At 29.3% G+C, this 45,092-nt stretch carries 36 protein-coding genes, 4 tRNA genes and 1 other annotated feature; all 40 genes read left to right on the top strand.

Translation table 11 applies throughout. From position 1 onward, the window contains the following. Positions 1-45 precede the first annotated feature (45 nt). Positions 46-121: transfer RNA gene (locus tag IC214_RS00880), tRNA-Lys, on the top strand. 7 nt (positions 122-128) lie between these two features. Continuing rightward, positions 129-202 (top strand) — tRNA-Cys (locus IC214_RS00875). A 7-nt stretch (positions 203-209) separates the two neighbouring features. Next, positions 210-286 (top strand) — tRNA-Arg (locus tag IC214_RS00870). Between the two features lie 12 nt (positions 287-298). Next, positions 299-374: transfer RNA gene (locus tag IC214_RS00865), tRNA-Val, on the top strand. A 74-nt stretch (positions 375-448) separates the two neighbouring features. Further along, on the top strand, positions 449-862 hold the full coding sequence (locus tag IC214_RS00860) for a hypothetical protein (protein ID WP_227437120.1): 414 nt from the start codon (positions 449-451) through the stop codon (positions 860-862). A gap of 303 nt (positions 863-1,165) precedes the next feature. Then, positions 1,166-4,597 carry a pyruvate carboxylase gene (locus IC214_RS00855; protein WP_227483617.1) on the top strand — a complete coding sequence of 1,144 codons (3,432 nt, stop codon included), beginning with the start codon at positions 1,166-1,168 and terminating at the stop codon, positions 4,595-4,597. Positions 4,598-4,836: 239 nt separating this feature from the next. Continuing rightward, positions 4,837-6,765, top strand: a complete 1,929-nt coding sequence (locus IC214_RS00850) for an elongation factor G (protein WP_227866140.1) — start codon at positions 4,837-4,839, stop codon at positions 6,763-6,765. Between the two features lie 491 nt (positions 6,766-7,256). Next, positions 7,257-7,721: a CtsR family transcriptional regulator gene (locus IC214_RS00845; protein WP_227437114.1), complete on the top strand. Its 465-nt coding sequence runs from the start codon at positions 7,257-7,259 to the stop codon at positions 7,719-7,721. Positions 7,722-7,727: 6 nt separating this feature from the next. Further along, positions 7,728-8,222: a UvrB/UvrC motif-containing protein gene (locus tag IC214_RS00840; RefSeq protein WP_227437113.1), complete on the top strand. Its 495-nt coding sequence runs from the start codon at positions 7,728-7,730 to the stop codon at positions 8,220-8,222. A 15-nt stretch (positions 8,223-8,237) separates the two neighbouring features. Beyond that, complete coding sequence (locus IC214_RS00835; RefSeq protein ID WP_227866139.1) at positions 8,238-9,263, top strand: protein arginine kinase; 1,026 nt, start codon at positions 8,238-8,240, stop codon at positions 9,261-9,263. Then, complete coding sequence (locus IC214_RS00830) at positions 9,250-11,697, top strand: ATP-dependent Clp protease ATP-binding subunit (RefSeq protein WP_227437109.1); 2,448 nt, start codon at positions 9,250-9,252, stop codon at positions 11,695-11,697. Before IC214_RS00835 ends, IC214_RS00830 begins: the two co-directional genes overlap by 14 nt. A gap of 179 nt (positions 11,698-11,876) precedes the next feature. After that, positions 11,877-13,250: a DNA repair protein RadA gene (gene radA, locus IC214_RS00825; RefSeq protein WP_227437108.1), complete on the top strand. Its 1,374-nt coding sequence runs from the start codon at positions 11,877-11,879 to the stop codon at positions 13,248-13,250. Positions 13,251-13,252: 2 nt separating this feature from the next. Next, entirely contained in the window at positions 13,253-14,323 is a 1,071-nt protein-coding gene (disA, locus tag IC214_RS00820; RefSeq protein WP_227437106.1) for a DNA integrity scanning diadenylate cyclase DisA, read from the top strand. Between the two features lie 88 nt (positions 14,324-14,411). Beyond that, the gene (locus IC214_RS00815) at positions 14,412-15,506 is read left to right on the top strand and encodes a PIN/TRAM domain-containing protein (protein ID WP_227437104.1); all 1,095 of its coding nucleotides are present in this window, start codon (positions 14,412-14,414) and stop codon (positions 15,504-15,506) included. A 128-nt stretch (positions 15,507-15,634) separates the two neighbouring features. Next, complete coding sequence (locus IC214_RS00810; RefSeq protein ID WP_227866138.1) at positions 15,635-17,812, top strand: hypothetical protein; 2,178 nt, start codon at positions 15,635-15,637, stop codon at positions 17,810-17,812. A gap of 932 nt (positions 17,813-18,744) precedes the next feature. Continuing rightward, entirely contained in the window at positions 18,745-19,698 is a 954-nt protein-coding gene (locus tag IC214_RS00805; protein ID WP_227483620.1) for a sugar-binding transcriptional regulator, read from the top strand. 37 nt (positions 19,699-19,735) lie between these two features. Further along, a complete protein-coding gene (locus tag IC214_RS00800) occupies positions 19,736-20,698 on the top strand; it encodes a thiamine pyrophosphate-dependent dehydrogenase E1 component subunit alpha (RefSeq protein WP_227437098.1) in 963 nt (320 codons plus the stop codon). A gap of 24 nt (positions 20,699-20,722) precedes the next feature. Next, complete coding sequence (locus IC214_RS00795; RefSeq protein ID WP_227483621.1) at positions 20,723-21,709, top strand: alpha-ketoacid dehydrogenase subunit beta; 987 nt, start codon at positions 20,723-20,725, stop codon at positions 21,707-21,709. 12 nt (positions 21,710-21,721) lie between these two features. Beyond that, positions 21,722-22,768, top strand: a complete 1,047-nt coding sequence (locus IC214_RS00790) for a 2-oxo acid dehydrogenase subunit E2 (protein ID WP_227866137.1) — start codon at positions 21,722-21,724, stop codon at positions 22,766-22,768. A 157-nt stretch (positions 22,769-22,925) separates the two neighbouring features. Continuing rightward, a complete protein-coding gene (gene lpdA / locus IC214_RS00785; RefSeq protein WP_227866136.1) occupies positions 22,926-24,656 on the top strand; it encodes a dihydrolipoyl dehydrogenase in 1,731 nt (576 codons plus the stop codon). A gap of 389 nt (positions 24,657-25,045) precedes the next feature. Continuing rightward, entirely contained in the window at positions 25,046-27,997 is a 2,952-nt protein-coding gene (locus IC214_RS00780; protein WP_227866135.1) for a sigma 54-interacting transcriptional regulator, read from the top strand. Then, complete coding sequence (locus IC214_RS00775) at positions 27,972-28,436, top strand: PTS sugar transporter subunit IIA (RefSeq protein WP_227483625.1); 465 nt, start codon at positions 27,972-27,974, stop codon at positions 28,434-28,436. The genes IC214_RS00780 and IC214_RS00775 overlap by 26 nt, the downstream gene beginning before the upstream one ends. Positions 28,437-28,517: 81 nt before the next feature. Next, positions 28,518-28,820: a PTS sugar transporter subunit IIB gene (locus IC214_RS00770; RefSeq protein WP_227437087.1), complete on the top strand. Its 303-nt coding sequence runs from the start codon at positions 28,518-28,520 to the stop codon at positions 28,818-28,820. A gap of 77 nt (positions 28,821-28,897) precedes the next feature. Further along, positions 28,898-30,253 (top strand): PTS galactitol transporter subunit IIC, encoded by a 1,356-nt coding sequence (locus IC214_RS00765; protein WP_227437085.1) that lies wholly within the window; start codon positions 28,898-28,900, stop codon positions 30,251-30,253. A 29-nt stretch (positions 30,254-30,282) separates the two neighbouring features. Further along, a complete protein-coding gene (locus IC214_RS00760) occupies positions 30,283-30,756 on the top strand; it encodes a hypothetical protein (protein ID WP_227437083.1) in 474 nt (157 codons plus the stop codon). A gap of 175 nt (positions 30,757-30,931) precedes the next feature. Continuing rightward, positions 30,932-31,582, top strand: coding sequence for a class II aldolase/adducin family protein (locus IC214_RS00755; protein ID WP_227834975.1), 651 nt, complete (start codon positions 30,932-30,934; stop codon positions 31,580-31,582). A gap of 177 nt (positions 31,583-31,759) precedes the next feature. Then, on the top strand, positions 31,760-32,692 hold the full coding sequence (locus IC214_RS00750; protein WP_227866134.1) for a lipoate--protein ligase: 933 nt from the start codon (positions 31,760-31,762) through the stop codon (positions 32,690-32,692). Positions 32,693-32,969: 277 nt separating this feature from the next. Next, positions 32,970-33,683, top strand: a complete 714-nt coding sequence (ispD, locus tag IC214_RS00745; protein WP_227866133.1) for a 2-C-methyl-D-erythritol 4-phosphate cytidylyltransferase — start codon at positions 32,970-32,972, stop codon at positions 33,681-33,683. Then, positions 33,680-34,165, top strand: a complete 486-nt coding sequence (gene ispF, locus IC214_RS00740) for a 2-C-methyl-D-erythritol 2,4-cyclodiphosphate synthase (protein ID WP_227437075.1) — start codon at positions 33,680-33,682, stop codon at positions 34,163-34,165. Before ispD ends, ispF begins: the two co-directional genes overlap by 4 nt. A gap of 94 nt (positions 34,166-34,259) precedes the next feature. Beyond that, positions 34,260-34,468, top strand: a binding site (T-box leader). Between the two features lie 63 nt (positions 34,469-34,531). Then, positions 34,532-36,247, top strand: a complete 1,716-nt coding sequence (locus IC214_RS00735) for a proline--tRNA ligase (protein ID WP_227863356.1) — start codon at positions 34,532-34,534, stop codon at positions 36,245-36,247. Between the two features lie 122 nt (positions 36,248-36,369). Further along, positions 36,370-37,815: a proline--tRNA ligase gene (gene proS, locus IC214_RS00730; protein ID WP_227437072.1), complete on the top strand. Its 1,446-nt coding sequence runs from the start codon at positions 36,370-36,372 to the stop codon at positions 37,813-37,815. Between the two features lie 441 nt (positions 37,816-38,256). Continuing rightward, positions 38,257-39,738 carry a glutamate--tRNA ligase gene (gltX, locus tag IC214_RS00725; RefSeq protein WP_227437069.1) on the top strand — a complete coding sequence of 494 codons (1,482 nt, stop codon included), beginning with the start codon at positions 38,257-38,259 and terminating at the stop codon, positions 39,736-39,738. A 221-nt stretch (positions 39,739-39,959) separates the two neighbouring features. Further along, positions 39,960-40,115 carry a hypothetical protein gene (locus IC214_RS00720; RefSeq protein WP_003421202.1) on the top strand — a complete coding sequence of 52 codons (156 nt, stop codon included), beginning with the start codon at positions 39,960-39,962 and terminating at the stop codon, positions 40,113-40,115. A 141-nt stretch (positions 40,116-40,256) separates the two neighbouring features. Beyond that, the gene (gene cysS, locus IC214_RS00715; RefSeq protein ID WP_227483629.1) at positions 40,257-41,654 is read left to right on the top strand and encodes a cysteine--tRNA ligase; all 1,398 of its coding nucleotides are present in this window, start codon (positions 40,257-40,259) and stop codon (positions 41,652-41,654) included. A gap of 2 nt (positions 41,655-41,656) precedes the next feature. Beyond that, positions 41,657-42,052 (top strand): Mini-ribonuclease 3, encoded by a 396-nt coding sequence (locus IC214_RS00710; RefSeq protein ID WP_227437065.1) that lies wholly within the window; start codon positions 41,657-41,659, stop codon positions 42,050-42,052. A 105-nt stretch (positions 42,053-42,157) separates the two neighbouring features. Further along, complete coding sequence (thyX, locus tag IC214_RS00705; RefSeq protein ID WP_227437063.1) at positions 42,158-42,916, top strand: FAD-dependent thymidylate synthase; 759 nt, start codon at positions 42,158-42,160, stop codon at positions 42,914-42,916. A 12-nt stretch (positions 42,917-42,928) separates the two neighbouring features. Then, a complete protein-coding gene (gene rlmB / locus IC214_RS00700) occupies positions 42,929-43,663 on the top strand; it encodes a 23S rRNA (guanosine(2251)-2'-O)-methyltransferase RlmB (RefSeq protein WP_227437061.1) in 735 nt (244 codons plus the stop codon). A gap of 6 nt (positions 43,664-43,669) precedes the next feature. Beyond that, the gene (locus IC214_RS00695) at positions 43,670-44,197 is read left to right on the top strand and encodes an NYN domain-containing protein (protein ID WP_227437059.1); all 528 of its coding nucleotides are present in this window, start codon (positions 43,670-43,672) and stop codon (positions 44,195-44,197) included. A gap of 64 nt (positions 44,198-44,261) precedes the next feature. After that, positions 44,262-44,909: an RNA polymerase sporulation sigma factor SigH gene (gene sigH / locus IC214_RS00690; RefSeq protein WP_227437057.1), complete on the top strand. Its 648-nt coding sequence runs from the start codon at positions 44,262-44,264 to the stop codon at positions 44,907-44,909. Positions 44,910-44,982: 73 nt separating this feature from the next. Beyond that, positions 44,983-45,092: GTP-binding protein (locus IC214_RS00685; protein WP_131072429.1), on the top strand; the 110-nt coding region annotated here is incomplete at its 3' end.

Below are 45,092 nucleotides of genomic sequence, written 5' to 3'. Positions count from 1 at the left end.
CTGGAGGTCGTGAGTTCGACTCTCATTATCCACCCCAACTAATATGGTCTATTAGCTCAGTCGGTAGAGCACCTGACTTTTAATCAGGGTGTCCCGCGTTCGAGTCGCGGATAGATCACCAAAAAGGTGGCGACATAGCCAAGTGGTAAGGCAGTGGACTGCAACTCCTTGATCCCCAGTTCGAATCTGGGTGTCGCCTCCAATAAAATGCGCTCATAGCTCAACTGGATAGAGTGTCTGACTACGAATCAGAAGGTTAGGGGTTCGAGTCCCTTTGGGCGCACCATATAAACATCGAGGGATTATAGCTCAGCTGGGAGAGCACCTGCCTTACAAGCAGGGGGTCACAGGTTCGAGCCCTGTTAATCCCACCAGTGCAAACCTCTAGTAATTTTACTAGAGGTTTTATTTTTGATTAAAAAAGATTTATATTTAGGAGGTAAAAAGTTTGTATATAATTATAGGAAATGAAATAGTTGATAGTGAAGAACTTAAAATAATAATAGATAAGAATAGTAAGTTCAAAGTTGAAAAGGATTTGAGTAAAAGCACAAAAAGAGAGGACATAATAGCTTATCAATTAAGTATAAATATGGATTATTTAGATACTATTATAAGTGAGCAAGATGAATATATCACCTTATCTGATGAGGAAAAATTTGATGAATATATGACTTTATCTGATGAACTTGCACTAGGTTTAGAAGAACTTATGCCAAAGTACACAATAATAAATGCTAGAGCATATAAATTAGATGAGGTAGAAGGAGTAGTAAAAATAATACTAGTTATAGCATATGCAGATTTAGGTCATCTAAAACTTTCTGATGTAATAAAACGTTTGTTAAGACAGATAGATTAAGATATGAACTATATTGAGAAAAGTATGTGAAATATTACGTAAAGATGAAAATAATTATGTAAACAGAGAAAAAAATAGTATAAAATAAGGTCAATTGTAGAAATTTTCACACAAGTTTGTCTGAAATCCCATAAAAAACCCCTTAATTTTAGTGAGGTAAATTGAGTTTATACAGTCTAAAAATTATATATATTTATAAATTTATCTTATTAATTAAGGAACTTGCTTAAACATCTTCAAAAATAAAGTATTTTAGTCTATAATCTTTAATATTACACAAACAATAAAGGAGAAGAATAGAGTATGCTTAAAAAGTTTAATAAAATACTAGTAGCTAATAGAGGCGAAATAGCTATAAGAATATTTAGAGCCTGTTCAGAATTGGGGATAAAAAGTGTTGGTATATATAGTAAAGAAGATAAATACGGATTATTTAGAACAAAAGCAGATGAATCATATTTAATAGGGGAAGGCAAAGGTCCAATAGATGCATACTTAGATATGGATGGAATAATAGACTTAGCAAAGAGAAAAAAAGTTGACGCTATACATCCAGGATATGGTTTTCTAGCAGAAAATGCAGAATTTGCTCGTAAATGTGAAGAAAATGGAATTACTTTTATAGGTCCATCATCTAAAGTAATGAATATGATGGGCGATAAGATAAATTCTAAAAAAATTGCAAAAGAAGTTAATGTTCAAACTATACCAGGGGTGGAAAAAGCAATAAGAAGTACTGAAGAAGCAAAAGAAGTTGCAAATAAAATAGGTTATCCTGTTATGATAAAAGCATCTAATGGTGGTGGCGGTAGAGGTATGAGAATCGTACATCATGAAAAAGATTTAGAGCTTGAATATGAAACTGCTTGTAGTGAATCAAGAAAAGCTTTTGGTGAAGATATTATATTCATAGAAAAATATATAGCTGACCCAAAACATATAGAAGTTCAAATATTAGGGGATAACTATGGAAATATAGTTCATTTATACGAAAGAGATTGTTCTGTTCAAAGAAGACATCAAAAGATAATAGAATATGCACCAGCATTTTCATTAGATGAAAAAGTAAGAAAAGAAATATGTGATGATGCAGTCAAGTTATCAAAATATGTAGGCTATTCTAATGCAGGGACACTAGAATTCTTAGTAGATGCAAATGGTGGTCATTATTTTATAGAAATGAATACAAGAGTACAAGTTGAGCATACTGTAACAGAAATGGTTACAGGAATAGATATAGTTCAAAGTCAAATATTAATAGCTCAAGGATACAGCCTAGATAGTGAAGAAATAAATATAAAATCACAAGATGATGTTGAAATAAGAGGGTATTCTATCCAATGTAGAATAACTACAGAAGACCCTAAAAATAGATTTATGCCAGACACAGGTAAAATTCAAGTTTATAGAACTGGTTCAGGATTTGGTATAAGACTAGATGGTGGAAATGGATTTACAGGAGCAAACATAAGTCCTCACTATGATAGTTTACTGGTTAAGACAATATCTTGGGATAGAACATTCCAAGGAGCAATAAACAAAACTATAAGATCTATAAAAGAACTTAGAGTTAGAGGTGTTAAGACTAATGTAGGATTCTTAGTTAATGTCTTAAATAATCCTATATTCTCAAATGGTAAATGTAGTACTAAATTTATAGATGAAAATCCAGATTTATTTGAAATAACAGAAAGTAAAGATAGAGGAACAAAATTACTTCAATTTATAGGTGATGTAATTGTAAATGATAACGCTTGTCAAGAAAAACCATTATTTGATGCGTTACATGAACCAAGAATGAATAAAGATGGTTCAAAGGCAGAAGGAAGTAAGATACTTTTTGATAAGTTAGGTAAATCTGCATATATAGAAAAAATAAAAAATGATAAAAGACTATTATTAACAGATACAACAATGAGAGATGCACATCAATCATTATTGGCAACAAGATTAAGAACATATGATTTATTAAAAGCTGCTAAACCAACAGAAAAATATCAAAAAGATTTATTCTCACTTGAAATGTGGGGTGGAGCTACTTATGATGTTGCATATAGATTCTTAAAAGAGTCACCTTGGCGTAGATTACAAAAACTAAGAGAAGAAATACCAAGTATAATGTTCCAAATGTTGCTTAGAGCATCAAATGGAGTTGGATATAAAAACTATCCAGATAATGTAATAGAAGAATTTACAAAAGAGTCTGCTAAACAAGGAATAGATGTATTTAGAATATTTGACTCATTAAACTGGGTTGAAAATATGAAACCATCTATTAATACAGCTCTAGAAACTGGAAAAATAGTTGAAGCAACTATGTGCTATACAGGTGATATATTAGATAAGACTAAAACTAAATATGACTTAGAATATTATATTAAGATGGCAAAAGAGTTAGAAAGTTTAGGAGCAGACATAATAGCAATAAAAGATATGTCAGGACTTCTTAAACCATATTCTGCTTATACATTAGTTAAAGAACTAAAGAAAAATGTAAAAGCACCAATACATTTACACACTCATGATACAAGTGGAAATGGTGTGGCAACTTGTTTGATGGCATCAGAAGCTGGTGTAGATATAATTGATGCTGCATTAGAATCTATGGCAGGACTTACAAGTCAACCATCACTTAATGCAATAGTAGAAGCTCTTAAAAATACAGAAAGAGATACAGGTATAGATTTATTTGGATATGATGAGTTAGGAAAATACTATAAAGATTTAAGAAAAGTCTATAATAAATTTGAAAGTGACTTAACTAACTCTTGTGCAGAAATATACAATTTTGAAATACCAGGAGGTCAATATACAAACTTAAAACCTCAAGCTGATAGTTTAGGATTAGTTAATAGATTTGATGAAGTTAAAGAAAAATATAAAGAAGCTAATGAAGTTGTAGGAGATATAATAAAAGTAACACCATCTTCAAAAGTTGTAGGAGATTTAGCTATCTTTATGACTAAAAATAAATTAGATAAAAATAATATAATAGAAGAAGGTAAGAACTTATCATTCCCAGATTCTGTTGTAGACTACTGTAAAGGTATGATTGGTCAACCAGAAGGTGGAGTACCAAAAGATTTACAAGAAGTAGTTTTAAAAGGTGAAGAAGCTATTACAGTAAGACCTGGTTCACTATTACCAGCAGAAGATTTTGATGACATAGCAAAATATCTAAATGAAAAATATGATATAAATGCAAATATAAGAAATGTTATAAGTTATGCTTTATATCCAAAAGTTTATGAAGACTATATTAAACATTTACAACATTATAATGATATATCTAAACTTGAAAGTGATGTATTCTTCTATGGATTAAATAAAAATGAAGAATGTGAAGTAGAAATAGAAGAAGGTAAAGTATTAACAATAAGATTAGTTGAAATTGGTGAAGTTAAAGAAGATGGATTTAGAACTATAGGCTTTGAATTAAATGGAATGGTTAGAGAAGTGGAAATAAAAGATAGAAACTTCTCTGGAAAAGTTACTAATGTTGAGAAAGCTGATATGAATGATCCACTTCAAATCGGAGCAAGTATACCAGGAAAAGTTATAAAAATAATGGTTAAAGAAGAAGATGAAGTAAAAGCAAATCAACCATTAATAGTTATAGAAGCAATGAAAATGGAAACTATAATAGTTGCTAAAACTGATGGAGTAATTAAATCAATTAAAGTAAAAGAAGATGATATGGTTGAAGATAAACAACTATTAATGATAATGAAATAATTGAATTGAAACAACTTATAAAACACTCTAAAATATTTTTATTAAATATTTAGAGTGTTTTTATTTGTTTAAATTAAATATTTGTTAAAAAAAAGAGGAAAATTATATCCCTATGTAGAAATAAAGCTAGTAAGGAAAATGTTATCTAAAAATTCTAAAAATAATAAACATTTTCTAGACTATTTCTTAGGAAATAACAGCTAAGAGAAAATACATAAATTTAAAAGGTGGGTGCTTATATGAAGGTTTATGATAGTAATATGTTGAGAAATGTAGCAGTATTAGGACATAGCGGATGTGGTAAAACAAATCTAATCGAAACTATAGCTTACACAGCAAACACTAATAAGATACCTAAATTAACTGACAAGGTAAATATGACTTATAGTATGGGATTAATACCTATAGAATATAATGACTATAAGTTTAACTTATTGGATACACCAGGATATTTTGACTTTAGCGGAGACGTTGTATCATCTCTTAGAGCAAGTGATGCAGCAATAATAGTAATAGATGCAACAGCACCTATTCAAGTTGGTACAGAGAAATCATTAGAACTAACTGAGAGTATTCCTAAGATAATGTTTATAAATAAAATAGATAATGAAAAAGCAAGATATAAAGATGCAATAGCAATGTTAAGAGAAAAATACAATAATAAGATAGTTCCAATGATAAGTCCTATATACAAAGATAAAAACTTTGTCAAGTTACATAATGTATTTGAAAATATAGATGATTTAGAAGGTGAATTTAAAGAACAAGCTATGAGTGTAAAAGAAGCTTTAATGGAACTTATAGCAGAAACAGATGATCAAATATTAGATAAGTATTTTAATGGAGAAGAGTTAACTACAGAAGAAATCCAAAAAGGTATTGTTATAGGTATACAAAGAGGAGATATTATACCTGTAATATGTGGTTCAACTATAAATAATATAGGAACAAAAGAAATTTTAGATACAATATCAAATTATCTAGAACCTATATTTACAGAAGAGAGTAAGCCATTTAAAGGATTAGTATTTAAAACTATGGTTGACCCATTTGTAGGAAAAATGTCATATATAAAAATTACTCAAGGTGCAATTTCTAAAGATAAAGAAGTTTTTAATATAAACAAAAACATAAAAGAAAAAATAGCTAACATATATACATTGAGAAATAGTGAGTTAGTTGAAATAGACAAAGCTAAGGCTGGTGATGTAGTAGTTGTAACTAAAGTTAATTCTCTAAAGACAGGAGATACTATATCTGTAGATAAAGATGCAGAAGCTTTAGATAAGATAGACTTCCCTAAACCACAAATATATTATGCTGTTAATCCTAAGAATAAGGGTGATGAAGAAAAGGTAGCTGCTGTATTAAACAAACTTGTAGAGGAAGACCCTACATTACATTGGTATAGAAATACAGAGACAAAACAAGCTCTTTTAGGAGGACAAGGGGAGCTTCATATAAAAACAATTAAAAATAAAATGAAAGATAAGTTCGGGGTAGATGTTGAATTAAATGACCTTAAAGTTCCTTATAGAGAAACTATAAAGGAAACAGCTGATGTACAAGGTAAGCATAAGAAACAATCAGGTGGCCATGGTCAATATGGAGATGTAAAGATAAGATTTGAAAGATGTGAATCTGATTTTGAATTTACAGAAGAAATATTTGGTGGGTCTGTACCAAAACAATATATACCAGCAGTAGAAAAAGGGTTAAAAGATTCTATGAAAAAAGGAGTATTGGCTGGTTTCCCTGTTACAAATATAAAGGCTACACTTTATGATGGTTCATACCATGATGTAGACTCTTCTGAAATGGCTTTTAAGATGGCAGCAAGTGCAGCATTTAAAAAAGGTATGGAGGAAGCTCATCCAATATTATTAGAGCCTATTATGAAACTTAAGATAACTGTTCCAGAAGAATATATGGGAGATGTTATGGGAGATATAAACAAGAGAAGAGGAAAAATATTTGGTATGGAGCCAGATAACAAAGGAAAACAAATAATATTTGCAGAGGCTCCACAAGCAGAAACATTTAAATATGCAATAGATTTAAGAGCAATGACACAAGGTAGAGGGTATTTTGAAATGGAATTAGAAAGATATGGAGAGGTTCCATCACAATTTGCAGAAAAAATAATTGGACTAGCTACTGCAAAGTAATAAAGAAGATAGAACATTAAATAATTAATATCCATCTATTATGTAAAATAATTTTGTAATTAAAACTAGGTATATACTTATTTTAAAGAAGTGTATATCTAGTTTTTATGTGTTTTTATAAAAAACAAGAAAAAAACAAATTAAAGCAATAAAAAATGTGAAGAATAAAAGATACTTTCTTAAACTGTTTTAATAAAAGAAAGTATCTTTTTATATTATTATTTTTAGAAATGTTTAATAATAATGATATGAAGGTATATTTACAAATACAAGGTATAGATACATTAAAAATCAATTAATAATCAATAATTTTAAGACTTAATTGTTATAAATGTAAGAAGTAGAAGATTATATTTAACAAAAGATGGACACCTTATTTAAATTATTATGAAAAAAATAAATTTACACAATTTAGGGCTTTAAAAATTTAAATAATAGGTGTAAAATAGTAGTCAAAGAAAGTCAAAATAAAAAGGTGTGTGGTGATATAAATGGCAACTATGACAGATATAATTGAAAAATTTATTAAAGATTTGATGGAAGAGGATAATAGTATACAGATTCAAAGAAATGAACTAGCAAACTTGTTTAGTTGTGCACCATCACAAATAAATTATGTTTTAACAACAAGGTTTACCATAGATAAAGGTTATTATATAGAAAGCAAAAAAGGTGGCGGAGGATATGTTCAGATAGAAAAAATACGAAGAAGCAAAGATGGACATATTAGAGAAATACTAAACGAAAGGATAGGAAGCCAAATATCCTATAAGAAAGCAAAAGAGTTGGTGGAAAGTTTGAGAGAATCAGACTTAATTAGTGAAAGAGAATTAAAACTAATATTATATGCAATAGATGATAAATCATTATGTATGCCAGTATATGAATTAAAAGAGAAGGTAAGGTCTAATGTTTTAAAGAATATAATAATAGGAGTATTTAGTATAGAGGAGTGATAATTTATGCTATGTCAAAAATGCAATAAAAATAAAGCATCTGTATATTATAATAAAATAGTCAATGGAGAAAAGACAGAAATGTATCTGTGTAGTGAATGTGCTAAAGAAAATACAGAGATGAATTTTAATTTAGATATGCCTTTTTCAATGATGGATATATTTTCCAACTTAGGATTTCAACCTAAAAAAGAGCTTGAAGAAAAGTTAGTTTGCCAAAAATGTAATATGACATATAGTGAATTTAAGAATAATGGAAGATTTGGATGCAGTGAATGTTATAATGCATTTAGTAGTCAAGTAAATCCAATGCTTCAAAATATACATGGTCATATAGAACATATAGGTAAGGCACCTAAAAAATCTTTTTATAAAATAAGTGTAGAAAATGAGATTAGAGAATTAAAAGAAGATTTGGATAGAGCTATAAAAAATGAAGAGTATGAATTAGCTGCTCAATTTAGAGATAAGATTAAGTATTTAAAAGGCTCTATTGACTAAGATTGGAGTGATATTATGAAAGAGAATATAGTCATGAAATCAAGAGTTAGGCTGGCTAGGAACTTGAGCAATTATCCTTTTCCAAATAGGTTAGATAAAGAGTGTGCTATGGAAATAATAGAAAAGGTAAAAAATGCATTTATGAATTCTAGTTTAGAACATAAAGAAGAGTTTGATTTCTATAAGATTGAAGATTTAGACCAATCTAAAAAGATGCTCATGGTTGAAGAGCATATGATAAGTCCAGACTTAGCAGAAAATGATAAAAGTGCTGTTATAGTAAAAAAAGATAAAACTGTAAGTATAATGATAAATGAAGAAGACCATATAAGAATACAAACTATGTATGATGATTTAAATTTAGAAAATGCTTATAACATAGCAAATGAGATAGATGATTTATTAGAATCAAATTTAGAGTATGCATTTAGCACAAAGTTGGGTTATCTAACATCTTGCCCAACTAACACGGGAACTGGAATGAGAGCTTCTGTAATGATGCACTTGCCTGCATTGAGTCAATTAGGCTATATGGATGAACTTTATAAGATTTCATCACAAATAGGTATAGCAATAAGAGGTATATATGGAGAGCGAACAGAAGCATTGGGAAATATATACCAAATATCTAATCAGCTTACGCTTGGAAGAACAGAGTCTAATATTATAGAGAATGTAAGTGGTCTTACAAAGGATGCAATTTCAAAAGAAGTGAAAGCCAGAGAAATCTTACAAAAAAAATTGGGTATAAAATTAGAAGATAAAATATTTAGGTCAATAGGAACACTTGAAAATTCAAGGGTAATGAGTAGTTCAGAGGCAATGAGCCATCTATCAAATATAAAAATGGGAATAGAAATGAACTATATAAAAAAACTAGATTTAAAAGCTATAGAACAACTTATGATAGGTATACAACCAGCACATCAGTCAATAATGTATAAGAGTGATGATGTTGAAAATAGAGATATAAATAGAGCAACATACATTAGAGAAACTTTGGAAAAATTAAGAGGAGGGATAAATTATGAACTTCAATAGATTTACACAAAGAGCTAAAAAAGCAATTGATTTAGCGTTTGAGTCTGCTAAAAACTTAGGGCATAATATTGTTGGAAGCGAGCATATACTTTTAGGGCTTTTAAAAGAAGAAGAAGGAATAGCCGCCAAAGTTCTAAGTAAAGTTGGATTTACAGAGGCTTATTTAGAAGGCAAAATAATTGATATGGAAGGTAAGGGCGAAGGAATTCCAGAAGACATAGTATTAAGCCCAAGAAGTAAACAAATATTGGAACTATCAGGAATGTTTGCAAATAAATTAAAAACAAATTATATAGGAACTGAGCATATATTATTAGCTATTATTCAAGAAGGAGAAGGAATAGCTAATAAAGTTTTGAACTATGCAGGTGTAAATGACAGAACTCTAGCCCAATTAACAATTGATATGATGGGTATGAGTGATAATAATCAATATAAATCAGAAAATAGTTACACGGGCAACCAAAATCAAACAGAGTCCAAGATTCTCGATAAATATGGAAGAAATCTTACACTATATGCAAAACAAAATAAAATAGACCCTGTTATAGGAAGAGAAAAAGAAATACAAAGAGTTATACAAATATTAAGTAGAAGAACTAAAAACAACCCTGTGCTAATAGGAGACCCAGGAGTAGGTAAAACAGCTATAGCTGAAGGTTTAGCAACAAATATAGCATTAGGAAATGTTCCAGAAACACTAAAAAGTAAAACTTTGTATTCTTTAGAGATGGGTTCATTATTAGCTGGTGCTAAATATAGAGGAGAATTTGAAGAAAGAATTAAAGAAGTTGTAGATGAAGTTGTTAAAAATGGAAATATAATTTTATTTATAGATGAGATGCATACAATAATAGGAGCTGGGTCTACAGGAGAAGGATCTATAGATGCGTCAAATATATTAAAACCTGCATTAGCTAGAGGAGAAATACAAGTTATAGGTGCAACAACAATAGATGAGTATAGAAAGCATGTTGAAAAAGACTCTGCACTAGAAAGAAGATTCCAACCAGTTATGGTGGATGAACCAAGTAAAGAAGATTCAATAAAAATATTAGAAGGATTGAGAGATAAATATGAAGCTCATCACAAAGTTAAAATAACTGATGATGCTATAAAAACAGCTGTAGAATTATCAACTAGATATATATCAGATAGATATCTACCAGATAAAGCTATAGATTTGATTGATGAAGCGGCATCAAAAGTGAGGCTAAAGGAAAATACTCCTCCAGCCGAAATAAAAAAATTAGAATTAGAAATAGAAAATATAGATAAAGAAAAAGAAGAGGCAGTAAGATGCCAAGATTTTGAGAAAGCAGCAAAAATAAGAGATGAACAAGGTATACTTAAAAAACAATTAGAAGATGTTAGAGAAAAATGGAATAAGTCATCTAAACATTCTGATTTAGTTGATGGAGAAGTCATTGCTGAAGTAGTAGGTTTATGGACAGGAATACCTGTTAATAAAATTCTTGAGGAAGAAGCTGATAGACTCTTAAAACTTGAAGAAATCTTACACAATAGAGTTATAGGTCAAGAGCAAGCAGTAAAATCTATTTCCAAGGCAATAAGAAGGTCAAGAGCAGGTCTTAAGGACCCTAATAGACCAATCGGCTCATTCTTATTTTTAGGACCTACAGGAGTAGGGAAAACAGAGTTATCTAAGGCATTAGCAGAAGTGCAATTTGGAGATGAAAATCAAATAATAAGAATTGATATGTCTGAATATATGGAAAAACATGCTGTATCAAGAATGATAGGTTCACCTCCTGGTTATATAGGTCATGATGAAGGAGGTCAATTAACTGAAAAAGTAAGAAGAAACCCATATTCAGTTATTTTATTTGATGAGATAGAGAAAGCTCATCCAGATGTGTTTAATATTCTATTACAAATTCTAGATGATGGTAGATTAACAGATTCAAAAGGAAGAACTGTTGATTTTAAGAATACTATTGTGATAATGACATCAAATGTTGGTGCATCTACAATTGGTAGACAAAAAACTTTAGGGTTTAGTATAGCTAAAGGAGATGAAGAAGAAAAGTCTCAATATGAAAAAATGAAAGAAAACATAATGGGTGAATTAAAGCAAAGATTCAGACCAGAGTTTTTAAATAGAATAGATGATATAATAGTTTTCCATTCATTAAATACAGAGCATATATCTAAAATAGTAATTTTAATGGTAGATAAATTACAAGAAAGACTAAAAGATATGGATATAAAACTAGAAATGAGTGATGAAGCTATAAAATTAATTTCTAAATCTGGATTTGATTTGGAATATGGAGCAAGACCTCTTAAAAGAGCCTTACAAAAAGAACTAGAAGATGAGTTATCTGAAGCGATTTTAAGAGGCGATGTAAAAAAAGGAAGTAATATAATAGCAAAAGTTAAAGATGAAAAAATAGTTTTTGAAACTAAATAATTCAATAGAGTTGCATTTTAAAATCTTATAGATATAAGCTTTAGGGTTTAAAGAAAATTTTAAGGGCAATGAATCTAAAATAATTCATTGCCCTTAATTATTTTTTTTAATCTTTACCTATTATCTTTCACATATGCTAAAATTATAGTATATAATAATAAATTAAGGATGATTAAAATATGGCAAAAATAAAAACTAAATATGTATGTCAATCTTGTGGATATGAAACAGCTAAGTGGCTTGGAAAATGTCCAGAGTGTACAAAATGGAATACATTTGTAGAAGAAGTAGATCAAAAAAGCACAAAAAAAGAGGTCTTTATAATAGATAAATCTTCATCTAAACCAGTTAGTATAACTTCAATAGAGAGTAAAGAAGAAGAAAGGTTTACAACAGATATAAAAGAATTAGATAGAGTGCTTGGTGGAGGGATAGTTAAAGGTTCTCTAGTACTTGTTGGTGGAGACCCTGGTATAGGTAAATCCACACTTTTAATTCAAGTCTCTAGTAATGTAGCTAATTTAGGAAAGACTGTTTTATATATAACTGGAGAAGAATCAGAATCACAGATAAAAATGAGAGCAAAAAGATTAGGTATTAATTCAGAAAATTTATATATATTTGCTGAAAATAATTTGAGTATAATTGAATCTTATTTAGAAAGTGTAAATCCACAATTAATAATTCTAGACTCAATTCAAACTGTCTTTAGTCCAGAAATATCTTCAGCACCAGGCACTGTCAGCCAAATTAAAGAAGGTACTTCAAAATTCATGAAGATTTCTAAAAAAATGGGAATTTCAACATTCATAGTTGGTCATGTAACCAAAGAAGGTTCACTAGCAGGTCCAAAATTATTAGAGCATATGGTTGATACTGTTTTATATTTTGAAGGTGAAAGATATAATACATATAGATTAGTAAGGGCTGTTAAAAATAGATTTGGTTCAACAAATGAGCTTGGAGTATTTGAAATGAGGGATTTGGGATTAGTAGAGCTTGATAACCCGTCTAAGATTTTGATATCTGAAAAACCAAAAGATGTAGCAGGTTCAGTCATAATATCAACTGTAGAAGGTACAAGACCAATGCTACTTGAATTACAAGCATTAGTTTCACCAACAAGTTTTGGTATAGCAAGAAGAACATCTACAGGAGTAGATTATAATAGAGTTGGTATGTTATTAGCAGTCTTAGAAAAACGTGTTGGTCTGCAAATACAAAACCAAGATGTATATATAAATATAGTTGGAGGTATAAAGATAAATGAACCTTCGATTGACTTAGGAATAGCTATTTCTGTAGCATCTAGCTTTAGAAATATACCTATAGATGAAGATATAGCTGTTACAGGAGAGGTAGGACTTACAGGAGAAGTTAGATCAGTAAGTTTTATAGAAAAAAGAATTGCTGAGTGCAAAAAACTTGGCTTTAAAAAGATAGTAGTTCCTAGAAGTAATTATGATGTTGTAAAAGATACTAAAGGTATAGAAATATGGCCAGTAGACAACTTAAGACAAGCTATAAATATAGTACTTGGGAGGAATCAATAAATATGGAGAATTTTTTGGATAACAAAAATATGCTATATGCATTAAAAATGATATCTCCTGGAACCCCTCTTAGATTAGGCCTAAACAATGTGCTAAGAGCTAAGACTGGCGGTTTAATTGTAATTGCAACAAATGAAGATGTAATGAAAATAGTAGATGGAGGATTTGCTATAAATGCAGAGTATTCACCATCATATCTATATGAATTAGCCAAAATGGATGGAGCGATAGTTTTAAGTGGTGATGTAAAGAAAATATTATTTGCTAATGCACAACTTATACCAGATTACTTTATAGAAACATCAGAAACTGGAACTAGACATAGAACGGCAGAAAGAGTAGCAAAACAAACTGGTGCTATAGTCATAGGAATTTCACAAAGAAGAAATGTTATAACAGTTTATAGAGGAAATGAGAAGTATGTGGTCGAAGATATATCTAAGATATTTACTAAGGCAAATCAAGCAATACAAACTTTAGAAAAATATAAAACAGTATTAGACCAAGCTATAACTAATTTAAATGCTTTAGAGTTTAATGATTTGGTAACTATTTATGATGTAGCGTTAGTCATGCAGAAAATGGAAATGGTAATGAGAGTTACAAGTATAATTGAAAAATATGTGATAGAATTGGGGGATGAAGGAACTTTAGTAAGCATGCAATTAGAGGAATTAATGGGTACAACTAGAATAGATCAGAAATTAATATTCAAAGATTATAACAAAGAAAATACTGAAATAAAAGAACTTATGAAAAAAGTTAAAAATTTAAATTCAGAAGAACTAATAGAATTATTTAATATGGCAAAACTATTAGGGTATAGTGGATTTTCAGAAAGTATGGATATGCCTATAAAAACAAGAGGCTATAGAATTCTTAGCAAAATACATAGACTACCAACAGCAATAATAGAAAACTTAGTAAATTATTTTGAAAACTTTCAAGAAATATTGGATGCGTCTATTGAAGAGTTAGATGAAGTTGAAGGAATAGGTGAAATAAGAGCAACATATATAAAAAATGGACTTATAAAAATGAAACAATTAGTATTATTAGATAGACACATATAATGAATTTTAAGTGAATTTTACTACTTTTTTCTTGAATATAATATACACTTTGGTCTATAATAGATAAGTATAACTAGGGGGTGAAGCATTGATAAGGAAAGTAACAAGGATATTGTTTATTTTACTTGGATTTACGATAGGTATAACGACCTATTTAACATTGATGAGAGATTTTGAAATATTAACATTTGGAAAAGAAACTTATGGTTATATAGCAGCTGTAGTAGCAGGTATAGTAATAGCTATTTTAGGATATCTTATAGAGCCATGGGTTGTGAATAGAACAAAAGAAATTGCTAAAGTTGTGGATAAAGAACTATCAAAATATCCTCAAACAGATATATTATTAGGATCTATGGGTCTTATAGTAGGATTTGTAATTGCATATTTATTAAGTGGGCTAGTAAATAGAATACCAATAGTAGGTGGAATATTATCATTACTATTATATTTATTCCTAGGATATCTTGGAATGAAAGTTGCGCTTAAAAGTAAAAATGATTTGTTTAATATTGGAAAATTAGGAAGATTGGCAAATCCTATTAAAGATAAGGATAAGGATAAAGATAATAAAAAAGAAGTAAAGGCGATACCTCCAAAAGTATTAGATACAAGTGTAATAATTGATGGAAGGATAGCTGATATTTGTAAAACAGGATTTATAGAAGGAAAACTTATTATTCCTGCTTTTGTTTTGGAAGAATTAAGACATATTGCAGATTCTTCAGATGATTTGAAAAGAGTAAGAGGTAGAAGAGGTCTGGATATATTAAATATAATTCAGAAAGAATTAAATATAGAGGTTGAAATAAGTGAAAGGGACTTTGATGATATAGCAGAAGTTGATAGTAAATTATTAAAGCTTGCCCAAGTATTAAATGGAAAAGTTGTTACTAATGATTATAACTTAAATAAGGTTGCTCAATTTCAAGGTGTTGAAGTATTAAATATAAATGAGTTGGCTAATGCTATAAAACCAGTTGCAATACCAGGTGAAGATATGGTTGTCCAAGTGGTTAAAGAAGGAAAAGAAGCTCAACAGGGTGTTGCATATCTAGATGATGGAACTATGATAGTTGTTGATGGAGGAAGAAAACATATGAATGAGACTATAAAAGTTTTAGTAACTTCTGTTCTTCAAACTCCTGCTGGTAGAATGATATTTGCAAAACCTAAAAATTGATATATTCAAATAAACCTAAAATTTGGGCTGTTTATTATAAATAGATGGTCCAAATTTATTTGTTTATAACGACAATGTTTAATGTATTCTTAAGTGTGAGGATTTAAATCAGAAAGCAGGGAGAATTTATGAGAAAAAAGATTATATCTTTCTTAGCAACATTTATCATAATATTAACATCGATGAGCCAGTATAGCTTTGCAGATGATATACCAACGCATGGAAAAGTAATATTTATAGATATGAATAGAACTAGTATGAACAATATGTTAAGAATAAAATCATTGAGAGAAGAGCTAGAAGATAGAGGATATATTGGCTTGATGAACATAAGAGGCGATAAAGGTAGTGATGATAGAAGGTCATATGCCAGTATGGGTGCTGGAGGAAGAGCCAATGTAGCTAATGAAGAAGATATTAATTTTGAAAGCTCAAGCAAAGATAGAAATATAGTTTTTGAATCAGCTACAGGTAAGAAAGCAAAAGGTATAAATGATTTGACTATAAATATGTCAATAAATGAGAATCTAAACTTTGGAGAATATGGTTCTACATTAGGTTCATTAGGTCAAAGTTTATCTGAAAATAAATTAAAAACATCTGTATTAGGAAATGCAGATATAGTTGAAAATGGTAAACTTGTAAAAAATAGAAACTTATGCTTAACAGCTATGGATGAGTATGGTAGAATTTCTTACGGAAATGTAGATAATATCAATAAAAAAGATTTATCTATGCCTTATGGAATATCAACTGATTACACTAAGCTTGTTGCTGAAACTAAAGAAGCTTATAAAAATAGTGATGTAGTTTTTGTAGAACTTGGAGATACATATAGGTTAGATTTATATAAATCTAACTTGAATGAAAAAACATATAAAAACATGAAAGACAAGATAGAAAAAAACATAGATGAATATTTAAAAAATATATTTTCTATGGTTGGAGAAAATGATACTGTTTACATAGCTAGTGCATTTCCAAGTGATTTAGATTATAAAAATAAAAGAAGGCTTTCTCCAATAATAAAATTAAATGGCAATGGAAAAGGGATGTTATCATCTTCAACTACTAGAAGAGAAGGTATTGTTACTAATCTAGATATTGGAGCTGAGATATTAAATAACTTTGATATAAAAAATCAAAATATGGTTGGAAAGAAGTATGAACTTATTAACAGAGATGATAATAAAGAGTATCTGATGGATGAATACCAAAAGATAGTATCTGTTTCAAGCATAAGGTCTACAATACTTAATGGATTTGTAAGTATAGTATTTTTGTCATGGATAGTTGCTATGATTCTAATTCTATTTAGAAAGCATATATCGAAAAATCACAAAGAAACAATATTTTTTATATTAAAAGAATTTCTAAAAATAGGAATAGTAATGCCATTATCATTTATGATAACTCCAATAATGAATTTTAAAACACCAGTAGCAATATCTTTAGGAATAATTATAATAACACTTACTATATACTTAATAAGCAAAGTTCTGATAAAGAATGATTTAAAAAATATGTTATTCTTTACAGGTTTAACTATATTGATTATGGTTATTGATTCTGCATTTGGTTCATATTTAATGAAAAGTAATGTAATGAGTTATGATTGTATAATTGGGGCTAGATACTACGGAGTAGGAAATGAATATCAAGGAGTGGCAATAGGTAGTGCAATATTTACATTTGCGATTTTGCTTACATATAAAAAGATACCAAAGTGGTCTGTAATAGTATTTTCTTTAGTTATCTTAATTACGAGTGCATCTCCAGCTATGGGTGCAAATGTTGGAACTGCTATTTCTGAATGTGTTGCATTTTTACTATTTATACTATTGATATATAATGTAAAAATAGACTTTAAAAAAGTTGTATTATTAGGTGTAGCAGTATTGCTTGTTTTAGGCGCCTTTGTAGCTATAGATATGATTTCAGGAAGTAACTCACATTTAGGTATGTTTGTAAAAGAAGTTTACTTTAATGGACCAGGAGAAATAATACAAACATTTGGCAGAAAGATAGAGATGAACTTGAAGCTAGCTCAAACCAGTGCATGGGTAAATATACTATTAACTGGGATAGGAGTTATCTTAATTCTTATGATTAATCAGATTAGATATTTTAAACAATTAATTGATGAATATCCAATTGTATTTAAAGGTTTTATAGCATCAATAGCAGGATGTTTTGTAACTCTTTTAGTAAATGACTCTGGAATTGTGTCATCAGCCACAGCTTTTATTTATGTAATTGTAGCTATGATTATATTAAGTATAAATCTGATAGTATTAAAAGAATAAGTTACATATAGTCTCTATATAAATATTGATGATATGTTAATTTGAATTTATTTTGACAAAATAACTTTAAAGAAAAAATTTTACAAAAATTAATTATTACACAAAAATCCCAAGTTTATTTTAACTTGGGATTTTTATATAATAATTTAAACTTTATCTTGTTTTAATGTAATTTGAAATGATGTACCTTTTCTCCGTGTTTATTCCAACACCATTGTCAGTAGTATTAATGTAAATGTTCTAAATCTGTATGAAATCCAAATATCTGCTTTTCAGATTTTGGATTATTGGCAACATTGGCAATAAGGTTTTGAAGAAAGGCAATCATTTCAAATTGTGTATGTTTAAGCTGTATTTTTCCAGAAAAATCTATAAAAAATGTCAGACTTAAATTGTCTATTAACTTTTCATTATATACTCACTTTTTATATATATTATCTAAAAATATCATACTTTCTTCTTCACTAAAGCGGTGGTTTTTATTAAGCATTAGATATGAATATCCTGTGATATATGATAATAGTGTTTTCAAATCATGTGATATATCAGCAAGTCAATGAGTTTTTGAAACTTCAAGTTATTCTCGTTCAATCTCAGTTTCTTAAAGTTTATTGCTTAATGCCTTTATATTTATAATAATTTCTTTATACATAAAATAGTACAATTTTAGTTTACCATCTTTAGTAAAATCTTTTTTGGCGATTGTATAATTTCCTTTAGACAAAATACTTATTGAGCAAATTATCAGGTAAAGTGGTCAAACAAGAAATAAAAAAAGTATTCCTTAATTTAATGTAATAACTTATTTTTAATTATACAAAAAAAACAGTTGACTTTTTATACGAACCCCTTCTATAATGTTATTGAAATTAAGTAAAATCATTGAACAAATGTAAAAATAATTGAAAAATCTTGATTTTGGAGGAAGGAAAATGAAAAAAATTGGAGACTTAAGGTTAATGATGAAGTGTTGTTCACTTTATTATGAAGATAATTTGAATCAACAAGAAATAGCGAATCAATTGGGAATATCAAGACCAACAATATCAAGAATATTAAAAGAAGCTTTTGAGCAAGGAATAGTAAAAATACAAATAGTTGATGTTTTAAAAAATGACTATCAAAAAATAGAAAGAAGTTTAGAAAGAAAATATAAATTGAAAGAAGTAATAGTGGTAGATGATAAACAAGACTCATTAACACAAAAACAAGAATTAGCAAGAGCTGTGTCTGAATATCTTACCAGAGTAGTAAAAGAAAATGATATAATTGGGGTTTCCATAGGAACAACTCTAAAAGAAATTCCTAGATATGTAGAAAAAAGCAACTGTAAAAATGTTACGTTCATACCTTTACTAGGAGGAATTGGAGATAATGAAATAGATATACACGCAAATCAAATAGCTGTAAGTTTAGCAAGAGCTTTTGGAGGAGATTTTAAGTTATTACATGCTCCTGCTGTGATGTCTGATTTATCTACAAAAGAAAAGCTTTGTAAGGATGAAAAAATTAAAGAAGTACTAGACTTAATAGATAAAACAACTATTGCAATTGTAGGTATAGGAAATCCTATGAGTTTAAACTCAACAATAATGGCTTCTGGATATATGCATGAAGAAGATATAGAGGATTTAAAAAAGTATAACTCAATAGGCGCAATTTGTTTGCAAGCTTTTGATAAGGAAGGAAAAACTTCTATACTTGAATTTAATCAAAGGGTACTAGGGGTAAAACTAAATGATTTAAAAAAGATAAAAAGAACAATAGGTGTTGCTTCAGGAGATGAAAAGATAGAAGCAATAAAAGCATCATTAAAAGCCAAATTTATAAATAGCTTAGCAATTAATCACAGTTTAGCACTTGAATTATTAGAAGATTGTGACTAATAGAAATATAGATAAAAATTAATAGGAGGGAATTGATATGACATTATCAAAAGAAACATTACTTGAAATGTATAAGAGAATGAATCAAGCTAGAAAGTTTGAAGAGAAAGTTAGTTGGTTTTTTGCAAGAGGTATGGTACATGGAACAACTCATTTATCAGTAGGTCAAGAAGCTTCAAGTGTAGCCGCAGTAATGGCATTAGAAAAAGGAGATTTGGTTTCATTAACTCATAGAGGTCATAGCCAATTTATAGGAATGGGAATAGATTTAAATAAAATGATGGCTGAGCTTATGGGAAAAGAAACTGGATTTTGTAAAGGAAAAGGAGGCTCAATGCATATAGCAGATATTGAGTCAGGTAACTTAGGAGCAAATGGAGTCGTAGGTGGAGGTCTTACTATAGCTCCTGGCGCTGCACTTACACAACAATATAAAAAGACAGGAAAAATAGTTTTATGTAGTTTTGGTGATGGTGCATCAAATGAAGGTACATTTCATGAAGGAATAAACTTGTCATCAATATGGAAATTACCAATAATATTTTATTGTGAAAACAACCTATATGGCATGTCAACAAGTATAAAACGTCACATGAATATAGATAGTGTTGCAACAAGAGCAGCATCTTATGGTATAGAAGGAATATCAATAGATGGATATAATCCAATAGAAGTATATGAAACAGTACAAAAAGCTGCTGAAAAATGTAGAAGAGGGGAAGGGCCTGTATTAATTGAAAGTAGGACTTATAGATGGCTAGGTCATTCAAAATCAGATGCAAATGTATATAGAACGAAAGAAGAGATAGAATCGTGGAAGGCAAAAGACCCTATAAAATTTTTAAGAAATTATCTTATAGAAAATAATATGGCAAATGAAAATGAATTAGATATAATTGAAGATTTTGCTAAAAAATCAATAGAAGATGCAGTAGAATTTGCTCAAAATAGCCCAAATCCAAAAATAGAATCTTTATTAGATGATGTATATGCAGACTAAAAATAGTAAAGGAGGAAAATAAAAATGAGTACAAGAGAATTAACATATGCACAAGCAATAAAAGAAGCAATGTCAGAAGAAATGAGAAGAGATGAAAATGTAATATTTATGGGAGAAGATATAGGGATATATGGAGGAGCATTTGGCGTATCAGTGGGAATGATAGATGAATTTGGCCCAGAAAGAGTAAGAGATACTCCTATATCAGAGGCAGCTATAGCAGGTGCAGCAGCAGGTGCAGCGGCAACTGGGTTAAGACCAATTATGGAAGTAATGTTTATGGATTTTGTTACAATATCTATGGACGCGATTGTAAATCAAGCAGCAAAAATGAGATATATGTTTGGTGGGAAGGCTCAGGTTCCAATGGTTGTTAGATGTCCTGGAGGTTCTGGAACTGGTTCAGCAGAACAACATTCACAAAGTTTGGAAGCATGGTTTTGTCATGTACCAGGAGTAAAAGTGGTTGCACCTTCAACACCAGCAGATGCTAAGGGATTATTAAAAGCAGCTATAAGAGACAATAATCCAGTAATATTTGTTGAAAACAAATTGTTATATAGAAAAAAAGGAATTGTCCCAGAGGGAGATTATGTAATTGATATTGGAAAGGCAGATATTAAAAAAGAAGGTTCTGATGTTACAGTAATCACTTATGGAAGGATGTTACAAAGTGTTGAAGAAGCTGCAGAAAACCTATCAAAAGAAAATATAGATGTAGAAATTATAGATTTAAGAACTTTATATCCATTAGATAAAGAGACAATCATAAAGAGTGTATGTAAAACTGGTAGAGTTTTAATTTGCCATGAAGCAGCTAAGACTGGTGGTCTAGGTGGAGAAATATCAGCATTAATAACAGAAAGTGAATCATTTGATTATTTAGATGCACCAGTAAAAAGAATATGTGGAAAAGATGTGCCAATACCATATAATCCAGAGCTAGAAAAAGCAGTAGTCCCAAGAATTGATGAAATAGAAGATGCAATAAAATCTTTAATTGTTAGATAAGGGGGGATAGAAATGGTGGCAAATAAAGTAAAAGCCACACCAGCAGCCAAAAACCAAGCAAGAAAAGACAATATAGAGTTAGATTGGCTGGTTGGAAGTGGAGAAAATGGAAGAATACATCTAGTGGATGTGTTAAACTATCTAAAAAATAATAAAGTAAAAGCAACTCCTTTAGCAAAAAGGATAGCAGAGGATTTAAATATAGATTTAGAAAATGTTGTAGGTACTGGATACAATAGAAAAATAAAAAAATCAGATATAGAAAAGGCACATACACAAGAGACTATCGTATCAACTGATGTATCTAAATCTAACGAAACAAAAGAAATAAAATCAAAACATGAGAATTTAAGTACGTTTAATACAGTAGAAGGAGAGTTCGAAAAGCCAAATCCAATGAGAGCAACTGTAGCAAAACGAATGTCAGAAAGCTACTTCAGTGCTCCTGTATTTACATTCAATATAGAGGTAGATGCTACAGAACTTAAAGAGCTTAGAGCAAAATTAATAGATACAGTAAAAGAATCAACTGGAGTAAAATTAACAATGACAGATTTAATAGTAATGGCTGTATCTAGAGTACTTCCAAAGCATCAAGCATTAAATTCAGCATGGACAGATAATGGAATATTTAGATATAAAGATATAAATATAGCTATTGCTGTTGGACTAGATGAAGGTTTATATGTCCCAGTAGTAAAAAATGTAAATGAAAAACCGCTAAAAGAAATAGCCAAAGAAAGCAAAGAACTTGCTGAAAAAGTAAAAACAGGAAAGCTTCTACCAGCAGACCAAGAAGGTAATACATTTACTATAAGCAATGTTGGAATGTATGGTATAACGACATTTACACCTATAATAAATATGCCTTCAAGTGCGATACTTGGGGTAGGAGCAACTCAAGATAAGTTTGTGCCAGTAAATGGAGAGGCTAAAATAAAACCTATAATGAATTTATCATTAACATCAGACCATAGAATAATAGATGGTACAGTAGCAGCAAAATTCTTAAAAGATTTAAAAGAATTATTAGAAAATCCATTAGCAATGCTTATATAGGTTTTGATATTTTACTCTTTATGTAAATAGATTGAATAGACCACATAAAAAGATGTATTTAATTTTACTAGATTTAAAATTATTGTATGTAAAAGATATCTGTATGAATATAAGATGATTAACTAAAATATATAAAAAATAAATAGGAGGATAGCCTATGTCAGTAGAAGTCATAATGCCAAAAGCTGGAGTAGCTATGGAAGAAGGTACTATAGTATCTTGGCTAAAACAAGAAGGCGAAGAAGTAAAAATTGGAGAACCTATACTAGAGATAACAACAGATAAAGTCAACATGGAAATAGAATCAGAAGGAGAAGGTATACTTGCTGCAATTATACATAAAGAAGAAGGAGAAGTATTACCAGTATTTACAGTAATAGGTGTAATAGCAGAAAAGGGAGAAAAGCAAGAAGAAATAAAGGCTAAATACTTATCTGGAAACGTATCAAAAGAAGATTTAATTGTTGAAACAGAAAAAATAGAAATAAAAGAAGAAAAGACAATTAAAAAAGAGAGTAATCATGATTATGATGTGGTAGTAGTAGGTGGAGGACCTGGAGGGTATTTATCAGCACTAAAATCAGCTATATTAGGAGGCAAAGTTGCATTAGTAGAAGAGGACACATTAGGAGGAACTTGCCTAAATAGAGGTTGCATTCCTACAAAAACTTATGTAAAAACAGTAGAAATATTAGAAGAAATTGAACAATTATCAAAAAGAGGTGTAAAAGTATCTGTTGATAAGGAACAAGATATAAAAAAGGCTATAAAGTATAAAAATAGAGTAGTAAAAAAACTTACAGCTGGTGTTGGTGGATTGTTAAAAAGCAGAGGTGTAGATGTCTTTAATCTTAAAGCTACTGTTAAAGAAGCCCATAAAGTAATATTATCAGATGGAAAAGTTTTAGATACAGAAAATACAATAATTGCCACTGGTTCTAAGGTGAGAATCTTACCAATAAAAGGAATAGAATCAAAATTAATAATAACTAGTACAGGAGCTTTAGATTTAGACATAGTACCAGAAGAGTTAGTAATAATTGGTGGTGGAGTAATAGGTTGTGAATTTGCAGAGATATTCAACTCAAGAGGTTCTAAAGTAACTATAATAGAAATGGAAGACAGAATAATTCCAAGAATGGACAAAGAATTGAGCCAGTCTTTAAGAGATTCACTTAAGAAAAAGGGAATAACTATATTAACTGAAAAGAAAGTTTCTGAATTTAAAGAAGAAGGAAATAAAATAATAGTATGTATTGAAGGAGAAGAACCAATAAAGGCAGATTTAGGTCTATATGCTATAGGAAGACAAGCTAATCTATCTGGTGTAGAAGACTTAGATATTAAAATAGATAGAGGTTCAATAGTTGTAAATAGCAAAATGGAAACAAGTGTACCAAGTATATATGCAGTAGGTGATGTTACTGGAGGTATAATGCTAGCTCATGCAGCTTTTAAAATGGGAGAAGTAGCAGCTTCAAATGCTTTAGGTATGGATGAAGAAGCAGATTTAAGTGCATTACCTAGTTGTGTTTATACAGTTCCAGAGGTTGCATCAGTTGGACTTACAGAAGAAGATGCTAAACAAAAATATAATATAAAAATTGGTAAATTTAACTTTGCTGGAAATGGAAGAGCTTTAGCTTCTGGACAAGAGCAAGGATATGTAAAAGTAATATCAGATGCTAAGTATGGGGAAATTTTAGGTGTGCATATGTTTGGATATGGTGTAGCAGAACTTATAAATCATGCAGCATCATTTAAAGCATTAGAAATACCTGCTGATGAAGCTAGTGACTTGATTTTTGGTCACCCATGTACTTCAGAAGCTCTGATGGAAGCTTTAGCAGATGTAAGTGGTGAATGCTTACATTTACCAAAAAAATAAGCTATTAACCTAAGTTTATATAATATATAAAATCTTTAAAAACTCACTTAGCCATACCCCTTTTGTATAAATGTATTTATTTATACAAAAGGGGTTTCTTTTTGGAAAAATATATCATAAGGTTATTTGTAGTTTTTGTTGTACAAAAAAGATAGTAATATAGAATAAGGGTGTCATTTTAGATTTATTACAGAAAAATTTAAGAGAAAAGATTTTTTTGTTTTTTACGAAAGTATTATTTGTGAAAAATAAAAAAAATTTTCTTAATATTTAAATAAAAGAATAGCTTAATTTAAACGTTATAAGTTTATGAAGTAAAAAATGGCACAAAAAAAACACTATGTGGCATGTAAGTTGCTTATATAAATAGTAAGGAGGGACAATTAGAAATGAGGCAAAGAATAAAAAGCTTAATTGAAAATGAAGATAAGAAAAATCCTTTAACAGATGAAGCAATTTCAAGTATGTTAAATATTCGAAGAGAAGATGTTACCTTTTTAAGAAATGAATTAAAAATAGAAGATTCTAGACAAAGAAGAAAAGTTGTTTTGATTAAAGCTATAAAAGATATTGTAAAAGAAGAAAAAAATATAAATAAAAATGATATAACAAGAAGATTAAATAGTATTGGATTTACTGTATCAAGATTTACAGTTATACAGTATTTAAAAGAAATCCAAGATTCTGGTGATTTAAAACATGATAAAGAAAATGATGATAAAAAAGAGGAACTAAATGCTAAAGAAGAAAAAATAGATGTGGCCTTTGATAAATTAATAGGAAGTACTGGAAGTTTAAGTACAATCGTCAAATTAGCTAAGGCAGCTATACTTTATCCTCCCCATGGGTTGCATACTATTATTATGGGTCCAACTGGTGTTGGAAAAAGCGAGTTAGCAGAGTGCATGTATAACTTTGCAGTAGAATCATCTAGATTTCCTAAAAATGCACCATTTATAGTTTTCAATGCAGCAGACTACTCAGAAAATCCACAACTTTTGTTATCTCAATTATTTGGTCATGTTAAGGGTGCTTTTACAGGAGCTGATGAAACTAAAGAAGGATTAGTATCAAAAGCAGATGGGGGTATATTGTTTATAGATGAAATACATAGATTGCCTTATGAAGGTCAAGAAATACTCTTTCAATTGATTGATAAAGGAATGGTTAGAAAATTAGGAGAAACAAAGCTTACAAATAAAATAAATGTAATGATTATTTCTGCAACTTCTGAGCCAATAGATTCTCATTTACTTAATACCTTTAAAAGACGTATACCTGTGACAATTGAAATCCCAGAATTAGTTGCAAGACCATTAAACGAAAGATTTGACATTATAAACAATTTTTTCTTGATAGAAGCCCAACGAATGGGAGCAAACATACACATAAAATCAGATGTCTTAAAAGCTCTTATGCTTTACGATTGTATAGGAAATGTAGGTCAGCTTAGAAGTGATATTCAAGTAGCTTGTGCTAGAGGACTATTAAATCAACTTACAAATAAACAAAAAGAAGTAACTATAAATATATCAGATGTACCTGGGTATGTGAAACAAGGTCTAATAAGGATAAGAAATTGTAGAGGAAAGATAGAAAATTATGTAGATGGAGATTTAATTATAGATTCAGACCTTCAAGTTGAGATAGAAAAGAAAAATGAAGATATATATACTTTCCCAGATGAAATATACAAGCTTACTGAAAGGAGACACATTGATTTATTAGAACAAGGTTTAGACTTTGATGTTATTAACAGGATTGTTGGAGGAGAATTAGAAAGCTGTATTCAGAAGTACATAAAACAAGTTAAGAAAGTTTCTATCACTGAGAATTTACCTGATATAAGTCCGATTGTTGGAAAATACATTGTAGAGTTAACTTGTGAAGTAATCAAAATAGCATCACAGTATCTTAATTCATTAGAACCAAATCTACACTTATGTCTAGCAATTCATTTAAAAGCAGCTTTTGAAAGATTAAAAGAAGGAAAAGTAATATCAAATGCTCATTTAAAAGAGATAATAGGAAACTATCCATTAGAGTATTCTGTAGCAGAAAAGGTAGCACAACATTTAAAGGAAAGATACAATATAAATTTGCCAAAAGAAGAAATAGGTATAATAGCAATATATTTTAAAATGAGTAGTAGAGGAGAAATTTCTGAACAAAAAAAGATAGGTGTACTTCTAATGGCTCATGGAAGAGTCGCGTCATCTGTATGTGAGGTTACCAATAAGTTATTAGGTATTAATCATGCAAGGTATTTGGATATGCCATTTGAGAAAAAGCCAGAAGAAATGATTGAAGAAGCTACTACTGTAATAAAAGATATTGATGAAGGAAGAGGAGTAATTATATTAGTTGATATGGGTTCCCTTTCGTACTTTGGAGATATTATCTCTGGAAAAACAGGGATTGATATAAGAACAATATCTAGATTTGATACATTACTCTGTATAGAAGTCATACGAAGAGCAGTTCTACCAGATTTAACAATAGATGAGATAGTTGATGAAGTTAAAAATATAGAACCATTAGTAAAAGATAAAGTTAGCAAAGAGAACAACTCAAAAGTATACAATAGAAAGCCTATAATTGTAACATTATGTATTACTGGATTAGGAGGAGCTTGCAAGATAAAGCAAAGTTTAGAGGAAAGCATTAAAGGGATAAATGAAAAGGTTGATATAGAGACTATTGGTATGATTGAATATCCAAGTCTTGATTTAGAGATAAAACAAATAAGTAATGAAAAAAATGTAATCGCAATAGTTGGAACAATTGACCCTCAGATACCAAACATCCCATTTTTTAGCCTAGTAGACATTAATGATAAAACAAAATTAAATCAAATAAATAACTTAATTGATACAAATCAAATTGCTAAAACAAATAAAAAATATGAATTATCTGATTTAATCCAAAAAGAAGACATATTTGTAGATTTAGAAATTAAATCAAAAGAAGAAGTACTTAAATACATGAGCAAAAAACTTAGAGAAAAAGGCTATGTAACAAAAAATTTCTATAAAAAAGTAGTGGAAAGAGATAATTTATTTCCAACTGAGTTGTCAGACGGAATAGCAATACCTCATACAGATGGGATTGATGTAATCAGACCAGCAATAAGCATAGCTATCTTAAAAAATCCTATTGTATGGAGTAAAAACAAAGTAAAAATAATACTTCTACTAGCTGTAGACCAGAAATGTTTTAATCCATTGAATACTCTACTTACATTTATAGAAACAGATGAATTTAAAAAAATTAAAAACATTAAAGATAGAGATTTTATTAGGGAGATGATATTAGATGGAGTCAATGCAAATAATCAGTAGTAATTTAATTTTTAAAGATATTGAAGTATCAAGTAATGAAGATGCTTTGAAGTTTTTAGGACAACGTTTGTTTGACGAACAATATGTAAAAGAAAGTTATATAGAAGCAGTTATAGCAAGAGAGAAAAAATATGCTACAGGACTGCCAACAGGAATCTATGGAGTAGCAATACCGCATACAGATATAGTCCATGTAAATGAACCAGGGATAGCTATTGGCATATTAAATAAACCTGTAAAATTCATAATGATGGGTACAGATGACACTGAAATTGATGTAAAGGTTATATTTATGCTGGCAGTTAAAGAGCCACAAGAGCAATTACAACTATTAGAAAGACTTATGACCATATTCCAAGATGAAAATATGTTAAATAATATTATTGATTTAAGAGAAGAAAGTTTAAGTAATTTATTAAATTATAAGTTGAATAATTAAACATACAAAAATAGTATTAAAAATATAAAAAGTTATCAAAGATTTCTAATTACAGATATCTTTAAAAATAAAATAATTTTAATGGGGGTGAATAATGTGGCTAAAAAAATATTAGTTGCATGTGGAACAGGAGTATGTACTTCAACAATTGCTATAAACAAGTTAAAGAAGGCATTAGAAGAAGCTGGTAAATTAGATAGGGTTAGTATTACACAATGTAAAGTAGTAGAGGTAGCTTCAAAAGCACCAGATTATGATTTAATAATCTGTACTACACAAATATCTAGTAGTATAAAAACACCTGTAATAAATGGACTGCCTTTTTTAACTGGAGTAGGAATGGATAAATTAATCAAAGAAGTTCTTGAAAAATTAGAATTATAATTTGAATTTTTAAATGAAATAGTCTCTAAAATCTTGCGGTTTTAGAGACTGAAAATTAAATGAAGGAGGAAATTTAGATGGCGATATTAAATTTCATTGTTGGTTTGGGTGCACAAGTAATGATGCCAATAATAATATGTATTTTTGGCTTGATATTAGGTACAAAGCTTGGAAAATCTTTAAGAGCTGGTTTAACAGTAGGAGTTGGATTTATAGGTCTTAATACTATTATAGCTTTGTTAACAGATAACTTAGGTCCAGCTACACAACAAATGGTTAAGAACTTAGGATTAAGCCTATCCATAATAGATGTTGGATGGCCAGCAGCATCAGCTATAGCTTTTGCATCAACAGTGGGTGCTTTAATTATTCCAATAGGACTTGTAGTAAATATAGTTATGTTAATTACTAATACAACTCAAACTGTCGATGTAGATATATGGGATTACTGGCATTTTGCATTTACAGGAGCTTTGGTGGCAGGGGCTACGCAAAGTGTTATGTGGGGAGTATTTGCAGCAGTAGCAAATATGGTAATTGTTTTAGTAATGGCAGACTTAACAGCCCCAGGGATAGAAGAATACTTAGGGATGCCAGGTATATCTCTTCCTCATGGATTTACACAAGCATTTGTTCCAATTGCTATAGTTGTAAATAAAGTATTAGATTTGATTCCAGGGATAAATAAAATTGAAATAAATGCTGATACATTACAAAAAAAATTTGGCCTATTTGGAGAACCTTTAATAATGGGGTCTTTAATAGGGATAATAATTGGTATTGCAGCCAAGTATGACATAAAAGGTATATTGCAGTTAGGGATAACTATGGGAGCTGTTTTAATACTAATTCCCAAAATGGCGGCTTTATTAATGGAAGGTTTGTTGCCAGTATCAGAGGCAGCACAAGAATTTATTGAAAAGAGATTTAAAAATAGAGGTAAAATATACATCGGTTTAGATTCTGCAGTAGGAATAGGACACCCTGTTACATTGTCAGTTGCATTAGTACTAGTGCCTCTAACTATAGTTATAGCAGCTATATTACCAGGTAATAAAGTTTTACCATTTGCAGATTTAGCTGTAATACCATTTGCACTTGTTTTAATCGTTCCAATTACAAAAGGAAATGTATTTAGAACTTTAATAATAGGAATAGTTATTATTACTTCTGGGCTATTAATAGCAACTAATTTAGCACCACTATTTACTCAAATGGCTTTAAATGCAAGCTTTAAAATGCCTGAAGGAGCAACTATGATTTCAAGTATTTGTGATGGAGCAAATCCATTAAGCTGGGTATTTGTAAAAATTATGAATTACAAAGTAATTGGAGGAATAATTTTGGCAGTTATAGCTTTAGGGATGGCTATCTATAATAGAAGTAGAATAATAAAGGAAAATAAAGTATTATCTACACAAGATGAAGCTTAAATGTAATTTTATTAAGGAGTGTATAAATTATGAAAAAATATATATATGATTCTAAAAGATATATAGTTAGTGTAACAATACCAGGGATTTTTATGATTTTAATATTGATTTATGCACTATTTAATAATTATATAAATCCTAGTATTAATATATATAGCTTGATGATAGTTATTTGTACTTATGGAATATTTAATACTTTTGTATCCTCAAGTAATCCTAACATGATTACTATGGACAATAAATATATATATTTTAGTTCATTTAATTCTATACATGAGTATGAAATTAAAGATATAAAAAAAATAAGAATAAGAGAATTTCATGACAAAAAAATGTATCTAAAAATTAATGATGGTAGTTTTATTAAGGGGAGATATTGGATAAAAACAAACATGTTTAATGACAATACAGAACTATATAATTATTTTATTGAATTAGAAGAATGTTTGCATCCAGAATCATTAAAATTTAGAAATAAAAGATTAAAGAGTAATGAACTATAAAAAATGAAAATTTCAAATTAAAATTGGCTTATGTTTAGTATAAAGAGATAAGTTTAAATCTTATAAAGGTTTTTTAGAATTTTCAATCAAAATAGCGGAAATAAAATCTTATTGTGTAAGATATATAACAGGAACATATAGAACTATGTTTCTAATAAATGGGAGGATTTAGCTAATGTTATTAGAAAATTTGAGAAAAGAGGTATTACAAGCGTCTTTAGACCTTCTAAACTATAATTTAGTTACATTGACAGGAGGAAATGTAAGTGGAAGAGATGAAGAAACTGGATATATAGCAATCACACCAAGTGGAATGGATTATAGAAATCTTACACCAAGTGATATTGTTTTAATAGACATAGATGGAAATACTGTAGATGGTAAATGGAAGGCATCAGTAGATTCACCAGACCACTTATATATATATAAACATAGAGATGATATAAATAGTATAATACATACACACTCTACATATTCAAGTTGCTTTGCAATTTTAAATGAGTCTATAGAGTGTGCAAGTACAACTCTTGCAAATGAGGTAGGAGGTTCAGTTCCAGTTGCAAAATTTTCACCACCAACATCTAATCAGATGGGAAAATGTGTTATTGATGTAATAGGTAATAGGAGAGCATGTCTTTTGGCAAATCATGGAGTGATTGCAGTTGGTCCATCTGTAAAGCATGCACTTACCGCAGCTGTAATGTTAGAAGATGCAGCAAAAGTATATTATTTAGCAAAATCAATTGGGACACCAGTATTATTACCAGATGAAGAAGTTCAAAGAGCTAGAAATGTATTTCTTAATGTGTATGGTCAGGATAAGTAAATTTAATAAAACTCTCAGAATAATAAAAAACACAGATGTTCAGTAATAGTAAGGAGTTGTATTATGTTATAATAGGTTTAATGATTTAGAAAGAATAATTTAAAGTTAAATACTATATAAACTTATTTTAATTTAAAATAAATAGTAAGATAAAATATAAAAGGAGTCTGAATTTTTATGTATTACTTATTAAACAAAAACACCAATCCTTACTTTAATTTAGCTCTAGAAGAGTATCTATTTTTAAATGAGAAATATAATGATGATATCATAATCATATGGAGAAATGAAGAATCCATTTTTATAGGAAAAAATCAAAATCCATATCAGGAGATACATTATGATGTTATTGAAAATGGTGAAATTCCCATTTTAAGAAGAATATCTGGTGGAGGTACTGTGTATCATGACTTAGGAAATATCAATATGTCATTTATACAAAAAAATAGGAATCTTCATGAAATCGATTTTTTAGAACATACTAAATTTATGCAAAGTATGCTTTTATCATTGGGATTAAATGTATCTATAACAGAAAGAAAAGATTTATTTTTAAATGGTAAAAAAATTTCTGGTTCTGCACAATCTATAAAAAGGCAAAATTCTCTTTATCATGGAACTCTTCTTTATGATTCAGATTTAAATAAATTAACTAAGTATTTAAATTCAGATAAATCAACAGAATCAAAGGCAACTAAGTCTGTTTCAAGTAAAGTTACAAATATTAATTTTCTACTCAAAAAAGATATAAACTATTTTTTAGATTATTGTGTTGATTATATAAAAAATAATATAAAAAATATAAAAGAAATTGAATTAGACGATGATGATATCAAAAGTATATACAATCTGGTAGAAGATAAATATAAAAAAACAGAATGGATATATAATAAAACGCCTAAGTTTCAAATAGTTTTACCAATTGACAATAGAAGGAAAATCAATTTACATGTTAATAAATGGAAAATATCAAAATGTTTTATTTCTTGTATAGATGGTATAGTCAATATGGATAAATTGATAGAAGTAGATTTTGATAAACAAGAAATAAAAAACAATATTTTAGAAAATTATCCGAATTACATAGATTTAATTAATTTAATATTCTAATACAAAACCTCTAGATTGATAAACTTGTTTTATATCAATCTAGAGGTTTAAACATTTTTTATAGATATACAAACTGTTACAAAGTTGTAAAATAAAAAGATGAAGTTATTGAAAAATCAATATAATTTGCAACAGATGCACATATTTTAGGTTAGAAAATGGATATTACCTATTTATACAACTGAAAATTTAATATATAATTAATCAGATGGTTAAAATATAAAAACATTAAAAGTTTTAATAAATGATAGGTAAAAATAAAATACGAGGTGATACCATGTATAGTGTTATAATTGTTGCGGCAGGAAGTGGAAGGAGAATGAACTTAGACGTAAATAAGCAGTTCATAAAATTAAGAGAAAAAGAAATCATAGCGCATACAATTCAAGTTTTTTACGAAAATATAAATATAGATGAAATTGTGGTATGTATAAAAAAAGAAGAGGAAGATTTTTTTAAGGAAAATATAATAAATAAATATAACTTTAAAAATATAAAAATAGCATATGGCGGAAAAGAAAGACAAGACTCAATATATAATGGATTAAAAAAACTAGATAAAAATTGTGATATAGTACTTATTCATGATGGAGCGAGACCTTTTGTAGACCACAGAATAATAAATGAATCTATAAAAATGGCTAAAGAAAAAAAGGCCGTAGTTGTAGGTGTACCAGTAAGTGATACTATAAAAATAGTATCTGATGGTACAGTACAAGAAACTCCAGAAAGAAGACTATTGTGGGCGGCACAAACCCCTCAAACTTTTGAATATAATCTTATAATAAATGCTTACGAACAAGCGTATAAGACTAATTATTATGGAACAGATGACTCAATGCTAGTAGAAAATATAGGGCAAAGTGTTACGATGGTAATGGGTTCTTATGAAAATATAAAAATAACGAGTCCAGAAGATTTAAATATAGCAGAACAAATATTAAACATGGAAAAAATAGATGAAGTGAATAGTAGAAGGAGAATTATATGAGAATAGGATTGGGATATGATGTACACAAATTGGCAGAAGAAAGAAAACTTATAATTGGTGGAGTAGAGATACCACATGATAAGGGCTTACTAGGTCATTCTGATGCTGATGTATTGATACATGCAATAATGGATTCTATTTTGGGGGCACTAGCTTTAGGCGATATAGGTAAGCATTTCCCAGATACAGATAAAAAATATAAGGGAATAGATAGTATGAAATTACTAGAACATGTATATAATCTAATAACAAGCAAAGGGTATAAAATTGGAAATATAGATAGTACTATAATTGCTCAAAGTCCTAAGATGGCTCCCCACATTGAGAATATGAGAAAAAATATAGCAAAAGTTTTAAATACAGATATTGAAAACATAAATATAAAAGCAACTACAGAAGAAGGTCTTGGTTTTACAGGTGCAAAACAAGGAATAGCTTCACAAAGTATTTGTTTATTATTATTGACAAGTCAGAATAATTAATATATTATTAGTAATAAGTTTAATGGATATCAAATAATAGGCCTATATAGAATATCTATAATATGTGAATTTAAGTAAAATTAATATAAATATAAAATTAGCTATGATAAAGAAATAGTAAAATGATGAAATCTTCACAGAGAGAAAACAGAGGTGAGAGTTTTCAAGAGGAAGTCTTTGAACCTGTCTTTTAGCTTAAAGGTATAAAAATCTTTACGGTAGGAACCGTTACATTCCCTAAAGAGAGCTATTTATATAGCTAACTAGAGTGGTACCGCGGAAATCAAACCTTTCGTCTCTATACTTGTATAGAGATGAGAGGTTTTTTATATTTTCAGGAAAACAATATTCAGGAGGAATTTATTAATGAAAATGTCTAAAATGTTTATGCCAACATTGAAGGAGATTCCAGCAGATGCTGAAATTACAAGCCATCAATTAATGGTAAGGTCAGGAATGATAAAAAAAATGACTTCAGGGGTTTATAATCAATTACCAATGGGGTTAAGGGTATTTAAAAAAATTGAGCAAATAATTAGAGAAGAATTAAATAAAAAAGATTGTCAAGAAATACTATGTGCGGCTTTACTTCCATCAGAATTGTGGAAAGAATCTGGAAGATGGACTGCTATGGGTGCAGAAATGTTTAGGTTAAAAGATAGAACAGAAAGAGAGTACTGCCTTGGGCCAACACATGAAGAAGCTTTTACTGACATAATAAGACAAGAGATTACTTCATATAAACAATTACCACTTAATTTGTATCAAATACAAGTTAAGTATAGAGATGAGAGAAGACCAAGATTTGGTGTTATGAGAACTAAGACTTTTACAATGAAGGATGCATACAGTTTTGATGTAGATGAAGCAGGATTAGATAAATCATATCAAGATATGTTTGATGCATATGTAAGTATATTTGATAGATGTGGATTAGATAACAGTCCAGTTCAAGCAGATTCAGGAGCTATAGGAGGTTCTACATCAGCTGAATTTATGGTTAAATCAGAAGTTGGAGAAGATGAAGTTGTATTCTGTAGTGGATGTGATTATGCAGCCAATGTAGAAAGAGCAGAGTCTTGTAATGCAGTATCAGAAAAAGAAGAAATGAAGGAATTAGAAGAAGTTCATACACCAGGAGCAGCTACAATAAAAGAATTAGAAGAATTCCTAAATGCTTCTCCAGATAAATTTGCTAAGACTTTAGTATATGAAGCAGATGGGAAAACAGTTGTAGTTGTTGTAAGAGGAGATAGAGAGGTTAATGAAGTTAAAGTATCTAATGCAATAGGTTCTGTTATAGAATTTGCACTTGCTACAGACGACATTGTAAGAAAAGTAACTAATGCAGAGGTTGGGTTTGCTGGACCAATAGGAGTAAATGCTGATTATGTCTTTATAGATAAAGAAATTGTTGAGCAAAGAAATATAGTTGTTGGAGCTAATAAGACTGAGTATCATATAAGAAATGCTAACTATGGAAGAGATTTTGAGGGTATAGTTGGAGACTTTAGAAATGTTCAAGAAGGTGACAAATGTATAGTATGTGGTAAACCTCTTGAAATAGCTAGAGGTGTTGAAGTAGGACATATATTTAAGTTAGGAACTAAATACTCAGAAGCTATGAATGCAAACTTTATTGATAGAGATGGTAAATCAAAACCTATAATAATGGGATGCTATGGTATAGGTGTAGAAAGAACAGCAGCAGCTATAATTGAGCAACATAATGATGAAAAAGGTATAATTTGGCCTTTATCAGTAGCTCCATATCATGTTGTGATAGTTCCAGCAAATATGAAAAATGAGGAACAAATGTCATTAGCTGAAAAGATATATAATGATTTACAAGATATGGGTGTAGAAGTCTTGTTAGACGATAGAGATGAAAGAATTGGTGTTAAATTCAATGATTCAGAATTAATAGGAATACCTATGAGAATTACAGTAGGTAAAAATATTGATGAAGGTAAAGTAGAATTTAAACTTAGATATGAAGAAGATAAAGAATTAATTAAAATAGAAGAAATAAGTGAAAAAGTAAAAGCAGAATTTATCAAAAACAATGTTAAGTTAGGATAATAATTTAAAGAAAGCTACTGTATAGATAATCAGAGTTGTACTTTATAAATGCCCTTTTATCTATATAAAAAGATAAAAGGGTGTTTTTGTATAAAAACATAATAAATGAGGAGGTAATTAAGATGGCAAAAAATGAAAAACAATTTGTTGAAGAAATAACAAAGATGGAAGATGATTTTCCACAATGGTATACAGATGTTATAACTAAGACTGATTTAGTTGATTATGCACCAGTAAAAGGATTTATGGTTGTAAAACCATATGGATATGCTTTATGGGAAAAAATGCAAGAATTTATGGATAAAAAATTCAAAGAAACTGGACATAAAAACTGTTATTTTCCATTATTGATACCAGAAAGTTTATTAAACAAAGAAGCAGAGCATGTTGAGGGGTTTGCTCCAGAAGTTGCATGGGTAACACATGGAGGAAATAAAAAACTAGAAGAAAGACTATGTGTAAGACCTACTTCAGAAACTATAATATGTACAATGTATGCTAAATGGCTAAAATCATATAGAGAGTTGCCATATCTTTATAATCAATGGTGTTCAGTTGTTAGATGGGAAAAATCAACTAGACCTTTCTTAAGAACATCTGAATTCTTATGGCAAGAAGGTCATACATTACATGAAACAGCAGAAGAAGCACAACAAGAAACAATACAACAATTAGAAATATATAAAGCTTTATGTGAGGAATTGCTTGCAATGCCAGTTGTATCTGGTCAAAAAAGTGAAAGTGAAAAATTTGCAGGTGGTGAGAGAACATATACTATAGAAGCTATGATGCATGATGGGAAAGCATTACAATCAGGTACAAGTCACTTCTTAGGACAACACTTTACAAAAGCGTTTGATATTACTTTTGCAGATAGAGAAGGTAACTTAGCTAATCCATATCATACATCTTGGGGAGCATCTACAAGACTTATAGGTGGGCTTATAATGACTCATAGTGATAATAGAGGATTAGTCTTACCACCAAGAGTAGCTCCAATACAAGTTGTTATAGTTCCTATAGCTGCTAAAAAAGGCAATGTAATGGAAACTGTTGATAAAATATATGCAGATTTAAAAGCTAAAGGAGTAACAGTAGAGGTTGATGATAGAGATAACTATACAACTGGATGGAAATTTAATGAGTGGGAAATGAAAGGTGTACCAATAAGAATTGAAATTGGACCAAAAGATATAGAAAATAATCAAGCTATGATATTTAGAAGAGATACTCTAGAAAAGAGTGCTATGCCTTTAGAAGGATTAGCTGATGCTGTATATGATTTATTTGATATTATACACAATGATATGTTTGAAAGAGCAAGAAAACATAGAGAAGATAACACATCTGTAGTTGAAAATATGGATGAATTTAGAACAGCTTTGGAAGAAAAACCAGGATTCATAAAAACTATGTGGTGTGGAGATGCTGAATGTGAGGCGAAGATTAAGGAAGAAACAGGGGCAACTATAAGATGCTTACCTTTTGAACAAGAAAACTTAGGTCACAAGTGTGTATATTGTGGAAAAGAAGCAGAGCATATGGTAGTAATGGCAAAAGCATACTAGAATCATATATTTAAATAAATGTAAAAATAATTTAGTTGGGATGTAAAGTATTTAATACTTTACATCCCAGTTTTTTATTTTTTACTATTCTGTTAAGATTAATAATAATTTTAATAGGTGATAATAATATGAATGAGAAGATTAAAAATTTTAAAAGTAAAACTTTATCTTTAAATGATGTTAAAGACGATTCTAATCGCAAGAAACATATACAAGAAGCATTTATGAATAGTTATAAATAATACCTTTAATTTTTGGAAAAATAAATGGATTAAAAGAAAGATTTATGAAATTAAATCTAGTATTTTCTGATATAATAAACATGTGTATTTTTGAATAAAAAGGATATTATTATTAAGTTTGATTAAAAATAAACTTGCAAAACAATGTACTAGTTTAATATTATAGTTATATTGAATAAAATATCAGGAGGAAGTAAAAATGAATATAAGAGTAAGGTTTGCACCAAGTCCAACAGGATTTGTACATATAGGTAGTTTAAGGACTGCTTTATATAACTATTTATTTGCAAAGAAAATGGGCGGAGAATATATATTAAGAGTAGAAGATACAGACCAAAGTAGATTGGTAGAAGGTGCTATAGAAAATATGCTTAATGCTATGAAATGGGCTGGCGTCAATCATGATGAGGGAGTTATATTAGATGATAATGAAAAAGTAATACAAAAAGGAGAATATGGACCATATATTCAATCTCAAAGATTAGATATATATCAAGAATATATAAAACAACTTTTAGATAGTGGAAAAGCTTATTATTGTTTCTGTACAAAGGAAAGATTGGATGAAGTAAGAGATGCTCAAAAGGCAGCAGGAGAAACTGCTAAATATGATGGTCACTGCAAAAACCTATCTAAAGAAGAGGTAGAAGCTAATATAAAAGCAGGAGTACCATATGTTATAAGATTAAAATTACCAGAAAATCATATAATTAAATTTACTGATTTAGTTAGAGGAGACATGGAATTCAATACTAATGATTTAGATGACCAAGTTTTGATGAAAACAGATGGATTCCCAACTTATCATTTTGCAGTAGTGGTAGATGATTATCTAATGAAAATTACACATGTTATAAGAGGAGAAGAGTGGGTATCATCTACTCCAAAACATGTTTATTTGTATGAAGCATTTGGATGGGAAGCGCCAGTATTTGTACATTTACCAAATATACTTAATAAAGAAAAGAAAAAATTAAGTAAGAGACAAGGTGATGTAGCAGTTGAAGATTTTAAGAAAAAAGGATATTTACCAGAAGGATTAGTAAACTATGTAGCATTAGTTGGTTGGTCTCCAGAAGATAATCAAGAGTTATTTACAATGGAAGAGTTAGAAAAAGCCTTCTCTGTTGAAAGAGTATCTAAAAGTGGAGGGGTATTCGATACTGAAAAGTTAAACTGGGTTAATCAACATTATATAAAAGACGGTGATGATGCTTACCTAACAGATTTAGCTATACCATTTTTAATAGAAGATGGGTTTATAACAGAAGCAGAAGCTACTAGTAAGTATGAATTTTTAAAGAGTATGATATCAGTGCTTAAAGAAAAATTACAATATGTAAAAGAAGTTACTGAGCATGCGAGTATATTCTTTGGAGATAATGTAGAGATAGAAACTGAAGAAGGAAGTGACTTCCTAAAATTAGAACATATACCTACTTTAATAGATGCCTTACAAGAAAAAATAGAAAAAGCAGAAATATTAAATGCTGAGTTTGGTCAAACAATGCTTAAAGAGATACAAAAAGAGTATAAAATAAAAGGGAAAAATTTATTTATGGGGTCAAGAATAATTTTGACAGGACAAATGCATGGCCCAGATTTACCAAAAGTAATGGAAGTTTTAGGAAAAGAAACTTGCTTAAATAGAATAGCTTATGTAAAAAATCATATATTATAGTCATAAAAGTCCGCTAATTTAGATGCGGACTTTTTTTGTGTTAGTATTTGGTGAAAAGATATGGCTAACAAAATGAAGGTATTTAGGTCAATAAATTTAATATATAAAAAGCAAAGCAAAAATATAAATAAAATATGAATAATAAACTAATAAAAATATTAAGCATAGAAGAAGGTAATCTATTATTTTAGTTTGATTTAATTATTAAGGGGGTAATTACTATGTATAGTAATATTGATGATGTTAAAAAGGAATTAAAGGAGCTATGCTTAGAATATGTTACAATTTTAGAAAAGTTAAAAGACGAAAAAATGATTACAGAAGAGACTTTTGAAAAATGTTCTTCTCAAAAAAAGATATTTTTAGAGGAACAATAGAAAATAGTGATAGTATTATTATGTAATTTGAAGGATAGTATGAAAAATGATAGTAGTACTATTATTTATTGCAATTTTCAACTATAATATAATATATGATGTTAAGAAAATAATTTATAAAAATACAGTGAGGTGATGAGTGTGAAAGTTTATAATACATTAACTAGAGCAAAAGAAGAATTTGTTCCATTAGAAGAAGGAAAGGTAAAAATGTATGTGTGTGGTCCAACAGTTTATAACTATATCCACATAGGTAATGCAAGACCATTTATAATATTTGATACTCTAAGAAGGTATTTAGAGTATAGAGGATATGACGTAACTTATGTACAAAACTTTACAGATGTTGATGACAAGATTATAAATAGAAGCCACGAAGAAGGAATATCTCCAGAAGAAGTTGCTACTAAATACATAAAAGAGTATTTTGTAGATTGTGATGGATTAGGAATTAAGAGAGCTACTGTTCATCCTCAAGTTACAGATAATATACAACAAATTATAGATTTTATAAAAGAATTAGAAGATAAAGGATATGCATATGCAGTAAATGGCGATGTATATTTTGATACAAATAAATTTGAAGGATATGGAAAACTTTCAGGCCAAAAACAAGAAGACTTAGAGGCTGGAGCTAGAATTGAAGTTAATGACCAAAAAAGACATCCTATGGATTTTGTTCTTTGGAAAGCAAAAAAAGAAGGAGAACCAGGATGGGAGAGTCCTTGGGGAGAAGGTAGACCAGGGTGGCATATAGAATGTTCTGTTATGTCTAAGAGATACTTAGGTGAGACAATTGATATACATGCAGGTGGTCAAGATTTAACATTCCCACACCATGAAAACGAAATAGCACAAAGTGAAGCTAGAAGTGGAAAAACATTCTCAAAATATTGGATGCATAATGGATATATAAATATAAATGATGAAAAAATGAGTAAATCAAAAGGGAATTTCTTTACAGTAAGAGATATATCAAAGCTATATGATTTAGAAATAGTGAGATTTTTCATGTTATCAGCACATTATAGAAATCCAGTAAACTTTAGTGATGAAATGTTAAATCAAGCTAAAGCTGGTCTTGAAAGATTGTATAATACCAAAGAAAAATTAGAGTTTACATTAAGTAATTTAAAAGAATCATCTCTAACAGAAAAAGAAGTAGAGCTTGTTAAAGAATTAGATAACTTTAGACAAAGATTTATAGATGCTATGGATGATGATGTTAATACAGCAGATGCAGTAAGTATTATATTTGAATTGGCTAAGTTGATAAATTCTAATGTAGACGAAAATTCTTCTTTAGAGTTAGCTAAGAAGTGTTTAGATGAATTTAATGAGCTTACAGGAGTATTGAATATTGTAAATAAGAAAAAGGATACTGTGCTAGATAAAGACATTGAAGAATTAATACAAAAGAGAACTGACGCAAAGAAAAATAAAGAATTCCAATTAGCGGATGATATAAGACAACAATTATTAGATATGGGAATTGTACTAGAAGACACAAGACAAGGTGTTAAGTGGAAAAGGGTATAAAAATGGAAAAAACTGAATTAGTTACTATGTCACCACTAGTTTTAGCATATTTAGGTGATACAGTGTATGAGACATATATAAGAGAACACTTGATTAGACAAAATACACAGCGAAAAGTTAATGATTTGCATAAGTTAGCCATAAAGTATGTAAAGGCTAAAGCTCAAGCATCAATAATTCATGAAATCGAAAGTGAATTAACAGAGGAAGAGAGTAAAATTTATAAAAGGGGAAGAAATCAAAAATCAAACACTTCTCCTAAAAATGCAGATATTATAGACTATAAACATGCAACTGGATTTGAAGCATTAATTGGATATTTGTATTTGAATAATGAAATAGAGAGACTTCAATATATTATCAATAAAGGAATTAAAATTATTGAAAGAGATATGTAAATATTAAAGAGTGTTGTCTTAATAATAATTAATAAGGCAACACTTTTTTTATAACTAATGTATAATAAATATATAGAAATTAGTAATAAGAAAGGACAAAAATTTATGAAAGTAAAATTAATATCACATACACCTGAACCCGAAAAAGTAATAGCTATGGCAGCTAAGTTATGTTATTCACCAGTTGGGACAGACGAAATAGAAAAAGACTTAACAGAAGAAAGTATAGAAAAATTTTTAAATATGTTATTAAATATAGGGCATGGTTCAATATTAGAACATGCATCTTTTACGTTTTCAATAGAAGGTATTTCAAGAGCTTGTTCGCATCAAATTGTTAGACATCGTATAGCTAGTTTTTCACAACAAAGTCAAAGATATGTTAAATTAGACCAATTTGAGTACATAATTCCTCCTGAAATAGATAAAATAGAAAAAGCAAAAGAGTTATTTGTTAACTCAATGAAAAAGGACCAAGAAGATTATGACAAATTAGTGGAGATATTATTTGATAAGCATTATGATGAACTAATAAAAGAAGGAAAAAATGAGAAAACAGCAAAGAGACAAGCTGAGAAAAAAGCAATAGAGGATGCTAGATATGTATTTCCAAATGCATGTGAAACAAAAATGGTATTTACTATAAACGCTAGAAGTTTATTTAATTTCTTTGAACATAGATGTTGTGAAAGAGCACAATGGGAAATAAGAAACTTAGCTGTAGAAATGTTAAGAGAAGTTAAAAAAGTTGCTCCTATATTATTTAAAAAGACTGGTCCAAGCTGTGTAAATGGAAGTTGTCCAGAAGGAACTATGACTTGTGGTGATATAGTTCAAGTTAGAGAAAAATTTAAATCCTTGTAGGTGGTGAATAGTTTGGCAAGTATTGAAGGAAGAAATCCTGTAATAGAAGCTATAAAGAGTGATAGAGAAATAGACAAAATATTAATTGCAAACTCAGCTAAAGAAGGTTCAATTAAGAAAATAATAGGAATGGCCAAAGAGAAGAATATAATTATACAATATGTTGATAAACATAAGTTAGATGAAGTAAGCACAAGTCATTCGCATCAAGGTGTAATAGCTTATGCAAGTGAATATAAGTATTATGAATTAGATGAGTTAATAGACTCAGTAAAAGGTAAAAATGAAGACCCATTTTTTATTATACTAGATGAAATAACAGACCCACATAACTTAGGTTCAATAATAAGGACAGCAGATGCAGTAGGAGCACATGGAGTTATTATCCCAAAAAGAAGGTCTGTGCACATAACTCCTGTAGTTACAAAAGCTTCTGCTGGAGCTGTAGAGTATATGCCAGTTTGTAAGGTAACCAATATAGTCAATACAATAAAAAGACTGAAAGATGAAGGGCTGTGGATTGCAGCTGCTGATATGGATGGAGAAACTTTTTATAAACAAAATCTTACAGGACCTCTAGGTGTAGTAATTGGAAGTGAAGGTTTTGGAATATCTAGATTGGTTAAACAAAACTGTGACTTTATAGTAAAAATGCCCATGATAGGTAATGTTACATCTTTAAATGCATCTGTAGCAGGTGGTATACTTTTATATGAAATATTCAGACAAAGACTGGATAAAAAGTAAATAAGCATGAGAAGAAACATAAATCACTACTTAATAATAGATGGCTATAATATTATAAATGCGTGGGATAATTTAAAAGAACTGGCGAAAGAGGATTTAGAGGATTCTCGAGAAAAACTTATTGATGATATTATAGAATTTTCTGAGTTCATGGGATATAAGACTATAATAGTTTTTGATGCTTATAATGTTAAGAATTCCCGAGAAAAAGTTGAAAAAAGAAAACACATAACAATAGTTTATACAAGAGAGCACCAAACAGCGGATAGTTATATAGAAAAATTTATAACTTCTCTATCAAAATATGATGATGTAAAAGTAGCTACTAATGACTATGCAGAGCAACAAATGATTTTAGGAAAAGGTGCTATGAGAATGTCTGCTAGAGAATTAAAGTTAGAATTAGATCGTTCCAAGAATAAAATGAAGGAAAAAAATAGCGGTTTAAGGAAAAAAATTCAGCGAAATTGGTTGGAGGAAAGGTTAGATGAAGAAACATTGTCGAAACTTGAGAACATTCGTAGAAAGCGTTGAAATTACTAGGTTCTTTAGACTATAATATACCTATAAATTTGTTTTATATATGGGGGAGATTTACATGTTGGTAGCAAAAGAAAAAAGTTATGAGTTAATAGACAATTGTCAGCAAGATGAGTATAACATTGTATTAAAAGCAAGTGAAGGGGATAAGATAGCACTAGAGTATATTATTACCAAATACAGAAATTTTGTAAAGGCAAAAGCAAAGTCATATTTTTTAATTGGAGCAGATAAAGAAGATATAATACAAGAAGGAATGATAGGCCTTTATAAGGCAGTTAGAGATTTTGATGGAAGTAAGACAAATTCATTTAAATGTTTTGCAGAGATATGTATAACAAGACAAATAATAACTGCTATAAAAACTGCAACAAGACAAAAACATATACCTTTAAATTCATATGTTTCTTTGAATAAACCAATATATGATGAAGAGTCAGACAGAACACTTTTAGATATAATAGCTACAAGTATAGTAACAGATCCAGAAGAACTTATAATTAGTAAAGAAGAATTAAAAAATATAGAATCAAAGATGAACGAATTATTAAGCGACTTGGAATTAGAAGTCCTAGAATTGTATTTGAATGGAAAGTCATACCAGTTCATAGCGGACAAACTTAAAAGAGATGTAAAGTCAATAGATAACGCTTTACAAAGGGTTAAGAGAAAATTAGAAAAACATCTTGAAAACAGAAATGATTAATAGTAAAATACTTACCATAAGCTTATTGTGAGCAAAATTAATTTATATCGAAAGATAAGGGAGGAAATTCAAAATGGCTAAAGCTAAATACGAAAGAACAAAACCTCATGTTAATATAGGGACAATAGGACACGTTGACCACGGTAAAACTACATTAACAGCAGCAATAACAAAAACATTATA

Source organism: Clostridioides sp. ES-S-0190-01, assembly GCF_020658275.1.
GTDB lineage: Bacteria > Bacillota > Clostridia > Peptostreptococcales > Peptostreptococcaceae > Clostridioides.
This window is presented reverse-complemented; position numbering and strand designations above follow the sequence as displayed.

Excerpts from the sequence above, each read along its gene's own strand:
- IC214_RS00775 (WP_227483625.1), top strand. The coding sequence starts at position 27,972 with ATGGAGTCAATGCAAATAATCAGTAGTAATTTAATTTTTAAAGATATT.
- IC214_RS00780 (WP_227866135.1), top strand. The coding sequence starts at position 25,046 with ATGAGGCAAAGAATAAAAAGCTTAATTGAAAATGAAGATAAGAAAAAT.
- IC214_RS00830 (WP_227437109.1), top strand. The coding sequence starts at position 9,250 with ATGAACTTCAATAGATTTACACAAAGAGCTAAAAAAGCAATTGATTTA.
- IC214_RS00695 (WP_227437059.1), top strand. The coding sequence starts at position 43,670 with ATGAGAAGAAACATAAATCACTACTTAATAATAGATGGCTATAATATT.
- ispD (WP_227866133.1), top strand. The coding sequence starts at position 32,970 with ATGTATAGTGTTATAATTGTTGCGGCAGGAAGTGGAAGGAGAATGAAC.
- gltX (WP_227437069.1), top strand. The coding sequence starts at position 38,257 with ATGAATATAAGAGTAAGGTTTGCACCAAGTCCAACAGGATTTGTACAT.
- IC214_RS00855 (WP_227483617.1), top strand. The coding sequence starts at position 1,166 with ATGCTTAAAAAGTTTAATAAAATACTAGTAGCTAATAGAGGCGAAATA.
- IC214_RS00810 (WP_227866138.1), top strand. The coding sequence starts at position 15,635 with ATGAGAAAAAAGATTATATCTTTCTTAGCAACATTTATCATAATATTA.
- IC214_RS00790 (WP_227866137.1), top strand. The coding sequence starts at position 21,722 with ATGGTGGCAAATAAAGTAAAAGCCACACCAGCAGCCAAAAACCAAGCA.
- IC214_RS00805 (WP_227483620.1), top strand. The coding sequence starts at position 18,745 with ATGAAAAAAATTGGAGACTTAAGGTTAATGATGAAGTGTTGTTCACTT.
- IC214_RS00800 (WP_227437098.1), top strand. The coding sequence starts at position 19,736 with ATGACATTATCAAAAGAAACATTACTTGAAATGTATAAGAGAATGAAT.
- IC214_RS00710 (WP_227437065.1), top strand. The coding sequence starts at position 41,657 with ATGGAAAAAACTGAATTAGTTACTATGTCACCACTAGTTTTAGCATAT.
- disA (WP_227437106.1), top strand. The coding sequence starts at position 13,253 with ATGGAGAATTTTTTGGATAACAAAAATATGCTATATGCATTAAAAATG.
- IC214_RS00835 (WP_227866139.1), top strand. The coding sequence starts at position 8,238 with ATGAAAGAGAATATAGTCATGAAATCAAGAGTTAGGCTGGCTAGGAAC.
- IC214_RS00750 (WP_227866134.1), top strand. The coding sequence starts at position 31,760 with ATGTATTACTTATTAAACAAAAACACCAATCCTTACTTTAATTTAGCT.
- IC214_RS00760 (WP_227437083.1), top strand. The coding sequence starts at position 30,283 with ATGAAAAAATATATATATGATTCTAAAAGATATATAGTTAGTGTAACA.
- IC214_RS00840 (WP_227437113.1), top strand. The coding sequence starts at position 7,728 with ATGCTATGTCAAAAATGCAATAAAAATAAAGCATCTGTATATTATAAT.
- sigH (WP_227437057.1), top strand. The coding sequence starts at position 44,262 with ATGTTGGTAGCAAAAGAAAAAAGTTATGAGTTAATAGACAATTGTCAG.
- IC214_RS00795 (WP_227483621.1), top strand. The coding sequence starts at position 20,723 with ATGAGTACAAGAGAATTAACATATGCACAAGCAATAAAAGAAGCAATG.
- IC214_RS00770 (WP_227437087.1), top strand. The coding sequence starts at position 28,518 with ATGGGGGTGAATAATGTGGCTAAAAAAATATTAGTTGCATGTGGAACA.
- IC214_RS00720 (WP_003421202.1), top strand. The coding sequence starts at position 39,960 with ATGTATAGTAATATTGATGATGTTAAAAAGGAATTAAAGGAGCTATGC.
- thyX (WP_227437063.1), top strand. The coding sequence starts at position 42,158 with ATGAAAGTAAAATTAATATCACATACACCTGAACCCGAAAAAGTAATA.
- IC214_RS00845 (WP_227437114.1), top strand. The coding sequence starts at position 7,257 with ATGGCAACTATGACAGATATAATTGAAAAATTTATTAAAGATTTGATG.
- IC214_RS00735 (WP_227863356.1), top strand. The coding sequence starts at position 34,532 with ATGAAAATGTCTAAAATGTTTATGCCAACATTGAAGGAGATTCCAGCA.
- radA (WP_227437108.1), top strand. The coding sequence starts at position 11,877 with ATGGCAAAAATAAAAACTAAATATGTATGTCAATCTTGTGGATATGAA.
- IC214_RS00765 (WP_227437085.1), top strand. The coding sequence starts at position 28,898 with ATGGCGATATTAAATTTCATTGTTGGTTTGGGTGCACAAGTAATGATG.
- ispF (WP_227437075.1), top strand. The coding sequence starts at position 33,680 with ATGAGAATAGGATTGGGATATGATGTACACAAATTGGCAGAAGAAAGA.
- proS (WP_227437072.1), top strand. The coding sequence starts at position 36,370 with ATGGCAAAAAATGAAAAACAATTTGTTGAAGAAATAACAAAGATGGAA.
- IC214_RS00755 (WP_227834975.1), top strand. The coding sequence starts at position 30,932 with ATGTTATTAGAAAATTTGAGAAAAGAGGTATTACAAGCGTCTTTAGAC.
- lpdA (WP_227866136.1), top strand. The coding sequence starts at position 22,926 with ATGTCAGTAGAAGTCATAATGCCAAAAGCTGGAGTAGCTATGGAAGAA.
- IC214_RS00850 (WP_227866140.1), top strand. The coding sequence starts at position 4,837 with ATGAAGGTTTATGATAGTAATATGTTGAGAAATGTAGCAGTATTAGGA.